This is a genomic window from Photobacterium sp. S4TG1, from assembly GCF_036040035.1.
Taxonomy (GTDB): Bacteria; Pseudomonadota; Gammaproteobacteria; order Enterobacterales; family Vibrionaceae; genus Photobacterium.
This window is the reverse complement of record NZ_JAYXUH010000024.1, coordinates 1-51,694: the sequence shown is the minus strand read 5'-3', so window position 1 is coordinate 51,694 and position 51,694 is coordinate 1. Positions and strand designations below refer to the sequence as shown.

At 41.3% G+C, this 51,694-nt stretch carries 48 protein-coding genes; 12 read left to right on the top strand and 36 right to left on the bottom strand.

Features of this window, described 5'->3' with window-relative positions; translation table 11 throughout:
* Window positions 1–528: 528 nt before the first annotated feature.
* From cysQ to cysG, 6 genes are read right to left on the bottom strand one after another with little or no spacing between them, the layout of a single operon-like run.
* The gene (cysQ, locus tag VXS03_RS19075; RefSeq protein WP_327765409.1) at window positions 529–1,266 is read right to left on the bottom strand and encodes a 3'(2'),5'-bisphosphate nucleotidase CysQ; all 738 of its coding nucleotides are present in this window, start codon (window positions 1,264–1,266) and stop codon (window positions 529–531) included.
* A gap of 24 nt (window positions 1,267–1,290) precedes the next feature.
* Complete coding sequence (cysC, locus tag VXS03_RS19070) at window positions 1,291–1,914, bottom strand: adenylyl-sulfate kinase (protein WP_327765408.1); 624 nt, start codon at window positions 1,912–1,914, stop codon at window positions 1,291–1,293.
* A 19-nt stretch (window positions 1,915–1,933) separates the two neighbouring features.
* Window positions 1,934–3,664 (bottom strand): SLC13 family permease, encoded by a 1,731-nt coding sequence (locus VXS03_RS19065; RefSeq protein ID WP_327765407.1) that lies wholly within the window; start codon window positions 3,662–3,664, stop codon window positions 1,934–1,936.
* 5 nt (window positions 3,665–3,669) lie between these two features.
* A complete protein-coding gene (gene cysN, locus VXS03_RS19060; protein ID WP_327765406.1) occupies window positions 3,670–5,091 on the bottom strand; it encodes a sulfate adenylyltransferase subunit CysN in 1,422 nt (473 codons plus the stop codon).
* 10 nt (window positions 5,092–5,101) lie between these two features.
* Window positions 5,102–6,010: a sulfate adenylyltransferase subunit CysD gene (gene cysD / locus VXS03_RS19055; protein ID WP_327765405.1), complete on the bottom strand. Its 909-nt coding sequence runs from the start codon at window positions 6,008–6,010 to the stop codon at window positions 5,102–5,104.
* A 13-nt stretch (window positions 6,011–6,023) separates the two neighbouring features.
* Window positions 6,024–7,439 (bottom strand): siroheme synthase CysG, encoded by a 1,416-nt coding sequence (gene cysG / locus VXS03_RS19050; RefSeq protein ID WP_327765404.1) that lies wholly within the window; start codon window positions 7,437–7,439, stop codon window positions 6,024–6,026.
* 414 nt (window positions 7,440–7,853) lie between these two features.
* Between cysG and VXS03_RS19045 the strand changes: the two genes are divergently transcribed.
* The 4 genes from VXS03_RS19045 to VXS03_RS19030 all read left to right on the top strand — a co-directional run bounded on the left by VXS03_RS19045 (window position 7,854) and on the right by VXS03_RS19030 (window position 11,914).
* Window positions 7,854–9,821 (top strand): bifunctional 2',3'-cyclic-nucleotide 2'-phosphodiesterase/3'-nucleotidase, encoded by a 1,968-nt coding sequence (locus VXS03_RS19045; RefSeq protein ID WP_327765403.1) that lies wholly within the window; start codon window positions 7,854–7,856, stop codon window positions 9,819–9,821.
* 93 nt (window positions 9,822–9,914) lie between these two features.
* Window positions 9,915–10,511 (top strand): Crp/Fnr family transcriptional regulator, encoded by a 597-nt coding sequence (locus tag VXS03_RS19040; RefSeq protein WP_327765402.1) that lies wholly within the window; start codon window positions 9,915–9,917, stop codon window positions 10,509–10,511.
* A 69-nt stretch (window positions 10,512–10,580) separates the two neighbouring features.
* Complete coding sequence (locus tag VXS03_RS19035; RefSeq protein ID WP_045040771.1) at window positions 10,581–11,042, top strand: GNAT family N-acetyltransferase; 462 nt, start codon at window positions 10,581–10,583, stop codon at window positions 11,040–11,042.
* Window positions 11,042–11,914 (top strand): DMT family transporter, encoded by an 873-nt coding sequence (locus tag VXS03_RS19030; protein WP_327765401.1) that lies wholly within the window; start codon window positions 11,042–11,044, stop codon window positions 11,912–11,914. The genes VXS03_RS19035 and VXS03_RS19030 overlap by 1 nt, the downstream gene beginning before the upstream one ends.
* Before the next feature lie 72 nt (window positions 11,915–11,986).
* On the opposite strand, the gene VXS03_RS19025 is transcribed toward VXS03_RS19030, so the two are convergent.
* Window positions 11,987–12,850 (bottom strand): LysM-like peptidoglycan-binding domain-containing protein, encoded by an 864-nt coding sequence (locus VXS03_RS19025; protein WP_327765400.1) that lies wholly within the window; start codon window positions 12,848–12,850, stop codon window positions 11,987–11,989.
* A gap of 124 nt (window positions 12,851–12,974) precedes the next feature.
* Here VXS03_RS19025 and VXS03_RS19020 point away from each other — a divergent pair, with 124 nt between their 5' ends.
* Window positions 12,975–13,595 (top strand): FKBP-type peptidyl-prolyl cis-trans isomerase, encoded by a 621-nt coding sequence (locus tag VXS03_RS19020; protein ID WP_327765399.1) that lies wholly within the window; start codon window positions 12,975–12,977, stop codon window positions 13,593–13,595.
* Between the two features lie 177 nt (window positions 13,596–13,772).
* Entirely contained in the window at window positions 13,773–14,264 is a 492-nt protein-coding gene (locus tag VXS03_RS19015) for a DUF2780 domain-containing protein (RefSeq protein WP_080158641.1), read from the top strand.
* Window positions 14,265–14,345: 81 nt separating this feature from the next.
* Here the strand turns inward: VXS03_RS19015 and VXS03_RS19010 are convergent, their stop codons facing one another.
* The 8 genes from VXS03_RS19010 to VXS03_RS18975 form a co-directional block, all read right to left on the bottom strand.
* Window positions 14,346–15,110, bottom strand: coding sequence for a phosphoadenylyl-sulfate reductase (locus VXS03_RS19010; protein ID WP_327765398.1), 765 nt, complete (start codon window positions 15,108–15,110; stop codon window positions 14,346–14,348).
* A complete protein-coding gene (gene cysI, locus VXS03_RS19005) occupies window positions 15,103–16,794 on the bottom strand; it encodes an assimilatory sulfite reductase (NADPH) hemoprotein subunit (protein ID WP_327765397.1) in 1,692 nt (563 codons plus the stop codon). Before cysI ends, VXS03_RS19010 begins: the two co-directional genes overlap by 8 nt.
* Window positions 16,794–18,608 carry an assimilatory sulfite reductase (NADPH) flavoprotein subunit gene (locus VXS03_RS19000; protein ID WP_327765396.1) on the bottom strand — a complete coding sequence of 605 codons (1,815 nt, stop codon included), beginning with the start codon at window positions 18,606–18,608 and terminating at the stop codon, window positions 16,794–16,796. The genes cysI and VXS03_RS19000 overlap by 1 nt, the downstream gene beginning before the upstream one ends.
* Window positions 18,609–18,774: 166 nt before the next feature.
* Window positions 18,775–19,005 (bottom strand): thymidylate kinase, encoded by a 231-nt coding sequence (locus VXS03_RS18995; RefSeq protein ID WP_080158645.1) that lies wholly within the window; start codon window positions 19,003–19,005, stop codon window positions 18,775–18,777.
* Window positions 19,006–19,159: 154 nt separating this feature from the next.
* Window positions 19,160–19,786, bottom strand: a complete 627-nt coding sequence (locus tag VXS03_RS18990) for a TIGR04219 family outer membrane beta-barrel protein (protein WP_327765395.1) — start codon at window positions 19,784–19,786, stop codon at window positions 19,160–19,162.
* 85 nt (window positions 19,787–19,871) lie between these two features.
* The gene (pspG, locus tag VXS03_RS18985) at window positions 19,872–20,114 is read right to left on the bottom strand and encodes an envelope stress response protein PspG (protein ID WP_327765394.1); all 243 of its coding nucleotides are present in this window, start codon (window positions 20,112–20,114) and stop codon (window positions 19,872–19,874) included.
* Window positions 20,115–20,346: 232 nt separating this feature from the next.
* On the bottom strand, window positions 20,347–21,327 hold the full coding sequence (gene dusA / locus VXS03_RS18980; protein ID WP_327765393.1) for a tRNA dihydrouridine(20/20a) synthase DusA: 981 nt from the start codon (window positions 21,325–21,327) through the stop codon (window positions 20,347–20,349).
* A gap of 342 nt (window positions 21,328–21,669) precedes the next feature.
* Window positions 21,670–22,932 (bottom strand): RidA family protein, encoded by a 1,263-nt coding sequence (locus tag VXS03_RS18975; RefSeq protein WP_327765392.1) that lies wholly within the window; start codon window positions 22,930–22,932, stop codon window positions 21,670–21,672.
* A gap of 817 nt (window positions 22,933–23,749) precedes the next feature.
* On the opposite strand from VXS03_RS18975, the gene zur reads away from it, so the two are divergent.
* Complete coding sequence (gene zur, locus VXS03_RS18970) at window positions 23,750–24,202, top strand: zinc uptake transcriptional repressor Zur (protein ID WP_327765391.1); 453 nt, start codon at window positions 23,750–23,752, stop codon at window positions 24,200–24,202.
* Between the two features lie 221 nt (window positions 24,203–24,423).
* Complete coding sequence (locus tag VXS03_RS18965; RefSeq protein WP_080158651.1) at window positions 24,424–24,630, top strand: cold-shock protein; 207 nt, start codon at window positions 24,424–24,426, stop codon at window positions 24,628–24,630.
* 91 nt (window positions 24,631–24,721) lie between these two features.
* On the opposite strand, the gene pgi is transcribed toward VXS03_RS18965, so the two are convergent.
* Window positions 24,722–26,374 carry a glucose-6-phosphate isomerase gene (gene pgi, locus VXS03_RS18960; RefSeq protein WP_080158652.1) on the bottom strand — a complete coding sequence of 551 codons (1,653 nt, stop codon included), beginning with the start codon at window positions 26,372–26,374 and terminating at the stop codon, window positions 24,722–24,724.
* A 253-nt stretch (window positions 26,375–26,627) separates the two neighbouring features.
* On the opposite strand from pgi, the gene VXS03_RS18955 reads away from it, so the two are divergent.
* Entirely contained in the window at window positions 26,628–27,047 is a 420-nt protein-coding gene (locus tag VXS03_RS18955) for a secondary thiamine-phosphate synthase enzyme YjbQ (RefSeq protein WP_327765390.1), read from the top strand.
* Window positions 27,048–27,113: 66 nt separating this feature from the next.
* Here the strand turns inward: VXS03_RS18955 and alr are convergent, their stop codons facing one another.
* Together alr and VXS03_RS18945 are read right to left on the bottom strand one after the other, a co-directional pair.
* Window positions 27,114–28,193, bottom strand: a complete 1,080-nt coding sequence (gene alr / locus VXS03_RS18950) for an alanine racemase (RefSeq protein WP_327765389.1) — start codon at window positions 28,191–28,193, stop codon at window positions 27,114–27,116.
* A gap of 26 nt (window positions 28,194–28,219) precedes the next feature.
* The gene (locus tag VXS03_RS18945; RefSeq protein WP_080158655.1) at window positions 28,220–29,617 is read right to left on the bottom strand and encodes a replicative DNA helicase; all 1,398 of its coding nucleotides are present in this window, start codon (window positions 29,615–29,617) and stop codon (window positions 28,220–28,222) included.
* Between the two features lie 224 nt (window positions 29,618–29,841).
* Between VXS03_RS18945 and VXS03_RS18940 the strand changes: the two genes are divergently transcribed.
* Entirely contained in the window at window positions 29,842–30,600 is a 759-nt protein-coding gene (locus VXS03_RS18940) for a DUF481 domain-containing protein (protein WP_327765388.1), read from the top strand.
* 75 nt (window positions 30,601–30,675) lie between these two features.
* Here VXS03_RS18940 and rplI read toward each other — a convergent pair whose 3' ends face one another.
* The 7 genes from rplI to nsrR all read right to left on the bottom strand — a co-directional run bounded on the left by rplI (window position 30,676) and on the right by nsrR (window position 36,300).
* Window positions 30,676–31,128, bottom strand: a complete 453-nt coding sequence (gene rplI, locus VXS03_RS18935; protein ID WP_297481859.1) for a 50S ribosomal protein L9 — start codon at window positions 31,126–31,128, stop codon at window positions 30,676–30,678.
* 38 nt (window positions 31,129–31,166) lie between these two features.
* Complete coding sequence (gene rpsR / locus VXS03_RS18930) at window positions 31,167–31,394, bottom strand: 30S ribosomal protein S18 (RefSeq protein ID WP_005421136.1); 228 nt, start codon at window positions 31,392–31,394, stop codon at window positions 31,167–31,169.
* A gap of 15 nt (window positions 31,395–31,409) precedes the next feature.
* Window positions 31,410–31,712 (bottom strand): primosomal replication protein N, encoded by a 303-nt coding sequence (gene priB, locus VXS03_RS18925; RefSeq protein ID WP_036788812.1) that lies wholly within the window; start codon window positions 31,710–31,712, stop codon window positions 31,410–31,412.
* A 9-nt stretch (window positions 31,713–31,721) separates the two neighbouring features.
* On the bottom strand, window positions 31,722–32,108 hold the full coding sequence (gene rpsF / locus VXS03_RS18920; RefSeq protein WP_045038396.1) for a 30S ribosomal protein S6: 387 nt from the start codon (window positions 32,106–32,108) through the stop codon (window positions 31,722–31,724).
* A gap of 309 nt (window positions 32,109–32,417) precedes the next feature.
* A complete protein-coding gene (rlmB, locus tag VXS03_RS18915; protein ID WP_327765387.1) occupies window positions 32,418–33,152 on the bottom strand; it encodes a 23S rRNA (guanosine(2251)-2'-O)-methyltransferase RlmB in 735 nt (244 codons plus the stop codon).
* 3 nt (window positions 33,153–33,155) lie between these two features.
* On the bottom strand, window positions 33,156–35,729 hold the full coding sequence (rnr, locus tag VXS03_RS18910) for a ribonuclease R (protein ID WP_327765386.1): 2,574 nt from the start codon (window positions 35,727–35,729) through the stop codon (window positions 33,156–33,158).
* Window positions 35,730–35,865: 136 nt separating this feature from the next.
* Window positions 35,866–36,300 (bottom strand): nitric oxide-sensing transcriptional repressor NsrR, encoded by a 435-nt coding sequence (gene nsrR, locus VXS03_RS18905; protein WP_327765385.1) that lies wholly within the window; start codon window positions 36,298–36,300, stop codon window positions 35,866–35,868.
* A gap of 105 nt (window positions 36,301–36,405) precedes the next feature.
* Between nsrR and hmpA the strand changes: the two genes are divergently transcribed.
* A complete protein-coding gene (hmpA, locus tag VXS03_RS18900; protein WP_327765384.1) occupies window positions 36,406–37,608 on the top strand; it encodes an NO-inducible flavohemoprotein in 1,203 nt (400 codons plus the stop codon).
* Between the two features lie 90 nt (window positions 37,609–37,698).
* Here hmpA and motX read toward each other — a convergent pair whose 3' ends face one another.
* From motX to tsaE, 11 genes are all read right to left on the bottom strand, one after another.
* Entirely contained in the window at window positions 37,699–38,322 is a 624-nt protein-coding gene (gene motX / locus VXS03_RS18895) for a flagellar protein MotX (protein WP_442957466.1), read from the bottom strand.
* 144 nt (window positions 38,323–38,466) lie between these two features.
* On the bottom strand, window positions 38,467–39,783 hold the full coding sequence (locus tag VXS03_RS18890; protein ID WP_327765383.1) for an adenylosuccinate synthase: 1,317 nt from the start codon (window positions 39,781–39,783) through the stop codon (window positions 38,467–38,469).
* 120 nt (window positions 39,784–39,903) lie between these two features.
* Complete coding sequence (locus tag VXS03_RS18885; protein WP_327765382.1) at window positions 39,904–40,098, bottom strand: DUF2065 domain-containing protein; 195 nt, start codon at window positions 40,096–40,098, stop codon at window positions 39,904–39,906.
* Between the two features lie 75 nt (window positions 40,099–40,173).
* Entirely contained in the window at window positions 40,174–41,175 is a 1,002-nt protein-coding gene (hflC, locus tag VXS03_RS18880; RefSeq protein ID WP_327765381.1) for a protease modulator HflC, read from the bottom strand.
* Window positions 41,176–41,177: 2 nt separating this feature from the next.
* Complete coding sequence (hflK, locus tag VXS03_RS18875) at window positions 41,178–42,341, bottom strand: FtsH protease activity modulator HflK (RefSeq protein ID WP_327765380.1); 1,164 nt, start codon at window positions 42,339–42,341, stop codon at window positions 41,178–41,180.
* A 53-nt stretch (window positions 42,342–42,394) separates the two neighbouring features.
* Window positions 42,395–43,684, bottom strand: a complete 1,290-nt coding sequence (gene hflX / locus VXS03_RS18870; protein WP_327765379.1) for a ribosome rescue GTPase HflX — start codon at window positions 43,682–43,684, stop codon at window positions 42,395–42,397.
* Window positions 43,685–43,712: 28 nt separating this feature from the next.
* Window positions 43,713–43,979: an RNA chaperone Hfq gene (hfq, locus tag VXS03_RS18865; RefSeq protein ID WP_327765378.1), complete on the bottom strand. Its 267-nt coding sequence runs from the start codon at window positions 43,977–43,979 to the stop codon at window positions 43,713–43,715.
* An 86-nt stretch (window positions 43,980–44,065) separates the two neighbouring features.
* On the bottom strand, window positions 44,066–45,001 hold the full coding sequence (gene miaA, locus VXS03_RS18860; protein WP_327765410.1) for a tRNA (adenosine(37)-N6)-dimethylallyltransferase MiaA: 936 nt from the start codon (window positions 44,999–45,001) through the stop codon (window positions 44,066–44,068).
* A 21-nt stretch (window positions 45,002–45,022) separates the two neighbouring features.
* Window positions 45,023–47,155 (bottom strand): DNA mismatch repair endonuclease MutL, encoded by a 2,133-nt coding sequence (gene mutL / locus VXS03_RS18855; protein WP_327765377.1) that lies wholly within the window; start codon window positions 47,153–47,155, stop codon window positions 45,023–45,025.
* A gap of 2 nt (window positions 47,156–47,157) precedes the next feature.
* Window positions 47,158–48,888: an N-acetylmuramoyl-L-alanine amidase gene (locus VXS03_RS18850; protein WP_327765376.1), complete on the bottom strand. Its 1,731-nt coding sequence runs from the start codon at window positions 48,886–48,888 to the stop codon at window positions 47,158–47,160.
* 5 nt (window positions 48,889–48,893) lie between these two features.
* Window positions 48,894–49,358, bottom strand: a complete 465-nt coding sequence (gene tsaE / locus VXS03_RS18845; RefSeq protein WP_327765375.1) for a tRNA (adenosine(37)-N6)-threonylcarbamoyltransferase complex ATPase subunit type 1 TsaE — start codon at window positions 49,356–49,358, stop codon at window positions 48,894–48,896.
* Window positions 49,359–49,783: 425 nt separating this feature from the next.
* Here tsaE and queG point away from each other — a divergent pair, with 425 nt between their 5' ends.
* Complete coding sequence (gene queG, locus VXS03_RS18840) at window positions 49,784–50,917, top strand: tRNA epoxyqueuosine(34) reductase QueG (protein WP_327765374.1); 1,134 nt, start codon at window positions 49,784–49,786, stop codon at window positions 50,915–50,917.
* Window positions 50,918–51,694: the final 777 nt, after the last annotated feature.

The window sequence follows — 51,694 nt, the reverse complement described above, 5'->3', positions numbered from 1 at the left end:
ACTATTCAACGAGTGCCCACACAGATTGCATGGTCAAATTGTTAAAGAACGTTAGCACAATACGTCGTATCGGCTGAGGCTGCGTATATTACTCCGCACCAATTTAAAGTCAACAAGTTTTTTAAAATTATTTTTAAAACCCTTTAATGACCTGCCTTGCGTAAGATATATTTTATATTTCTTACCATTTGAATATAAATCAAATCAAGACTGCGATTTTCACACTTTAAATTGAAGATAAAACCTCAAATAACCTTGTGATTTTTTATAAACCGCTTACCTACAAGTTATACACAGGTTGTAATCAAATTACTAACTGCACGTATTCCGTGTCGTTGGGGTGCATTATAGAGAGAATAAGCAGGATGACAATTGTTTATTTACTTTTTTGATGCGAATGCTAGTAATACCAACCAAAAGCCACAAAAGAGTCAATATTCATACAATAACGCTATTAAACAATAGTCGCTATTTAAAAATAGTGTTGAGTATTTAATCAATCGGTGACATTTAGTTAATTGTATATAGTTAAGAGACAACAAAATAAGGATTTAATAGCGACTCTCGATCATAACGAAGGGGAAAACCATCCAGATCATTCACTGTAGCGCCTGCACTTTCAGCGATACATTGACCAGCAGCAGTATCCCACATCATTGTTGGTCCTAAGCGCGGGTAATATTGAGCTCGCCCTTCGGCCACTAAGCAAAACTTTAATGATGATCCCACTGCCACTAATTTATGAGCTCCTAGTTGTTGAAGATAAGCCTCTAACTCAACCGAAGGATGTGAACGACTACCAACCACAGTTGGTATAGTTGAAGGTAAAAGACGAATGACCTCTTTACCTGCTTTAGTCACTAGCCAAGCTGTTTCTCCATCACCCAGCCATGCTTTATTTAATGCGGGAGCATAAACAACAGCTAAAATAGGTTTTCCATTTTCAATAAACGCAATATTAACGGTAAACTCACCGTTCTTATTAATAAATTCTTTAGTTCCATCCAATGGGTCCACCAGCCAAAAAGATTGCCAATGTTGACGCTGTTGCCAATCGGTCTGTGGCGACTCTTCAGATAAGATAGGAATATCGGGTGTCAGTTGTTGTAGCTGATTAATGATAATTTCATTTGCGGCAAGGTCAGCAATAGTGACCGGACTATTATCTGCCTTATTTTCAATCGCTATATTACTGTGATAATGCGTCATTATCGATTTACCCGCATCCAATGCGGTAGTGTATATAGCATCAAGTAATGTTGTCACTTACGGTACTCCTATTACCGATGATCACGCAATAATACTTCGACTACGTAAAGCATTAATACATTGCTCAACCAATTCATGAATATTATGACTATCAGCGGCTAAATGAATTTCAGGTTGTAAAGGCAATTGGTAGTCTGCATCAATACCTGTAAATTGCTTTATTTCACCCGCTCGTGCTTTTTTATATAACCCTTTAGGATCGCGCTTTTCGCATTCAGCTAAAGGAGTATCAACAAACACTTCAATAAACTCACCGTGTGGCAGTAAATCTCGTACTATTTGTCTTTCTTCACGATGAGGAGATATAAACGCACTCAGTACGATCAATCCTGAATCTGCCATCAATGTGGCAACCTCACCGATACGACGAATATTTTCTCGTCGATCTTGAGCAGAAAAGCCAAGATCTTTACACAAACCATGGCGAACATTATCACCATCTAATAAATAGGTATGATAACCCAATGCCAAGAGTCTATGTTCAAGAGCGCCAGCAATTGTCGATTTTCCAGCACCACTCAATCCAGTAAACCATAACACACAAGGCTGCTGCTGCTTTTGCTGTCCTCGCTGCTCTTTAGTCACACTATAACTATGCCAGACAATATTATTGTTATCGTCATGGGACTTCGTTGTCGAATTCATAACATATTCCATTGTTAATTTAGTTAAAAGGGAAGACGACTGGGATCAAGATCAATACTACGGCGGAATACACTATTGAAAGAGGTAACCCCAGTTTTAGATAATCTCGAATTTTATAATTACCAACGCTGTAAACGAGTAAATTCGTTTGATAACCATACGGTGAAATAAAACTCGCACTAGCACCAAACAGTACCGCCATAATAAAAGGCATCGGATCGACACCATAGCCTAGCGCCAAGCTATAACTTATTGGGAACGCTAATGCAGCGGCAGCGTTATTAGTGATCAACTCAGTCAAGATTAATGTAAGTAAGTAAACTGCAATTAATCCACCATACACACCCCAACCATTAAATGCGGTAATAAGTGCTTGGCCCATTTGCTGTGATAAGCCACTGGTAATCATTAATTGTGCCAGTGTTAATGCCGAACCTACAATCACTACAATATCAATCGGAAATCGACGTCGAAGCTCATTAAAAGAGATGATCCCCAGTACTACCAGCACCAATAAATAAACCGCTAGTCCTTTAATTAATGGTAACCAACCAACTAAAGCCAATACAATCACGCTTAAAAAACCAACTAATACAGTTGTACTACGATGGCTATCTAGACGAGCACTTGAATCAAGGCCATTCACCAGCACAAACTCACGCTCTAGCATTGCTTGTTTTTGGTTAAATAATCTTCCCGGTACGATCACCAGCGTATCACCCGCGCGTAATTCAATATTACCCAAGCCACCAGCTAACCGTTCATGGCCACGACGAATAGCAACCACAACTGCATCAAAATTCTCTCTAAATTGAGTGCTTTTTAATGTTCGTCCACAAATCGCAGCAGAGTGACTAACAATAACTTCCATCATCGATTGACCATTGAGATGATGCTGACCAAATAAATGCAGTCCTTCTATTTCTTGTAAGGTGGTAACACTTTCAATATCACCACAAAACAATAATCGATCACCGGCTTGTAATTTAGTATCAGGGCAAACAGGGGCTATAGTCTTACCCTCACGGATCAGCTCAGCTAAAAATAAACGTCGCAATGCACGAAGCCCATTTTCAGTGACGCTCTTTCCTATTAACGGTGAATAACTTTTTACTCGCGCCTCTAAGAAATAAGGCAGCTGTTCTTCACTATCATCATCGTTATTCGGTAAAAAATAACTCAGTGGAATTAAAATTATTAACCCAATAACTAATACCGCTAAGCCAATCATAGTAGGTGCAAAAAACCCCAGGCTAGGTAAACCAACGTCTTCTACAAAACTATTAATAATAAGGTTAGTTGATGTACCAATTAGCGTTAATGTGCCACCTAAAATAGCGGTATAAGATAACGGCAGTAATAATTTAGAGGGAGCATGGCGTTGATTACGCTTTATCGCCCCTATTAATGACACCACCACCGCAGTGTTATTGGTAAAGGAGGACAATAATGCGGTCGATAAGCCCAGCTTAGCCACAACAGAGCTATGACCACCTTGTGAAATTTGCCGCCCAACCCAACTAATTAAGCGGGTTTTTTCAAGGGCGATGGAGACCAAGATTAATAACACTAAGGTTAATAATGATGAATTGGTAAAATTTGCGGCAATAGCAGGTAATTCAATTAAGTTTGCTTGATAACCAATAAACGCACTGCCGGCAAATAAATACGCAGGTTTAATATTCGTAGTGAGCAAGCAGAGAATAATCACTACTAGCATTGCCAGCACAGTAGCTTGTTCCCAGCTCATTCACATCACTCCAGTAATTGACCGATATCTTTCGCATCCCAATGCGGGAAATGCTTACGAACCAGTGCATTAAATTCCACTTCAAACATTGAATAACTACGACGGTTATCGATGGCTAATGGTTCACGAATTAAACCTGCACCAACAGTGACATTGGTTAATCGATCAATAATGATAAAGCCGCCAGTATCTTTACAAGTTTGATAGCTATCAACGGCAATTGCATCATGTAAGTTGAACTCACATAAACCAATGCCATTAAGGGGTAATGTCTCGGTTGCAAAGGTATCAAGACTATTAATATCAACTTGATGACGTATCGTACTTACACTACCTAGCGTTTTTTTACCTGCCACTTTAATATCATACTGACGTCCCGGCGTTAATGCGGTTTCCCCCATCCACACAATATCAGCTAGTACATTATTACTTAATGGCACTTCGTCTTCGGCTGCAATTAACGTATCACCACGACTAATATCAATTTCATCCGCTAAAGTAACCGTAATGGCCTGGCCTTTAGTTGCAAATGCTAAATCACCATCAAAAGTTACGATTCGCTCTACGGTTGATGTTTTTCCTGATGGTAATGCTGTTACTCGTTGCCCTACCTTTAGTTCACCTGAGGCTAATGTGCCAGCAAAGCCACGAAAGTCGAGATTAGGACGGTTTACATATTGAACAGGAAAACGTAACACTGGCGAGTCATCATCAGTGAATAAATCAACTTGCTCTAATAATGTTAATAGTGGTTCGCCTTGATACCACGCCATCTTGGCACTTTGACTAACAACGTTATCGCCTTCTAAGGCAGATAATGGCAATAATTGAATATTAATCTTAGGATTGAGTTTTTTTGAAAACTGAAGGTATTGCTGCTGAATGTCTTCAAACCGTGTTTGGTCAAAATCAACCAAATCCATTTTATTGACTGCCACAATAAATTGGCGAATACCGAGTAAACTGGCGATATAAGAATGACGGCGAGTTTGATCTAATACCCCTTTACGAGCATCAATTAAAATAACCGCTACATCACAGGTTGAAGCACCGGTTGCCATATTACGGGTGTACTGCTCATGCCCTGGTGTATCAGCAATAATAAACTTACGCGCTTTAGTTGAGAAATAACGGTAAGCAACGTCAATAGTGATCCCTTGTTCACGCTCTGCTTGTAAACCATCGACTAATAACGCTAAGTCTGGCTTATCGCCCGTAGTACCGACTTTTTGGCTGTCGGTATGAATTGCCGCTAATTGATCTTCATAAATTTGGTGAGAATCATGCAGCAAACGACCAATGAGGGTACTTTTACCGTCATCAACGGAGCCACAGGTTAAAAATCGTAGCAGTGACTTATTATGATGTTGATCGAGATAAGCTTCGATTCCAAGCTCTGCGACCTGTTGTTCTATCACACTGTTCATTTATCTCTCCTTAGAAGTAACCTTGGCGTTTTTTCAATTCCATTGAGCCAGATTGATCATGATCGATAGCCCGCCCTTGACGTTCACTGGAAGTCGCCACCAGCATTTCTTCAATAATCCCCGGTAAAGTATCAGCCGTTGATTCCACCGCTCCTGTTAATGGATAACACCCTAAGGTTCTAAAACGGACGCTTTTTTGTTGAATAGTCTCGCCGGGGTGTAATTCTAGGCGATCATCATCAACCATGATCAACATTCCATCCCGTTCAACAACTGGCCGTACTTGAGATAAATACAACGGTACAATTTCAATTTGCTCTAAGAAGATATATTGCCAAATATCAAGTTCAGTCCAATTGGAGAGTGGAAACACGCGAATGCTTTCACCTTTATTAATTTGACCGTTATAGGTTTTCCATAATTCAGGGCGTTGGTTTTTTGGATCCCAGCTATGGTTTTTATCGCGGAAGGAATAGACTCGCTCTTTCGCACGTGATTTCTCTTCATCACGCCGAGCGCCACCAAACGCAGCATCAAATCCATATTTATCGAGAGCTTGTTTTAAGCCTTGGGTTTTCATAATGTCGGTATGCTTTGATGAACCATGGGTAAATGGCCCTACTCCCATCGCCACCCCTTCTGGGTTCTGATGGACTAATAAATCAAAACCGTATTTTTCAGCGGCACGGTCTCGAAATTCAATCATTTCGCGAAACTTCCATGTGGTATCGACATGCAATAGTGGAAATGGAATTTTACCCGGATAAAAAGCCTTACGGGCTAAATGCAACATCACGGATGAATCTTTACCTATGGAATACATCATGACTGGGTTATCAAACTCAGCCGCAACTTCACGCAAAATATGAATACTTTCGGCTTCAAGCTGCTTGAGGTGGGTTAAACGTTTAGGGTCCATCACTCTCTCCATGTTATGCCAGTTTCACTGCCGCTTCAGGTTGCGGCAGTAACTGTTCCTTTGTTGTGAACCAAGCTAATTTATGTGATAACTTTACGACTTCACCGACAACAATTAATGATGGTGATGCAGCATGTTGTGCTAAATCAGCAAGTTCATGTAATTGTCCGGTTAATACTTTTTGAGTGGCTTGTGTGCCACGTTCAATAATCGCAATAGGGGTATTAGGGGCGCGACCGTGTTGTAATAACTGCTGTTGAATATGACTGGATTTCATTAGCCCCATGTAGATAACTAATGTTTGATTACCACGCGCTAATGTTAACCAATCAAGTTGTTTACCATCAGGCTTTAAGTGCCCAGTAATAAACATTGCGGTTTGAGCATAATCACGGTGAGTTAATGGAATACCAGCATACGCTGTCGCACCAGCTGCAGCTGTAATTCCAGGAACAACTTGAAAATCAATCCCGGCCTCTACCAGCACTTCTAATTCTTCAGCGCCACGCCCAAATACAAACGGATCACCCCCTTTAAGTCGCACCACACGTTTGCCTTGTTGAGCATATTCAACAATCAATTGGTTGGTTTGTTCTTGTGGCACACTGTGAAAACCGGCTTTTTTACCAACACAAACAAGTTCTGCATCACGACGTACCAACGCCATCACTTCATCGGAGACAAGATAGTCATACAACACCACATCTGCTTGCTGCATTAATTGCAACCCACGTAAGGTTAGTAACCCCGCATCACCAGGGCCGGCACCAATTAACGCAACTTGCCCAACAGGTGACGTGTGCTGTTGTAACTGTTGATGTAATGCTTGTTGGGCTTCACTATGACGACCGACAGCAACCAAATCTGCAAAGCGACCATTAAATGCTTGCTCCCAAAAGGCGCGACGGCTAGAAAAGGTAGAAATCTTGGTGGCGAGATAATCACGAAAACCACCCGCAAGAGTTGCCATTTTGCCTAAATGCTGTGGCAATGTTGCTTCTAGTTTTTGACGCAATAAACGCGCTAAAACGGGCGCTTTACCCGATGATGAAATAGCAACAATGATCGGTGAGCGATCAACAATAGAAGGCACAATAAAACTACAACGTTGAGTATCATCCACTACATTGACTAACACTTGACGTTGATTAGCTGATTGGTAAACCAAAGCATTCAGCGCTTTATGTGGCGTTGCGGCAATGGCTAGAAAAATTCCATCAAGATTTGCGGGAGAAAATGTGTCACCAACAAAGCGGATCTTGTTAGCAGCAATCGCCGTGGTAAAATCAGCATTAAGCTTAGACGCGATAACCCCCACATCGGCACCCGCTTTTAATAACATTTGTGTTTTTCGCCAAGCGCTATTACCACCACCGACAACCAAACAGGGTCGACGCTTTAAATCCGCAAATATTGGTAAATAATCCATTGTTAACTCTCCTTGGTGTTCTGTAACCACTATAGAGAGCTCGGAATATTACTTGAAATTCTAAAGTTTCATTTTTTATATCAAAAAGTTTGGTTATTAATTCAACAATCCTCGATTAATACCCAAATAGAATGATCAACCGCAAATAAATATAAAGCAGATATAAATAGCTAATAGTAAGCAAAATGAAGGATATTCAAATATCACTTCGAACCTAAGTTATGCCTTTTCTTTCTTAATTGAATCAGCACCATTTCTTTTTAAATCAAATATTGCGATTTTTTCACCGCTTAATAATGGTTATGCATATAAAAAATGAGAGTTAAAGCACAATTACGTGACGGATTCAGATAGTAACTGCACAAGATTTGTTATTTTAAGCGCACTTTCCTTACCTACCCTTTGGAGAAACACATGACACTATCTGTTAAGCCTTTATCAATCGCTGTTTTAGGCGGTTTGCTATTACTAGCAGGCCCTGCAAATGCAGAAACGATTAAATTACGTATTCTTGAAACAACAGATATTCATACAAATGTAATGGATTACGATTACTACAAAGATAAGCCGACTGATAAAACGGGGTTAGTCCGTACAGCGACCTTGGTTGAAAAAGCACGCGCTGAAGTCATTAATAGCGTGTTAGTCGATAACGGTGATTTGTTGCAAGGTAGCCCTATGGGTGACTACATGGCAGCAAAAGGTATTAAAAAAGGCGAAGTGCACCCTGTCTATAAAGTGATGAACCAACTCGGTTATGCGGTAGGTAACATTGGTAACCATGAATTTAACTATGGGCTTGAGTTCCTTGATACCAGTATTGAGGGCGCAAATTTCCCTTATATCAATGCCAATGTTTATGATTTAAAAACCGGTAAAAATTTATTTACCCCTTACCTTATTCAGGATTACACCTTTAAAGATAACGATGGCAACAACCAAAAATTAAAAATTGGTTACATTGGCTTTGTTCCGCCACAAATTATGGTGTGGGATAAAAACAATCTTGAAGGCAAAGTAGAAGCAAAAGACATTAAGCAAACTGCAGAGAAATTCATTCCTCAAATGAAAGCCGAAGGCGCTGATATTATTATCGCCATTCCACACTCTGGCGTTTCAGCAGACCCTTATAAAGTCGGCGCAGAAAACTCGGTCTACTTCCTAACCCAAGTAAAAGGGATTGATGCAATCGCATTTGGTCACTCGCATGCGGTATTCCCAAGTAAAGATTTTGCAAGCTTACCTGGTGCTGATATCAACAAAGGCACCATCAATGGTATTCCTGCAGTAATGCCTGGTCGCTGGGGTGATCATGTGGGTATTATGGATTTGGTGTTAGACAAAGACGGTAATAGCTGGAAAGTGACCTCAGCTCAAACTGAAGCACGCCCTATTTTTGATAAAGTGACTCAAAAATCATTAATCAAAGCTGATCCTAAATTAGTCGCGGCAGTAAAAATTGATCATAACGCCACCCGTAATTTTGTTAACCAGCCAATTGGTAAAGCAAGTGATGTGATGTACAGCTACCTCGCTTTAGTGCAGGACGATCCAACGGTACAAATTGTTAATTTGGCACAAAAAGATTACGTTGAACGCTTTATTCAAGGTGATCCCGACCTTGATGGTTTACCAGTATTATCAGCCGCGGCACCATTTAAAGCTGGCGGTCGTGGTAATGACGCAGGTAACTACACCGAAGTAGAAGCGGGACAACTGACGTTCCGTAACGCGGCTGATTTATACTTATATCCTAATACGCTAGTTGCAATGAAGGTAAAAGGTAAGGACGTTCAAGAATGGCTAGAATGTTCAGCGGCACAATTTAATCAAATTGATGTTAACAGTGATAAACCACAAGGGCTTATTAATTGGGATGGTTTCCGTACTTACAACTTCGATATCATTGATGGCGTGAAATACAACATTGATATTTCACAACCGGCAAAATACGACGGTGAGTGTAAGCTGATTAATCCTGCTGCAAATCGTATTAAAGACTTAAGCTTTAATGGCAAACCGATTGATTTAGAGCAGACGTTCTTAGTCGCGACCAATAACTACCGAGCTTACAGTGGTAAATTTGCAGGTACAGGCGAAGCGTTCGTTGCCTTTGCATCACCAGATGAAAACCGTACTGTTTTGTCGGATTACATTAGTCGTGTGAGCAAACAAAAAGGCCAGGTTGTACCAAGTGCAGATAATAACTGGCACTTTACGCCACTGAAAAGTGATAAGAAGTTAAAGATTCAATTTGAAACGGCGAACAGCGATAAAGCCGCACAATTTATTAAAGATAAAGGTCAATATCCAATGCAGCAGGTAACGACAACGCCGGGTGGGTTTGCTATTTATCAATTAGATTTACAAACGAGTAAATAACCTCCTTAGGAAAATATCCACATACCGCAGCCTTGGTTGCGGTATTTTTTTGATACACTTCAATTAACATTCTTTTTATACATTAACGCGTTTATGTCTTTCGATAATCATGCTAAATTAGCCGCTTTCTTAGCCCAATTAGGTGCAGATGCTGCCACCATTAATGATGTCATAGCGGTAGCTGAACCTTTAGATCTTCCAACTCGCCATATTTTATTACATCAAGGACAAACCCAAACCCATTGTTATTTTTTACTAAACGGATTGTGCCATGCGTGTTATTTAACTGAGCAAGGTAAACAATTCAGTAAAGAGTTCTATTGGGATCAAGATGTCATCATTGGCTTTGAAAGCTTAATTAATGATGCGCCCTCAGCCTATTTATTAGAAACATTATCCGCCAGCCAATTAATCATGTTACCCATTACCCTATTTCAGCAATGGCGTCAGCAGCAGCACCCGCTGTATCAGACCTTATTAGAACGTCAATTACTGCATAAAGAGCACAAAGAACGCTTTATGCTCATGCATACTCCGAAGCAACGGTTACAACTGTTTAGTGATCATTTCCCCGAGTTAGTTGGGCGCATAACCGATTACCAATTGGCTTCTTATTTAGGTATTACTTCCATTAGTTTAAGTCGAATCAAAAAACGGCTCGCGAGTAGTGAAATTAATCCTAAAAATTAACCATTGTTAACTTCATTGTTGGCGTAAATCGGTACACTACTCACATCATACCGAATCAGGACGTTAATCATGACGACATGGCAGTGTTTACCCTTTGACGAGCTCACAACCCACCAGCTCTATGATCTATTAAAACTACGCTCAGAGATTTTTTGCGTTGAACAAAATTGTGTCTATCCCGATCTTGATGATCACGACCGCGCTCCAAATGTGTTCCATCTGCTAGGTTACGTAAACAATGAACTTGTCGCATACCTACGTTTATTAGCCCCTGGCGTTACTTATGATAATGTCAGTATTGGACGAGTTGTAGTAACACCAAGTCAGCGTAAACATGGTTTAGGACATCAATTATTACGTCAGGGATTAACCCATGCCGAGAAAATTTGGCCACAACAGCTAATTGAAATAGGTGCTCAACAATATTTAGTCGCGTTCTATCAGTCTCATGGCTTCACTCAAACCTCAGACATGTACCTTGAAGATGGCATTCCCCATGTTGATATGCAGTTATTACAAGATCCCACCTAATGCGCTGGTCTGCGGTTTCAATCGGTATTGCTATTTTAATTTGCGGTAATTTATCGTCATCACTGTCAGATGTGGCAGTAAAATTATTAGACGGTAGCGTATCGGCATTTCAGTATATGTTTATTCGCCAACTATTGAGTGTGATCCTGATTGCGCCATTATGGCTACGATTACCCTCAGCTCAGCGTGATATTGGTCATTGGAAAGTCAATGCAATTCGCGCTCACCTCGTGTTAGCTGGCAGTGGTCTCTTACTGATCGCACTGACTTACCTACCATTAGCAACTGCCAACGCTTTGTTTTATGCGGCACCGTTGCTAATGTTACCGTTATCAATGTTGGTATTAGGTGAGCGCCCCAATAAAGAAAAAGTGATCGCCACTGCAATCGGTTTTGTTGGTATCGTCATTGTGTTACGCCCCGATCAATTTCATTGGGCTGCATTTGCTGGATTAGGCACAGCTTCAACATTAGCGTTATACAATGTATTAGTACGTAAATTGCCACCGCAGCAACCGATAATTAGCACCCTTTTTTGGACAGGTATTTTATCGTTACCCATATCAAGCCTATTAGCCTACCAATATTGGCAACCACTACAGCCCAAACAATGGTTATTGATTGCGGCAAGTGCGTTATTTACATTAGGTTATCAAGGCTGTTGTGTTGCGGCTTACCGTCAAAGTGAGACTTATAAGATTGGACTTGCGGAGTATTCAGGGCTTATTTTTGTCGCGATATTTGGTTATTTATGGTTTGACGAGATTCCCGATCTACTCACGGGATTAGGAATTTTATTGATCATTCTACCAATGGCACCATGGCCAAAGATTCGTCGCTCACCACAAAGCCTGAGCCATAACGCAGATTAAACATTTATCACTTAAAAATAATAAGCCGCCTTAACTGGCGGCTTATTGATTTAACATACAACCATTGTGAATTTATTGACGATAAAAACGGCCACTAGCATTAACTGCATACGAAGCAGAAACACCATTACCTAGAATTTGTAAGCCACTAATTTCACCACGGCTGTTTTGACGATAACGTAACGTCTGTCCAGCTTGAATACGGCTAATAGGTTTACCCGCCCCTTCAACTTTTGCGATAGCATAAAGATCCCCGAGAGGTAGTCCTTTATTACGGAAAATATTCGCTAATGTATCTCCCGCTGGCACTTTATAACTATACCATTGGTTCGCGGCACCCACGGGCTGCTGAGTGGCCTTTGGCGTCGATACTGATGTCGTCTGTGCCGTAGTTTTTGCTGCTACCACAGGTTTATGCGTTTTAGAATCAATGGTATAAACCTTACCTCCATTAATCGGGTAGATTTTTGAGGTCATCGGTTTACGCTCAGGTGCAGGACCACGATCTTCCATTCCCCCCGTCGCTTTCATACCTGAATCTTCTTTAATATCAGCACTGTCTAATACAACATCGGTACGTTTAACCGCACTTTGCTTACCATTGCCATTGGGATTATTTTCAGTTTGAGCATTAGGCTCCGACGTCACCTGGCTTGCCACATCGCTATTGCCTAAATTTAAAACTATATCACGACGCATCGGGACACTGTTAGATTGCCCTTCTAATTCTTTAGTTGATGGTAGCATTAACGCGCCAATAAATACGGGCACAATAATGACTAACGCCCAACGATGAAAACGAGGGAAACGCTGCCATACCTGACTTACACCAGATACACGCTCACTGCATTTTGCCTTTATTGCGCCAATATTGAGTTTTATTGGCGGTTGCTGGTTAGCGTTTTTTTTATTTGAACGGCGATTTACCTTTCCCATATACAGCACTCCAAAGCTTCATATGTCACGCAATTAGCGAATATTGGTTACAAACATTTACCCGATGGGGGCTAAACTGTTATCCTGCCAGCTATAATTCATTCTACATTAAGAGATGACAATAATGTCTGACGTTAAACTAGATACAATTGAGACTAAAGCAAGCTACGGTATTGGTCTACAAATGGGCCAACAACTAGCACAAAGCGGTCTTGAAGGCCTAAACGTAGCAGCTATTGCTAAAGGTATCGCAACTTCTCTAGCTGGCGAAATGCCAGAAATCGAAGTTGATGACATCAACAATGCACTACGTGAACTTCACACCGCAGCAGATGCAGCTCGTCAAGAACAAGCTAAACTAGCTGCCGCTGATGGCGAAGCATTCCTAGCTGAAAATGCACAACGTGCAGAAGTTACAGTAACTGATTCTGGTCTTCAGTACGAAGTTCTTGTTGAAGGTACTGGCGAAATTCCAACTTCAGACAAGCAAGTTCGTGTGCACTACCACGGTATGCTAACAGATGGCACTGTTTTTGACAGCTCTGTCTCTCGTGGTCAACCAGCAGAATTCCCTGTAACTGGCGTTATCGCTGGTTGGGTTGAAGCTCTTCAAATGATGCCAGTAGGTTCTAAGTGGAAACTATCTATTCCACAAAACCTAGCTTACGGTGAGCGCGGCGCAGGTGCTGCTATCCCTCCGTATGCGGCACTAGTATTTGAAGTAGAGCTTTTAGATATTCTATAAGATATCAAGCTTGAACAAATAAATAAACGGCGCTATAAGCGCCGTTTTTTATACCTATATGTCATTCAAATAACAAAAAATCATTGCAACAAGGCAAATCTTCACTAGGATTGACATACCCAAGTCAATTTCTGATTTAAAAGACTTCGGTATTAATCTTTACTAAGGAGTCTCCCCATGAAAAAACGTCGTATCGTAACGACTGTTGCAGCAGTTGCATTGCTATCATCAAGCGCCATGAGTTACGCTTTTAGCTTATCTGATATTTTCGGTGGCGAAAGTGCCGATCAAGTGGTTAGCCAAGTTGCAGAAAACCCGCTAACAAAAACACTGATTTCTGAACTCGGTGTTAAACCAGAACAAGCTGCAGGTGGTGCAGGCGCATTACTTGGTATGGCGGCAAGTCAACTTTCAGGCCCACAAGGAAGCGAACTGGCTAAATTGATCCCTGGCGCTGAAAAATTAACGGACTCATTACCAATGGGATTAGGTCAGCTGCTTAGCAACCAAGCTAACATTGATAAAGTGTTCTCTGTTCTGGGTATGGATCCTGCGATGATTAATAAATTTATTCCGGTTATTACTCAATTCTTAGGTCAACAAGGTGCAAGTAATGCGCTTTTAGGCGCACTAGATAAAGTATGGGCTCCTGCAGCTGCAGCAAAATAATCTTATTCTTGTCTAAATAACCTACAAGGCAGCGTCGATACGCTGCCTTGTTTTTATTTATTATCCCAACACAAAACGAAACTAAATCCCCGAACCTTGTGATTCAGTGTCATTGTCTTCATGCAAACCACATTCACGCTTCAAACCAAAAAAGCGCGTCTCTTGTTCTGTCATTCCTGGTTGCCATTTCACCGTAGTATGAATATCCCCCACAGATAAATAATCGTGGTGTTTTAACGGATGATAAGGTAATTGATGTTGCAGCAAGTAAGCATCAATATCATCATTGGTCCAATCAATCACAGGCAAAAATTTAAAACGACCATTTTGAATCGCTAACACAGGTAGTGTTGCTCGCGAATCTGCTTGCTCACGACGTAATCCTGAAAACCATGTTCCAACATTCAGCTCACTCAATGCCCGCCGCATCGGCTCTACTTTGTTTAACTGGTTATATTGCTTAATACCTTCAACACCTTGCAGCCATAATTGACCATAACGAGCTTCTTGCCATGCTGCGCTGTGCTGAGCTCGATAAATATGCAGATTTAAATGAAGCCGCTCAGTTAAACTATCAATGAACTGGTACGTTTCGGTAAATAAATACCCGGTATCCGTTAATATCACCGCAATCTTTGGCTTAATCTCTGTGACTAAGTGCAACATCACAGCCGATTGAATCCCAAAGCTAGATGCTAATGCAAACTCTCCTTCAAGATTATCAAGCGCCCATTGCACGCGCTGTTGAGCGGTCATGGTTTCCAGCGTGGCATTAATTTCAGCCAGCTGAATAATTTGACTCACTTTTGGCAGTTCAAGTAACTCAGCCAGTTGAAATTTAGGCATAAAAATCCCTCATCGATATTTTTACTTCATCAATAATGCCAGCACGAATAGTGAAATCACCAAAGCCTTCATTCTGTTGACGCTCTGTAGCCCAACGTCCGACTAAACTATCCATCTCATCCATTATTTGCGCTACGGTAATATTCTCGCGGTACATTTTAGGTACTCGAGTGCCATTACGGTTACCACCTAAATGCAAGTTATAACGCCCAGGCGCTTTACCCACTAAGCCTATTTCAGCCAACATCGCGCGCCCACAGCCATTAGGACACCCGGTTACCCGTAAAATAATATTTTCATCATCATCTAAGCCGTGCTTTTCTAAAACAGCTTCAACATCAGTCACAAATTCAGGAAGGAAACGTTCGGCTTCCGCCATGGCTAATGGACAGGTTGGAAGAGAGACACATGCCATTGAGTTTTTTCGCTGCTCACTGACACTGTCATCCATCAAACCATGATCTCGCGCGATCTTCTCGATCTTGACTTTGTCTTTTGCTAACACTCCAGCAACAATCAAGTTTTGATTGGCCGTCATTCTAAAATCACCGCGATGTACCTTGGCTATTGCAGCCATACCGCTTTTAAGAGGTTTATTAGGGGTATCCAATAAACGGCCATTTTCAATAAATAACGCTAAATGATGTTTACCATCAATGCCCTCAACCCAACCAATTCGATCACCACGATCGGTAAACTCATATGGTCGACTGACTTCAAAGGTAATCCCGGCCCGTGACTCAACTTCTGCTTTAAATACATCCACGCCAACCCGATCAAGAGTGTATTTAGTTTTGGCATTTTTACGGTTAGAACGGTTACCCCAATCACGTTGGGTGGTAACGACTGCAGCCGCAACATCTAAGGTTTTAGCCAATGGAATAAAGCCAAAATCATCAGCACGACGAGGATAAGTTGAATGATCACCGTGAGTCATAGCCAGACCACCACCAACTAACACATTAAAACCCACTAACTGCCCATTTTCTGCAATCGCAATAAAGTTCAAATCATTAGCATGGACATCAACATCATTTTGCGGCGGAATAACCACTGTAGTTTTAAACTTACGCGGTAGATAGTTACTGCCTAAAATGGGTTCTTCATCGGTTGTTTCAAGCTTTTCACCGTCTAACCAAATTTCGGCATAAGCACGTGTTTTCGGCAGTAAATGTTCACTAATTTTTTTTGCCCACTCATACGCTTGTTGGTGAAGCTCAGATTCAACAGGGTTGGTGGTACACAACACGTTACGATTTACATCCCCCGCCGTTGCGATGGAATCAATACCAATACTATTTAGTGTTTGGTGCATCAGTTTAATATTGGGTTTCAGCACTCCATGGAACTGAAATGTTTGACGGGTCGTTAAACGAATACTGCCATACGAGGTATGCTCATCAGCAAATTTATCAATTGCTAACCATTGTTCAGGAGTGATCACGCCCCCCGGCATTCGCGCCCGTAACATCACATTCTGAAGCGGTTCTAATTTTTGTTTAGCACGTTCAGCGCGAATATCGCGATCATCTTGCTGATACATGCCATGAAAGCGAATTAATTGAAAGTTATCAGCGCTAAATCCCCCAGTAATACGATCATCAAGATCTTGCTCTATAGTACCGCGAAGAAAATTGCTTTGACGTTTTAGACGCTCATTGTCTGATAGTTTTTGATCTGTCATTAGTACACATCCCTTTGATAGCGCTTAGTTTTACGCAGCTCATTGAGATACTGCTCGGCTTGCTCGCGTGTTTGATTTCCTTGCTGCTCAATAACGGTTAACAAGGCTTGATGGACATCTTTTGCCATATGGGCTGCATCACCACACACGTAAATATGAGATCCCTCTTGTAGCCACTGCCATACTTGTGGTGCTTGTTCTAAGATGCGGTGTTGAACGTAAACTTTCTCAGCTTGATCACGACTAAAAGCCACATCCATTTGAGTCACAACGCCAGATTTTAAATATTTTTGCCACTCAACTTGATACAAAAAATCTTCAGTAAAGGTTCTGTCTCCAAAAAATAACCAATTCTTACCACTTGCTTCACGGTTTTCACGCTCTTGAACAAAAGCACGGAACGGGGCAATACCCGTTCCCGGGCCAATCATGATCACGGGTGTATTATCATCAACAGGCAAGTTAAAGTTATTATTGGTTTCAACAAACACTTTCACCGCAGCGCCTTCTGCTAGACGTTGCGCTAAAAAACTTGATGCACCACCTTGGCGTTGCTCGTCGCCTTGGGAAAATTCAACCACACCAACCGTTAAATGCACTTCTTCGCCCACTTCTTGTTGACTGGAAGCAATAGAATATAAACGGGGAGTTAAACGGCGTAATAAACCGATTAATTGCTCTGCGGTTAAAGCAGCTTTCTTCTCAGCGAGTACATCAATGATTTGAGTATTAGCAGAATACTTGCGCAGCTTTTCACGATCATCCACCAGCTTTTGTAATTTTTTGCTGTCAGATATTTCTGCATATTTAGTTACAAGCTGTGGATTTGATGCAGTAATTTCATAATGGCTAATCAACGCATCACGAATAGATAAGTTACAGCCATCAACCTCAACGACTGTTGTAGCATCTAAGGCAAGTTTCGCTAATATGGCATCAACTAATTGTGGATCATTTTCAAACCACACCCCTAGCGCGTCACCCGCTTGATAGCTTAAACCGGAACCTTCTAAATCAATTTCAATATGGCGTACATCTTTATCTGAATTACGGCCAGTGATTTTCTGGCTTACTAATAAACTGGCCGTGTAAGGATTTTGCTTATTATAAGTCGCAACAGCTGTGGCCTTTTGTCCCACGGGTAACTGAACGACTTCTGCTTCACCGGTTGATAAGGTTTGTTTGGTTTTAACTAATACTTGTGTACGCCACTCAGTGGCAGCCGCTTCATAGTCAACATCACAATCAAGCCGCTCCAGCATCGATTTCGCTCCAAGTTTCGCTAAGTAGCTATCAAAATCTTTAGCGGTTTGGCAGAAAAATTCATAACTAGAATCGCCTAACCCAATCACGGCATAGTGCAAATTCGATAATTGAGGCGCTTTTTTAGACTGTAGAAACTGATGGAGTTCTATTGCATCATCAGGAGCTTCACCTTCTCCATGTGTTGAAGCAACAATAATGACATGGGTTTCTTTACTGAGATTTTTACCCTTATAATCCCCCGCCGACACCAGATTCACTGCAATATCTTGCGATTGAGCTTGCTGTTGTAACGTTTGGGCAACACCTTTAGCATTGCCTGTTTGTGAGGCATAAATAATGGTTAGAGTACCTGCTGGTTTTGCAGCAGCCAGTACGTTTGATGCAGGAACAGATGCCGTTGTTGATGATTGAGATTGGCTCAACCCCCAAAAATAGCCACTGATCCAAGCCAGTTGTTGTGGTGATGATTCTGCAGCGGCTAGCTTAAGCTGATCTATTTGTTGATCATTAAGTGGGCTAGCTAAAGCTGATAGTTGGTTAATTGACATAGCACGACGATCCCTATTCATTGCGTTATGTTAGAGTAGCCATTTAAACTAATAACAAGAAAGAATAGATAAGAATGTTTTATAACCATTTGTAAGGTTAATCGTACAAAAAAACCAAATAGCGATAACACTATTTGGTTTTAGAATGGAGAAATAAAGGCAGGATTTAGTATTCGTCAGCAATTCTAACTTGTTGAAAACCAACTTCAAATGCTTGTTGAGTAGCACTATCAACATCACCATAGCATTGTTCACTACCACTAATATCAGTTAATGGCACCAAACCGCCGCGACGATGACGAAATTCAACAATATAACCACTATTAATTGATGGTTCGATGAGTGCCTCGACAAGATCTTGGTCAGCGTATAGGTGTTTCAATTCAGTTAATGTCATCACTTACTCCTCCCTAATACTGATATTGTGCATCACACATAAAATCAGTTTGCTTACCTTTAAAAGTGGTACATAAACGGGATTAGCGCCAATAAAAAAACCACGAAATAATCGTGGTTTTATAATTAGATCACACAATGAAAGCTGAAGTTAATTAGAAATCAACTTCTACGCCAGCAAACCAACCATCTAGGTCAACATCACCAGATGTTGATTTTTTAAAGTCATAATCCATCATACGGTAACCCGCACGAAGGTTAAGATCTGCTGCGATTAAATCTAATGTGAATTTCACACCCGCTTGGCCATCAAACAAACTTGTACCATCGTATTTACCCGCATTCGCTTGAGCAAATACTGATAATGGTGTTGCTGGAATACCTAGCTCAGCAGCAGCATAAACTGTTGGCTGCCAATCACTAAAACTGTTCTGGTGTTGAATTTGAACACCAGCAAACTTAGTCATTGTTAGACCTAAATCTAACGCAACTAAGTCATTATCAAGAATTTCATAATAAGCGGTGAAATCACTTTGCTCAAAATTCACATTCCCAGTATCAATATTATTGTAGCGTACCATTACGTTTGGCACTAAAGGAATAAAGTGCTCAAAAGATGCATAGTAAGATGTTGATGTATCGTCACTTTTTTGGCCAGCTACTTTTGCGTTTGTAAACCATGCATCCGCACCCACTTTAACACCAAGTAAAGTATCTGCTTGTGCAGGAAGGGCTGCTGCTAGCGTCATTGCCGCTGCAATTGAAAGCACCACTTTTTTCATTCGAGTCTCCGCTCTTATAATTTTATGTAATTAATCGCACAAAATTATATCAGAAGCAGTATGAAAACTCTGCAATCAATCGTCATTAATAGCGGCGGCGACGAGACATACGTTCTTGATGCTGTTTGTCAGCATTACGCTCGCGAAAAAACCAAATACCTAATGCTATCAATACGATCCACGGTAATAACTTAAAGACTAACCCCAACATACCAACAACGGCCATAACCGCAAAACCGGCTGCAACCGCAATCAGAACGCCAATCAAACTAACACCGGTAAATATCAGTACCAATGTAAAAGCAACCAAAAAGAGGAACTCAAACATAGATTATCCTTTTTTATAACTGCGGTATCCACATGAAACCCCAGTGCTATCTTTATTATTACTCACAATATTGCACAATTCACGCCAACTCTAATATAAATATTTTATTTTATTTTTCATACAGATAAAAAAATACCAATTCAATAACGAATTGGCATTTACTATTTATTGGTCAATCTCACCTAATACTAAGTAAAACTCACCACTATAATCACGTTAATAGTGCGTATGACTACACATCTAACTCGGCAGGGATTTTCGCTAATGCCTGTTGTACTACTTCAATTCCCGCCCCTGGCTTATGTGCATTTTCACTAATATAACGACGCCATTGGCGCGCACCCGCCATATTTTGGAATAGACCTAGCATATGACGAGTAATATGACCTAAGTATGAACCGTTCGCTAATTGTTGCTCGATATATGGATACATAGCTTCAACCACTTCACGACGCTTCATTACTGGGCGGTGACTGCCAAATAAACGCTGATCCACTTCTGCCATCAGATAAGGGCTTTGGTAAGCTTCACGCCCCACCATTACACCATCCATATATTTAAGGTGCTGTTCCATTTCTTCAAAAGTTTTAATGCCACCGTTGATTGCCATGGTTAACTGTGGAAAGTCTTGCTTTAATTGGTAAACACGTGGGTAATCAAGTTCTGGAATTTCACGATTTTCTTTTGGGCTTAAGCCTTTTAGCCATGCTTTACGGGCGTGAATAGTAAAATTATCACAACCACCTTTTTCTGATACGGTTTGAATAAAGTGAGTTAAGAACTCATAAGAATCTTGATCATCAATACCAATACGGGTTTTAACAGTAACAGGAATATCAGCGACTTCACGCATTGCAGCAACACATTGCGCCACCAACTCAGCTTCACCCATTAAACAAGCACCAAACATACCGTTTTGAACGCGATCAGATGGACAACCAACGTTTAAGTTGATCTCATCATAACCACGATCTGCTGCTAATTTAGCACAACGCGCAAGATCAACCGGATTTGAGCCACCCAGTTGTAATGCTAATGGATGCTCTTCTTCGTTATACGCCAGAAAATCACCTTTGCCGTGAATAATTGCGCCTGTCGTTACCATTTCGGTATACAACAGAGCTTCTTTACTCATTAAACGATGAAAATAACGGCAATGACGATCAGTCCAATCCAGCATCGGTGCGACAGAAAAACGAGCAGATGGGTACATATTACAATATTCCTTTCATATTAAGTGGTTATGGCAAATACCACTTACGGGTACTGCAATATACTTCATCCCAATATCGACTATTGTTAGCGATAAGGGACGGATGAGGGACAGTTTAGGAGGCATAAACGGTCCCTAAAATATCTTTTGAGGCGCGGATTCTACCCTAAAATAGTTATTGTCACCATGATTAGACAGGGATCGCCGTCAACCCATGATTAGTTTAATAATACTTAAAATACCTAAAGGATTATTAAATAAAGTATATAAACAAGAAAAGCCATATTCATTCATCAATATGGCTTTTCATAATAACAACATCATTTATCGTGGCTCTTTTTATTACACGGCAGGAGGAGTGCCTTCGCCGTTAGATACAATTGCATCCATTTGTACTAAAGCACCCATCGCGATGGTAGAAACGCCAATAACGGTTCTAGCCGGAAGTTGCTCATTAAAGAACGTCGTATAAACGTCATTAACCGCATCAAGATCTGCCATATTTGTAAGTTGAATATTGATCTTAACGATATCATCCATTACATGATCCACACTTTCAACTATCGCTTTAATATTTGCTAAGCATTGTCTTGCTTGTTCATTAACACCGCCATCAACAAGCTTACCTGTCATCGCGTTTAACGGTAACTGCCCAGAAATATTATTATAATGTGAAAATGCTACGGTTTGAGAAGATAATGAGGTTTGAGGCGCGGCATGTGTATTGTTAGCTTCGATCACCAAGCCATGACGATCTTCAACCGCTTGTGGTGGTGTTCCATCGCCATGAGAAACCGTTGCATCGATCTGCACTAATGCACCCATTGGTAATCCTTCAACTGCAATCACTGATCGAGCGGGCATATAGCCACATGTTCGTGCAATTCCCGCATCAGGGAAATAGCAACGATAGACTTCATTGATCGCATCAATATCGGCCAAATTTTTAAGATAAATATTAATTTTCACGATATCGTCAGCAGGCACATCAATCGCTTCTAGAATACTCTTAATATTTTTTAAACACTGCCCTGTCTGATCTTTTACGCCACCAGTAATCATATTCCCTGTTTTAGGATCAAGCGGTGATTGGGCTGAAATATGGTTGTAATGCGAGAAGGCAACAGTCTGAGTCGATACATCACAGTTAGGAGCATTGGCTGTATTGCGGGCAATTTTAACAAGATCACAGGGAGATTGTGTACCAGAGCCTTCACCATTAGATATCACGGCATCCATTTGGACTAATGCGTCAGACATGGGTAATGCTGCTACGCTCATCACAGCACGCGTCGGTAAATAACGCGGGAAAAACGTTGCATAAACATCATCAACACACTCAAGATCGGTAATGTTTTTAAGGTACACATTAATTTTAATAACATCATGCATTGAATGATCAATACTTTCGACAATAGCCTTAATATTATTTAAGCATTGTGTAGCCTGTTCAGTAACACCACCATCAACAATTTTTCCACTTTTAACATCCACCGGTAATTGTGCAGAAATATTATTGTAATGCGAAAATGCAACAGTTTGTGTTGCCACCAAGTCGCAAGGCGCTGTTGCTGTATTGCGTGATAATTTAATAATACCGCTCATCTTGTTTATCTCCATTTAACATTAATGACGAGATAATATTACAGATCATAAGCAAGTAAAAAATCGCTCACATCACAACTTCCTAAATCTTCCAAATAATTGTATTTTATAAAAATTATATAGATAGTTAATATTTAGTCAGTAGAACTAAAATTTATATTTGTTTACTGATTCAATATATTACATCGTGACCAACAGGCTCAATATCCAGCCATTTAGGTATAAAACCTCTTTTTTAAATAACAAAAAAGGCCTTGAACAGTATTCAAGGCCTTTTTCTAAATTCTTTTCGCTGTCGGTCTATAATTGACCTTACTGCAAAATGTTACTTCATCATATTACCACTTTTGTACATTGTAGAAAATACAGGCGTGTAAAGAGCAACAATTTTAGTAATGATAACAGACATTTTTTTTACCTTAAAGATTAAGCATTTTATATATAACCATTGCCTAATCACGAATATTCAAGGCGTCGGTCACGTTTCGATGGGCGTCATTATAGGTATTTTAAATCACTTGAGAAATGAAAAAAAACACAACCTTGGCATTAGTTTTTATAATGCAAAAATCATATCATTCTCAATATTTATATCACCTATTTATTCTTCGCTACTATTCTCAATAATGAATAATTAAAAGAGATGATAAGTTGTTTGCCATCCATCCTTTTACTGACATCCATTTTTACTTTCCTTGATATAACGTGATCATTTACACGGAATCTTTGCTCTTAATTACGGTTACTTACTAAGTGTGGGTATGTTTTTAGACAGCTGTGATAAAATAAAAACTCAATGACGTTTTTTTGAGGCTCTATGACGGTTCAAACTCAACTGCTAGCTAAAGCACAACAGCTCTGTGAGCAACGAGGGGTAAGAATGACCCCGCAGCGATTAAAAGTACTGGCACTGATCATTAATCATCATAGTTCTATTAGTGCTTATGAGTTACTTGATTTACTCAAAGCATCAGAACCACAAGCAAAACCACCGACAGTATATCGCGCCTTAGATTTTCTGTTAGCGCAAGGGTTCGTGCATAAAGTTGAATCAACTAACAGCTATATTGCATGTTGTGTACTTGGCCATGCTGATCATTGTTCACAATTATTAATTTGTGATGAGTGTGGGTTTGTTGAAGAAATTCATGATGATGAGCTCGCCAAGCTTTTACGCCAAAAATCAGAACAGTATGGCTTTATGATTAAGCATCACGTCGTTGAAAGTCATGGTGTTTGTCACAAATGTCAGCAAACTAAAAACGATTAATACATCTTTTGTGCTGTCACAATTCGTGATGGCACCTTCTGATATTTCTCCCCCTCCTGACCGCGCCTTTCTCTTTAAAGTTAATTAACGTTAGCTAAGACATAAAAGCACAATAAAACACTACTCATTGTCATAAATTCGATCTAGACTGAACCCGTCATAAGCACCTAGTTACCTATAAACTGTAACTACTACGATTAGTCTATAAGGGAAAGACGTACATGAGTAAACTGACTGGAACCGTAAAGTGGTTCAACGATGATAAAGGCTTTGGTTTTATTTCTGCTGCCGATGGTAAAGATGTGTTTGTTCACTTCAGTGCTATTCAAGCGCAAGGACGTAAAACATTACGTGAAGGCCAAAGTGTTGAATTTATCGTAACTGATGGTCAGAAAGGCCCACAGGCTAGCGACGTTATCACGCTGTAATTTAAGCTAACGCCAAAAATAAAAAACGCCGCAATCATAACGACTGCGGCGTTTTATTTTATCGGTCAATCACATTAACCAATAAGAGGCATTATGCACGCCATTGTTTGAATGCGTTAATCAAACCATTCGTTGAGCTATCGTGACTTACAACACCTTCATTGCTGTTTAGCTCTGGTAAAATTTGGTTCGCTAGTTGCTTACCAAGTTCTACGCCCCACTGGTCAAAACTGAAGATGTTCCAAATAACACCTTGAGTAAAGATCTTATGCTCATACAATGCAATTAATGCACCTAATGTGTATGGCGTAATTTCTTTAAGCAGAATTGAGTTTGTTGGACGATTACCTTCAAACACTTTAAATTCAGCTAACTCATCGATTTCTGCTTGTGACTTACCTGCAGCAACAAATTCAGCTTCTACTGTCTCGCGGCTCTTACCAAATGCTAATGCTTCTGTTTGGGCAAAGAAGTTAGCCATTAGTTTAGGATGATGATCACCTAATGGATTATGGCTAATAGCAGGAGCAATAAAGTCACATGGAATTAACTTCGTACCTTGGTGAATAAGTTGATAGAACGCATGTTGACCATTCGTTCCTGGCTCACCCCAAATGATAGGGCCAGTTTGGTAATCCACAGGCTTGCCACCACGGTCAACATATTTACCGTTTGATTCCATGTTACCTTGTTGGAAGTAAGCAGGGAAACGGTGCATGTATTGATCATAAGGTAGAATTGCTTCAGTTTCTGCGCCATGGAAGTTGTTATACCAAATACCAATTAACGCTAGAATTACTGGTAATTTTTGCTCTAATGGCGCAGTTGCAAAATGGTTATCCATTGCATGACCACCTTCTAATAACTTAACAAAGTTATCAAAACCTACCGCCAAGCTAATAGAAAGACCAATCGCTGACCATAGTGAATAACGACCACCAACCCAATCCCAGAACTCAAACATGTTATCAGTATCGATACCAAATTCAGCCACAGATTCTGCATTAGTAGAAAGCGCTGCAAAGTGTTTTGCAACATGTGCTTTATCTTCTGCCATTGCTAAGAACCAATCACGCGCAGACAGTGCGTTAGTCATGGTCTCTTGAGTCGTAAAGGTTTTAGATGCAATTAAGAACAAGGTTGTTTCAGGATTTAAATCTTTTAGCGTTTCAACAATATGTGTCGCATCAACGTTAGAAACAAAGTGCATGTTTAGGCGTGTTTTGTACGCAGCTAATGCTTCTGACACCATGTAAGGGCCAAGATCTGAACCACCGATACCGATATTAACAACATCGGTAATTTCTTTGCCGGTGTAACCTTTCCACTCACCACTTACAATACGGTTAGTGAAGCTTTCCATCTTTGCTAATACGGCATTAACCGCAGGCATAACATCTTCGCCATCAACAATAATTGGCGTATTGCTGCGATTACGTAACGCAACATGAAGTACAGCACGATCTTCAGTACGGTTGATTTTCACACCGTTGAACATATCCGCAATGGCAGCATCAAGCTCAGTTTCTTTTGCTAATGCAAACAACTTAGTCAAAGTTTCTTCAGTGATTAGGTTCTTAGAGTAATCTAATAAAATATCAGAACCAAACTGAGCAGAAAATTTGGCAAAACGCTCGCTATCATTAGCAAATAAATCACTTAATTCAAAATCTTGAGCTTGTTCAAAATGGGCAGTCAGTGCTTGCCACGCTTTAGTTTGCGTTGGATTGATGTTCTTTAACATAGTAATGTTCCTGATTTTGTTATGTTCATCCCTCGAATCATACCGCCTTCGAAAGATCCTCGATCTATGCTATTGACCCTAAATGACTAGGTCTCTAATAATGCTTCAGCTACAACCAATTATGACGTTAACATCGTACGATCGTCATTGCGTCAGGTCACGAAAATATGATGCATCATACCTGTATTTATAAGCAAGATGATAATGGTAATCGTTAATTAAATTAAAAGGTTTCACCAATAGGTAAATAGCTATGTGGTATCAAAAAACGATTCATCTTACCCCGAGAGCGCGTGGTTTTCATCTAATAACCACCGAGATAGAACAAAATCTACCAATAATTCAATCATTGAAGGTTGGGATCGTGCATTGCTTTATTCAGCATACATCAGCCAGCTTAACCATTAATGAAAATGCAGATCCAACGGTTCGCGATGATATGGAGGCACATTTTAATCATAGCGTCCCCGAGCGCGCCCCTTTCTATCGACATACCTATGAAGGTGATGATGATATGCCTGCGCACATTAAAACCGCATTACTTGGCAACAGCATCACCATTCCCATCACTGATGGTCAACTGGCTTTAGGTATCTGGCAGGGGATCTACTTAGGTGAACACCGAGATCATGGAGGCTCACGGCGAATCGTTATTACAGTACAAGGTGAATAATAACAAATAGCAAAAAAAAGCCGCGAACTAAAATCGCGGCCATGTCTGCTTAAGTTTCACTTTTTATTATGAATAAGTCATTGCAACTCGAGGCGTTAATTTAGTCATTAACTCATACGCGATCACACCCGTATATTGAGCAACGACTTCAACCGGTAAACCTTTACCCCATAAAATAGCTTCATCGCCAACTTTATCGGTCGCATTCGGTCCTAAATCTACTGTTAGCATATCCATTGAAACGCGACCTGCAGTTGGAACGATACGCCCATTGACAACAACGGGGGTTCCATTGGGAGCACAGCGAGGATAGCCATCACCATAACCGATGGCAATAACACCCATTTTAGTATCACGTTCGCAAGTCCAAATACCACCATAACCGACTTGTTCGCCTTTTTTAACATCACGCACGGCAATTAAGCTTGAGGTTAACGTCATAACAGGTTGTAAGTTATAGTTTGACGCTGCACGCTCTAATTCATCAAATGGTGATACACCATACATAATAATGCCGGGACGAATCCATTCAAAATGACTATCAGGCCACGCGAGAATACCAGCAGATGCAGCTAATGAACGTTCACCTTGATAAGGCTTAGTCAGCGTCGAAAAACACGCAATTTGATTTACAGTAATATCACTCTCTAGATTATCAGCATTACCAAAATGACTAATAAAACGTAATGGCTTAGCAACATTATCACAGTCATTTAAGCGCTGCATAAACTCAGGTACTTGCTCTGGACGTAGTCCAAGGCGGTGCATACCAGTGTCTATTTTTACCCATACACGTACGGGTCCATCTAATTCAGCTTTTTCCAGTGCTTCCAACTGTTCAATCGAATGCACTACGGTATGAATATTATTGGTTACCAATACTGGAAGATCGGTTGGCGCATAAAAACCTTCTAATAATAGAATTGGTTTTACCACGCCACCAGCTCGCAGTATTAAGGCTTCTTCTATGCGTGCCACACCATAAGCATCAACATCGATAAGGCTTGTCGCCACATCTAGCAATCCATGTCCGTATGCATTGGCTTTAACAACCGCTAAAATTTTACTCTTTGGTGCCTGCAGGCGGATTTGACTCAGATTATGTGCCAAAGCTTGGGTATCAATATGTGCAGTTGCAGCTTTCATCCAATATCCTAAATAATTTTTAAGGCTTACTCTTCATCAAAGGCAGGACCAGCATAGTTATCAAAGCGAGAGAACTGGCCTTGGAACGTTAAACGTACGGTACCAATTGGACCATTACGTTGTTTACCTAAGATGATTTCAGCGATCCCTTTGAGGGCACTGTCTTCGTGATAAACTTCATCACGGTATATGAACATGATTAAGTCAGCATCCTGCTCGATGGCGCCAGATTCACGCAAATCAGAGTTAACAGGACGCTTATCTGCCCGTTGCTCTAACGAACGATTAAGCTGAGAGAGGGCAACAACAGGCACATTTAATTCTTTCGCTAATGCTTTAAGCGAGCGTGAGATTTCAGCAATCTCTAGAGTACGGTTTTCTTGTAGTCCCGGCACACGCATCAACTGAAGGTAGTCGATCATGATCATACTAAGACCACCATTATCACGCGCAATACGGCGCGCACGTGAACGTACTTCAGTGGGTGTTAAGCCGGAACTATCATCAATGAACATATTCTTCTTTTGCATCAGAATACCCATTGTTGATGATATACGCGCCCAATCTTCATCGTCCAATTGTCCGGTACGAATTTTGGTTTGGTCAACGCGAGATAATGATGCCAACATACGCATCATGATCTGTTCTGCTGGCATCTCTAATGAGAAAATCAGCACTGGTTTTTCTTGATCCATTGCGGCGTTTTCACATAAGTTCATCGCAAAGGTGGTTTTACCCATCGATGGACGCGCAGCAACAATAATCAAATCAGACCCCTGCAAACCTGCAGTCTTCTTATTTAAATCAGTAAAGCCTGTTGATACACCCGTTACACCATCTTGTGGTGATTGATAAAGCAGCTCGATACGTTCAAGCGTGCGCTCTAAAATAGTATCGACGTTTTGCGGGCCTTCTTTATCGTTTGTGCGTTGTTCAGCAATCGCAAAAACTTTACTTTCAGCCATATCCAGCAAATCTTCACTGGTACGTCCTTGAGGATCATAACCCGCATCGGCTATTTCGTTAGCCACACCAATCATGTCACGGATCAAGGCTCGCTCACGAACAATATCAGCATACGCTAAAATATTTGCCGCTGACGGAGTATTTTTTGCCAGTTCAGCAAGGTAAGCAAAACCGCCTACATCATCAAGTTTATCCGAACGCTCAAGATGTTCAGATAGCGTGATCAAATCAAGTGGCTGTCCACCTTCCAATAAGGCTGCGGTTGCCTCAAAAATAATCCGATGAGGACGGCTGTAAAAGTCTTTAGCAACCACTTTTTCAGCAACAGTATCCCAACGCTCATTATCCAACATCAAACCGCCTAGAACTGATTGTTCAGCTTCAAGCGAATGAGGTGGCATTTTAAGGGCGTCCATTTGATTATCTTTTAATTGTTTCGATTTACGATTATCTGTCATAACAACTGTGCATTTACCAAAACCAAGAACGGAGCTCGACAGTATAACCTATCCCCTCCGTCTGCGTAGCTATAAACGATTATGATTGATCACTTCTCAGTCTCACAATTATCCTCCTTTTTAGTTTTACGAAAAGTATGACAACGATTCCTAACCAAAAGCTGACAAATTTACGCTAGAATGCGGCATTCATATATTCAAACGACCCTGCCAGCGGAGGACTTTTGGCAAGATATATACTCACATTACTTTTGCTTGCCACTACCGCAGCTAATGCCAGTGAAGAATCAACGCCGGAAGCACCGAGTGAACCATCGCCGCTAACCAGTACCATCGGCTTAGGTTATCAATCACTCTCTGGCAACTCTGATTCCCAAACATTAAATGGTAATATTGCACTAACCTACACCAAAGGCCGCTACCAAACTAACGGTGATGCCAAGTTCATTATGGCAAAAAAAGACGGTGAAGAAGATAAACGTAAGATGTCGGTGAGCTTAAAGTCAAAACGAATGATTCGTGATGGCTACTATTTTTATGGTAATGGTAGTTATATAGATGACCGCTATGGGCCTTATTACGCAGACTCGATATTTTCAACCGGTATCGGTTATCGATTATTTAGCTATGAGACCTTTCAAACATTAGTTGATATTGGCCCGGGCTTTCGTCATCAAGACCCTAATCTTGATGAAATAAAAGATGACAGTATTGTGAAGCAAGAAGTCGTCAATGAAATGGTATTGCAAAGCACTATCGATATTCAGTGGAAACCATTAAAGACCCTCACACTTAGTGCAAAATTTAATGTTATTTCAGGGCAAAGTAATACCACCCTAGAAAGCACGCTAAATGCCACTAATGCGATCACTGATAATATCGCTTTAAACTTAGGTTACACACAGACGTCTTATTCTTGGGTACCTGAAGGTATGCAAAATTCAGATAGCACCACCACAGTGTCATTGATTTACACACTGTAAAACATAAAAAGCTAAACGACAGACATAAAAAAACCAGCCCGAAGGCTGGTTTTTTACTATTAAAGCTAAAAGCAATTACTCTGCAGCAACAACGTTTAGTTTAACAGTTGCGAATACGTCTGAGCTTAGCTGAACGCTAACTTCAAATTCGCCAGTCGTACGTAGTGCACCTTCAGGTAGACGTACTTCACTCTTAACAAGTGCAACGCCAGCTGCAGAAACTGCATCAGCGATGTCACGAGTACCGATTGAGCCGAATAGTTTACCTTCGTCACCAGCTTTAGATGCAATAACTACACCTTCAAGTACGTTAAGTGCTTCAGCACGTGCTACAGCAGCAGCATGTTGCTCAGCAACTTTAGCTTCTAGCTCTGCACGACGTGCGTCGAACATTTCAACGTTCGCTTTAGTCGCCATAACTGCCTTAGCTTGTGGGATAAGGAAGTTACGAGCATAGCCCGCTTTAACGTTAACCTGGTCGCCAAGGCCACCTAGGTTAGCGATTTTATCAAGTAGAATAACTTGCATTATCTTGTCCTCTATAAAGTTCTAAAAACGACTGCCGCTTACAGATGCTTATCTGTGTACGGTAGAAGTGCTAGGTAACGAGAACGCTTGATAGCGCGAGCTAGCTGACGCTGGTATTTAGCGCGAGTACCAGTGATACGGCTAGGTACAATCTTACCAGCTTCAGTGATGTAGTTTTTTAGAGTTGCTACGTCTTTGTAGTCAATCTCTTGTACGCCTTCTGCTGTAAAACGGCAGAATTTACGACGACGGAAGAAACGAGCCATGGGCTATCTCCTGATCTAAATTAAGTCAATGTGATCGGCATGCAAAACTAATTTCCCGATACCATTACGGCCGGTTTGGTAAGAGATAAATCCCTCCACCTTAATATTGCTTCCGACAACTAAATCTTGAGTGAGTACTTGTTGACCTTTACCACTGATTACCACGTTAATATAACAATATATTTGGCGTGGTAAATCAGCTTCCCGCTGCACAGAGCGATGCTCAAGCACAAAGTGACAATGAGGTATGCCTGCCGGGGATTGGCTTCGTTTGGGATGCTTGGCAATAGTGCCAGTCAACACCAGACGATTAGTCATTAAGACAAATTACTCAGCAGCTGCTTCGCCTTCAGATTGTGCTTCAGCACGATCTTCACGCTTAGTAAAACGCTCTTCTTTAGCCTTCATCATAGGAGATGGCTCAGTAACAGCGTGTTTAGTACGCATGATCATGTTACGGATCACTGCGTCGTTGAAGCGGAAGTTTGACTCAAGCTCGTCAACAACATCTTGCTTAGCTTCTACGTTCATAAGAACGTAATGTGCTTTGTGCAATTTGTTAATTGGATAAGCCATTTGACGGCGGCCCCAATCTTCTAGACGGTGAATTTGACCACCAGAATCTTTGATAGCAGCAGTGTAACGCTCGATCATGCCAGCAACTTGCTCGCTTTGATCAGGGTGCACCATGAATACGATTTCGTAATGACGCATAGGTTGCTCCTTACGGATTATTCAGCTTCCCTTGTCGGCTCGGTTATCCTGGGGAAGCAAGGAACTAAAAAAAAGAACCGAGAATTTGGATGACGGATAGTACAGAGAATGATCAATCTAGGCAAGCTTATTTTATCACCACTCGCCGTTTTTCAATGAAATGAACCCTAACCTCAGCAGATCACGTCTAACGCTCGGTAATCGCCCATTCCTATGCTCATTTTTCATACCACTCTATAATAAAAAACCCATCCAGTAAGTGCTGAATGGGTTTAAATAATTATGCAGTTATTCGCGCTTAATCACGCATTATCCGCGTTGGCGTACTGCTTCAAATAAACAGATACCAGTCGCTACAGATACGTTCAAACTCGATACTGAACCCGCCATTGGAATCTTAATCAAATCATCACAGGTTTCACGCGTTAAACGACGCATACCCTCACCTTCAGCGCCCATCACAATCGCCAATGGCCCTGTGAGTTTACTGTGGTAAATGTCATGAATCGCTTCACCTGCTGTACCCACAATCCATACGCCTTTATCTTGTAGCGCACGCATGGTACGAGCAAGGTTAGTAACACGCACTAACGGCATAATTTCAGCAGCACCACAAGCCACTTTACTTGCGGTCGCATTTAACTGTGCCGAGCGATCTTTAGGTACAATCACGGCTACAGCACCAGCAGCATCTGCGTTACGCAAACACGCACCAAGGTTATGAGGATCTGTCACACCATCTAAAATCAGCAGTAACGGATTTTCTTTGGTTGCTAATAAGTCTTCAAGGTTGTTTTCGTTATATTGCTTACCCGGACGTACACGCGCAATAATACCTTGATGAGAAGCACCATCAACTTTGTCGTCTAATGCTTTACGGCCCGCTTCTTGAATCGTAATACCTAAGTCTTGCAACTCAGTAATTAGCGGCAGTAAACGATCATCTTCACGTCCCTTAAGTACGAATACTTCAATAAAACGTACCGGATCAGATGCAAGCACGGCTTTAACGGCATGGATGCCAAAAATCATATCATTACTCATGGATTAACTCTTCTTTGCTGCACGTTCAGATTTACCCGCACGTTGCTTTTTCTTCTTGCGAACTTTGGGTTTCTTTTTTGGATCAGTCAGCGGCTTTTCATCCGTTAACTTACGTGGTTTTTTATTTCTTGGCTTTTTCTTTTTAGCATCTTTAGCATCAGCAGCTGGAATCGCGCCTTCTTTTAACTTTTTGCGTACAGAAGAACGCTCACGTTTATTTTTAGAACGTGATTCATCGGCTACCGCTTCGCCATTTTCAACTTTAAACGCAGGCATTCCCTGACGTTTAAGGCCTTCAGCTTTACGCATGCGTTGTTTTTTCTCTCGCCCTTTGGCGGTTTTACCCGCACCACGTTGTTTGCGCTCAGCACCAACAATATCAAAATCTAATTGACGATCATTTAAGTTAATAGCCGCCACTTTGACCTGAACCGTATCACCTAAACGATAAATAACGCCTGAGCTATCGCCTACTAAACGTTGACCCACAGGATCAAACTGGTAGTAGTCGTTAGCTAGGTTTGAGATATGCACTAAGCCATCAATGTTAAGTTCATTAAGACGGACAAAGAAACCAAAACCAGTAACGTTAGCAATCACACCTTCAAACTCATCGCCAAGGTGATCTTGCATGTACTCACACTTGAGCCAATCAGACACATCACGAGTAGCGTCATCAGCACGACGTTCAGTGGTAGAGCACTGCTCACCAATCACATCAATTTCATCAAATGAATAATGATGACCACCGGTTGGCGTATTGTTCTTAGTATTACCTGCTTGCTTAGCAATTAAGAATTTAATTGCACGGTGCAAGGTTAAGTCAGGATAACGACGAATTGGCGACGTAAAGTGAGCATATTGGCTTAGGGCTAAACCAAAGTGACCAATATTATCCGCTTGATAGATCGCTTGTTTCATAGAGCGTAACAGCATGGTTTGAATTAATTCTCGATCATTACGATCTTGAATTAAATTCGCTAATGCTGCGTAATCTTTCGGGCTTGGTTCTAAACCACCACCAAGTTCTAGACTTAGCTCGCCCAAGAAATCACGGAAACCTTGTAAACGTTCTTCACCTGGAGTGTCGTGAACACGGTATAACGCTGGCTCTTTAGCACTTTCAACAAATTGTGCTGAAGCGATATTGGCTAAAATCATACATTCTTCGATGATTTTATGTGCTTCATTACGCACTAGCGGTACGATGTTCTCGATCTTACGATCAGCATTGAAGACAAACTTCGTTTCAACGGTTTCAAATTCAATCGCACCACGTGCTTCACGAGCAACTTTCAGCGCTTTAAACATGCTGTAAAGTTCTTCAAGATGCGGCACTAAAGGTGCGTAACGTTGACGTAATTCTTCATCACCTTCCAGCATGTTACTGACTTTGGTATAAGTTAAACGCGCATGTGAATTCATCACAGCTTCGTAGTGCTTATAGCCAGTAAGCTTACCACCTTCAGAAACGGTCATCTCACACACCATACACAAGCGATCAACTTGTGGGTTGAGTGAACAAAGGCCATTTGACAGCACTTCAGGTAGCATTGGAATCACTTGGGCAGGGAAGTAAACTGAGTTACCTCGCTTTAGCGCTTCATTATCTAATGCTGATTTAGGACGCACATAATAACTTACATCAGCAATCGCAACCCATAAACGCCAACCACCATCAGGATTACGCTGACAGTGCACCGCATCATCAAAGTCACGCGCATCTTCACCATCGATAGTCACCAAGGGTAATTGACGTAAATCAACTCGGCCCAGCTTAGCTTCTTCTGGCACTTCTTCGGTAAGATGCTTGACTTGATTGTCGACTTCAGATGGCCACACATGGGGAATATCATGGGTACGTAGGGCAATCTCAATTTCCATACCCGGCGCCATGTTCTCACCTAGTACTTCAACGATACGACCGACCGCATTATGTTGGCGAGTGGCACGTTGATTGATTTCAACCACCACGACATTACCCATACGAGCACCTTGGCGAACGTCTTGCGGAATAATGATATCTTGCGCAATGCGAGAATCATCAGGCACGACATAGCCCATGCCATCTTCAAGGAAGAAACGCCCCACAATTTGAGTGGTTGATTCAGCTAGTACGCGCACCACACGGCCTTCACGACGGCCACGTTTATCTTCGCCTTCAGCTTGCGCTAAAATATAATCACCGTGGATCACGCTGCGCATTTGGTGAGCGGGTAATAATAAATCAGTATCTTTACTGAAAGTACCTTCTGGACGTAAGAAGCCAAAACCATCACGGTGGCCAATAACGTACCCTTTAATTAAATCTAAACGTTCAGGCAGTGCATAACACTGACGGCGCGTAAAAATTAATTGACCATCACGTTCCATCGCTCGTAAGCGACGACGTAGGCCTTCATACTGATCATCACCTTCAAGTTTTAACGCAGTAAATAACTGGTCGCGACTAACGGGTGTACTAAAACCACGAATCACATCAAGTAGCAATTCACGGCTTGGAATAGGATTTTCGTAATTAGATGCTTCGCGTTCGCGAAAAGGATCAACCGGTAAATCGGTAGTACCTTTAGACATAAACAGTTCCTGTTGGCCAGCCATACTTTAAGTATACCCAGCTCTTAGGTGAACAGATGGGAACAGGCAATAAATTACCTATTCCACTTAAATAATAGAGAGTAGTGTGATGCTAGACCATTATCGTTAGATGATCTTAGTGTTCTGCAGGCAATCCCAATAAGACACGTAATGGTGGATTATTATCTACCAAAGTCAATAACGTGTATTTATCTAGCTCATTTAAAAAAGCATTACGCGCATCAGCAAGGATCCCCTTTAACTGACATGCAGGAGTAATATTACAAAAATCAGGCGCACAATTGACGATTTGTAACGGTTCTATCGCCCTTACTACGTGCCCTAATACAATATTTCCCGCAGGCATTCCTAATCGAATACCACCATTTTTTCCGCGTACGGTTTCTACATAACCTAATTGGCCCAATTTATTAATAATTTTGACCATGTGGTTGCGTGACACGCCATAGGTGTCGGTTACTTTTGTGATACTTGTTAACTCACCTTCAGGCAAGCTGGCAAGGTATATCAAGGCTCGTAGGCCATAATCGGTAAAACTGGTTAACTGCACATTCACTCCTCCTGTTGCTATTTTAATCTTGTTCTTGACTAAAAGATACAGATCAGATACAACTTATAACATATATTATAAATACAACTTACAAAAGAGAAAGTCATGCTCACTCAAAAAACCATTGATATCGTAAAGTCGACCGCCCCCGTAATAGCCACTGCAGGCCCTGCCGTTACTCAACATTTCTATCAGCGGATGTTTCAACACAACCCTGAACTTAAAGATGTTTTTAATATGAGCCATCAACAAGGCCCTGATAAAAACACTCCCTCAAGCCAACAGCAAGCATTATTTAATGCTATCTGTGCTTACGCTAATAATATTGATAACTTAGCAGTACTCTTACCTGCCGTCGAAAAAATTGCTCAAAAACATACCAGTTTTTTAATTACTGCCGATCAATATCAGATCGTTGGCCATCATCTATTAACTACTATTGATGAATTATTAGCCCCCGGCCAAGAAGTATTAGACGCATGGGAAGAGGCTTACGGCGTATTAGCTAATGTTTTCATTAACCGTGAACAAGAAATTTATCAAGCAAGTGATGATAAAATTGGTGGCTGGCGTGGTACGCGTGAGTTTGTAGTAACAAGTAAACAACCTAACAGTGAGTTGATCACCAGTTTTACTTTTACACCAACAGATGGCGACCAAGTCGCAACTTACAAACCAGGACAATACCTTGGTATTTATATCAATGCACAAGAATTAGCAAACCAAGAAATTCGTCAATATAGCTTATCATCAGCGCCAAATAGCGATCATTACCGTATTTCAGTAAAACGCGAAGCGCAAGGTACGGTATCAAACTACCTTCACGATAAAATTAATGTTGGTGATAAGATCAAACTGGTAGCACCTGCGGGTGATTTTTTCTTGAATGTTAATCCACAAACCCCCGTAACGTTAATTTCAGCGGGTGTGGGTTTAACGCCAATGCTCGCCATGCTTGAAACACTGACCCAGCATCAAGCGGTGGTGAATTGGTTACATGCAACTGAAAATGGTCAACAACATGCTTATAAAGATCATGTAAAAGCGTTGGCTAATCAACATTCTCACATCGCGGCATTAACATGGTACAACGCGCCAACAAGCAACGATCGTCAAACAGAAGACTATGATCACCAAGGCTTGATCGAGCTTGATAAAATTGCTACTCAAATTTCAGATCCTGAAATGCATTTTTATTGCTGTGGTCCCGTTGGCTTTATGCAATTTATCGCTAAACAGTTAATTGAACTGGGTGTAACTAGCGATCGCATTCACTATGAATGTTTTGGACCACATAAAGTGCTGTAATATTTTTCAATAACTCTTCACACGATTACTGCGCCAAATCAAAAACAGCACCTAATACGGTGCTGTTTTTATTGTGACCAATAGCCATAATTACCAGAAAGATAAGCGTCGTTTCGCACGGGCAATAATATTGGCAGGCATCTTTTGTTCTAGTTGATGTCGTAGCCAGCGTAATTGTTGATGCTGATGTTTATCTGTGGTGACCGTTTGATATAACCATCGGTACGCGTCTTCAAAATCTAGCGGACTGCCATTATCAGCGATCAGTAATTGGGCTAATTGAATACGAGCACGAATGTTGCCAAGCGCAGCGGCTTCTCGTAAATAAGGAATAGCACGTTGTTTATCTTGCTGCAAAATAACACCTTGCGCGTAATAACGCCCTAATTGCTCTAACGCAACAGGCACCCCTTGTTGAGCGGCGGCACGCATGTAATACACTCCTTGTTCAACATCTTTTGGCACACACACACCCCATGCCAACATATCGCCATAGAGAAATTGATAGGTCGGTGATTCCGTTTGTTCAGCGCGAGCTTGAATATCTTGTACTAACTGACAATCATCAGCTTTTACTTGGCGCAAATGCTGGTTTGTCGTAAACCACACGCTAAGTTGATCTTCAGTGTAAATAGGCACCGCTTCTCCCACAACAGCAAGGGCATAAGCGGGTGTTGCTAGCCCAAGAGCAACGGTCATCAGTAAGTGTTTCATTTACATTCCTCGCACGTCGAATAGTTCTCTATCGGCAAGGTAAAACGAAACTTTAATCATGGCTGATGTCACCTAACACCAAATTTTAGCTATAAAAAAACCAGCTCGAAAGCTGGTTTTTTTGCTTAAAGCCATCGCCAGTGATTATTCACCGTATGGATGTACTTTAACGATCGTTTCGTTACGATCAGGGCCAGTCGAAATAATATCAATTGGCACACCTGTTAGCTCTTCAATACGTGCGATGTAATCAAGTGCTGTTTGTGGTAGTGCATCCAGTGTCTTAGCACCAAATGTTGTTTCGCTCCAACCAGGCATTGTTTCGTAGATTAGCTCTAGATCTTCGTACGCATCAGCAGCCATTGGAGAAACTTCTAGAATTTCACCAGACTTAGTTTTGTAACCAGTACAGATTTTTAGCTCTTCTAGACCATCTAATACGTCTAATTTAGTTAGACAGAAACCAGAGATAGAGTTGATTTGTACCGCACGGCGCATAGCGACAGCATCGAACCAACCAGTACGACGTAGGCGACCTGTTGTTGCACCAAACTCATGGCCAACAGTACCTAGGTGTTTACCGATAGGATCTTGCTTTTCTAGACCATCATATAGTTCAGTCGGGAAAGGACCAGCACCAACACGTGTACAGTACGCTTTCGCGATACCTAGGATGTAACCTAAGTGACGAGGACCAAAACCAGAACCTGCAGCAACACCACCAGCAGTTGTGTTAGAAGAGGTTACGTATGGGTAAGTACCGTGATCGATATCAAGCAGTGTACCTTGTGCACCTTCAAACATGATCTTGTCGCCACGTAGACGCGCATCATCAAGTTCTTTCGTTACATCGATAACCATTGATGTTAATAGATCAGCTTGAGAAAGTACTTTTTCTAGTACTTCTTCATAGCTTACAGGTTCAGCGTGGTAGTAGTTCTCAAGCTGGAAGTTATGGTATGCCATTACTTCTTTTAGCTTTTCAGCAAAAGCCGCTTTATCGAATAAATCACCAACGCGAAGGCCGCGACGAGCAACTTTATCTTCATAAGCAGGACCGATACCACGACCTGTAGTACCAATTGCTTTTTTACCACGAGCGGTTTCGCGCGCTTGGTCAAGAGCAATATGGTAAGGAAGAATTAGTGGACAAGCTTCTGATAGGAACAGACGCTCACGAACAGGAATACCACGTGCTTCTAGTGGACCCATCTCATTCATTAGTGCATCAGGAGAAAGTACAACACCATTACCGATGATGCATTTAACATTGTCACGTAGGATACCTGATGGGATCAGGTGAAGAACAGTTTTCTCACCGTCAATAACTAGGGTGTGACCGGCGTTGTGTCCGCCTTGGTAGCGAACTACATATTTTGCATCTTCGGTCAGCAGGTCAACAATCTTACCTTTACCTTCGTCACCCCATTGGGTGCCAAGAACGACTACATTATTTGCCATCTTTCTTCATCTATCGTAGTTAAAAAAGGATTCTAGCACCTTAACCGTTCTCTTGCAGTCATTTTTGGCTTAATACATTTCAACAATGGTGAGTTTTATCTCTTCTTTATGGCTGTTTTTCTACATTTTTAAATACATCATATACGCAATAACACTGCCCGCCACCACCAGACATCCACCAATTCGACGCAATGTGTTATCGTCTTGTTGGCTTAATTGACTCACCATATTACGCCAACCTTGAGGCGCTAATAATGGCCCTAACCCTTCAATAACTAACACTAAACCAATGGCTAACAGAACGGTATTCATCATATATTTCATCCAAAAAAAAAGACAAGGCGAAGGCCTTGTCTTTATTATAACGATTGCGCTGTTATGAAAGCGAGCTTACTTTGCTGATAGCTCTGAATGGTTCATGTATTTAAAGAACTCATTATTCGGATCAACAACAAGAATGTCATTTTTCGAATTAAAGCTATTTTCATACGCTTTCAAAGAACGCCAGAAGCTGTAAAACTCAGGGGCTTGATTATATGCTTTCGCATAAATCTCAGCCGCTTTTGCATCTGCGTCACCGCGTACAACTTGTGCTTTACGCTTTGCGTCAGCCAAAACTGTTGCCACTTCAAGTTCTGAACGAGCACGAAGCTCTTCAGCACGTTGACGGCCTTGAGAACGGTAGCTACGTGCTACTGACTCACGCTCAGCACGCATACGACGATAGATAGACTCACTGATTTCATCAGGTAAGTTGATTTTCTTAATACGGAAATCAACTACTTCAATACCTAAATCTTTCGCACTTTCGCGCGTTTCTTCAAGTACATCTGCCATGATTTGATCACGTTGGCCTTCAACTTTCTTCACCGGTACCACTCCTTCAATTACCGCTAGAGCAGCTTTCGCAGCTTTAGTTTGTGCAATATCAGACGGTGTCGCTGGTGTTGAAATGCTGTCTTCTCCAGATACAATTTGCTTGATCTCTTTCGCACCAATTTCGGCACGTAAGCTATCAACAACTTTACGCTTCAACAGTGATTCTGCAGTTGATGTGTTACCACCACCTGTTGCTAAGTAATATTTACCGAAATCTTTAATACGCCACTTTACGTAAGTATCAATGATAACGTCTTTTTTCTCAGCAGTTAAGAAACGGTCAGCTTGGTCGTCCATGGTTTGAATTCGTGCATCAAGATCGTGCACACGATCAAACACAGGGACTTTAAAGTGTAAACCTGGCTCGTAAATACGTGCAATTTCGGTATTGTTATCTTTAAGAATACGACCGAAACGCACCACGATACCGCGCTCACCCTCTTTCACGACAAACATAGACATCAATAATAGTGCAATAAAAATCACAACTACTGGGATGATTAACTTACGCATAATTAATATCTCCCTTGACGGCCAGTATCAGCGCGTGGTGTTGGAGCGACTGGTGTCGGTGTTTCCACTTTTTCCAATTCAATACCACTTAATCGGCTAGAATCTGCCGGTTTTTTCGCTTGGTTATTTGATTGATTCATTAATTTCTCTAGCGGTAAATACATCACGTTATTACCACCAGACTTAGTATCAATTAACACCTTGCTGGTATTGCTGTAAACACGTTCCATCGTATCAAGATACATACGTTCACGGGTTACTTTCTTAGCAACTTCATATTGAGGCAACAGCTTATCAAACTGTGCAACATCACCTAAAGCACCATTAATAACACGCTCAGAATAACCTTCTGCTTCATTCTTCAGACGCTCAGCACGACCAGTTGCTTTTGGCAAAATGTCATTACTGTAGGCTTCTGCTTCACGAACATAACGTTCTTCATCTTCACGTGCTGCAATAGCATCATCAAAGGCATCTTTTACTGCTTCTGGTGGGCGCGCACTTTGGAAGTTAACGTCCACAACACGGATACCCATGTCATATTTTGCAATAATTTTATTGATTGCAGCTTGAGTATTCGCACGAATAGTCTGACGGCCTGTTGTTAACGCTTGATCCATAGTTGAATCACCGATAACCGCACGCAGTGCAGAATCTGTTGCTTGACGCAAACTATCATCAGCATTGGTCACACTGAATAAATACTTCTCAGCGTTATCAACACGGTATTGAACATCCATCTCAACTTTCAGTACGTTTTCGTCTTTGGTTAGCATTAAGCCAGAAGCTCGTAGCGAACGAATTGCTTGTACGTTAACAGGGATGACTTCATCAATAAAAGTCGGCTTCCAGTTCAAACCAGGCTTGACGATTTGATCAAACTTACCAAAGCGCAGCACAACACCTTGCTCTGCTTCACTTACGGTGTAAAAGCCCGAAAATCCCCACACAGCCACAGCTAAAACTGCAACAGCACCCAAACCTACAGCGCTACCGCTGCCTGTTGGTCCTTTTTTATTACCAAACACACCACCAACCTTACGACTCAGTTTTGAGAAAACCTCATCCAGATCAGGTGGTCCTTGTTCACGTCCACCATGATTTTTATTACCCCAAGGGTCTTTATCATCACGGCCGCCGTTGTTACCAGGCTCATTCCACGCCATTATAGAACTCCATCAATGTGATATGACGACAGTTTTTATTACTCAGCAATCCATTAAGCAACGATGTAGTCATCTAACGAAGTACTTTCTCTTTTTTGTAACCGCGACCATTCTGCCATCGGTAAGCGAATATCAATCATTAAACAGCCATCTGATTCATACTCTTCTTGCACAATACATCCCATCTGATAAAACTTACTACGCAACCGTCCAATCATCTCAGGCGGTAAACGTAAGCTGTGCTTTATCATCGTTCCTGCAAGGCGTTCTGTTAAGGCTTGGAATAACAAGTCAATGCCTTGCCCTTCCATGGCTGATACCCAAACTCGTCGAGGTAAACCCTCTTCGTCACGTTCAATTCGTGGTTGTGCATTATCCAAGTTATCAATTTTATTCATAACCTGTAAAACAGGAACATCGCCGGCATCGATTTCATCAAGAACGGTATCTACCGCCTCAATGTTTTCACGAAAGCGATCATCACTGGCATCAACCACATGAAGCAATAGATCTGCTTCTTGTGTTTCTTTTAATGTTGCTTTAAACGCAGCCACTAAATCGTGGGGTAAATGTCGAATAAAACCAACAGTATCTGCAAGTATCGCTGCACCGACATCTGCAACTTCAATCTTACGTAATGTTGGATCTAAGGTAGCAAACAGCTGATCAGCTGCATATACCCCAGCATCAGTAATACGATTAAATAATGTTGATTTACCCGCATTGGTATATCCAACCAATGACACAGTTGGAATTTCTGCTCGGTTTCGCGCTCGACGTCCCTGATCACGTTGTTTAGCGACTTTATCTAAACGACGCAAAATAGTTTTAATACGTTCACGTAATAAACGTCGATCGGTTTCTAACTGAGTTTCACCTGGTCCGCGAAGACCAATACCACCTTTTTGTCGCTCAAGGTGAGTCCAACCACGAATTAATCGGGTTGATATATGACGTAATTGCGCTAATTCAACTTGCAACTTACCCTCGTGGGTACGTGCCCGTTGAGCGAAGATATCGAGAATTAACCCGGTACGATCAATCACGCGACATTGACAAAGCTGCTCTAAGTTTCGTTCTTGTGCAGGTGACAAAGCATGATTGAAAATAATAATATCTGCATCAACAGCGCTTACGGCATCAGCTATCTCTTGTGCTTTACCTTCACCGACATAATATTTAGGAAGCGGTGTTTTACGACTGCCCGTAACTACGTGCAGCGCATTAACACCGGCGGAAGATACTAGCATTTCAAATTCGCTAAGATCTTCCCATTCCTCATCTTGAGTGAAGTTAATATGAACAAGAATAGCCTGCTCACCAGCTTCATAACGGTCAAACAAGTAATCAGCTCCTTATTTGAAAATAATTTTACTCTTCTGTTTTCTCTGGACGATCACTTCCTGCTGGACGATCACCCGCGTGATGATGATTCACCGGACGGGCTGGAACAACAGTCGAAATAGCATGCTTATAAACCATCTGGTTTACGGTGTTTTTAAGTAGAATGACAAATTGATCAAATGATTCAATTTGGCCTTGTAGTTTGATACCGTTTACCAGGTAAATAGAGACCGGGATTCTTTCACGACGCAGCGCATTCAAAAACGGGTCTTGCAGAGATTGCCCCTTAGCCATTATTTCTTTTCCTTATTTGTTTGTAGTTGTATTAGCAACGAACAAAAACTAAAAATACGCAAAGCAGTTCAGAGTATACACGTTAATTAAACATCACATCTAACTGAGTTTGTGACGGTTTGTAACGCGCTATCAACATCACTACTATCCAACCAAGTCAAATCTTTCCAGCCACGAAGCCAAGTGATTTGACGCTTTGCCAATTGACGAGTAGCACAGATACCACGGAAGACCGCTTCATCTATGTCATGTTTCCCGTCCAAATATTCCCACATCTGTCGATAACCGACGCAACGTATAGATGGAAGTTCAAGGTGAAGATCACCACGTTCATATAATGCCCGTACTTCCTGCTCAAACCCTGCTTCGATCATTTTTTTGAACCGAAGCTCAATTCGATGATGCAGTACAGCCCTATCCGTGGGCGTAATTGCAAACTGGTGAACCTTATAAGGTAACGATTCACCTTGAGTTTTCGTTAACTCAGTAAGTGTTTTACCTGAGATTCTAAATACTTCCAATGCACGAGATAATCGCTGAGGATCATTTGGATGGATCCTTGCGCCTGCAACAGGATCAATTTGTACTAATTCATCATGCAGTGCTTGCCAACCTCGAGTCTCAGCATCGCTTTCTATACCAGCACGTACAGCATTATCTGCTGCAGGTAATGGTGACAAACCTTCCAATAATGCCTTGTAGTACAACATAGTACCACCGACCAACAAAGGAATCCGCCCCGCAGCCACTATATCAGCCATTTCTTTTAGTGCATCCGAACGAAAGTCTGCAGCAGAATAACTTTGCGCTGGATCACGAATATCGATTAAACGATGCGGTGCTAGTGCCAATTCATGCGCATCTGGTTTCGCAGTACCAATATCCATTCCCTTATAAATAAGGGCAGAGTCGACACTTATCAACTCAACCGGCAACTGTTCTCGTAACCGAATAGCTAAATCTGTTTTGCCTGACGCTGTCGGGCCCATCAAAAAAATCGCTTGAGGTTGTGGCTTAGTCATAGCTTGTGGCTTAGTCATAAATTACTTAAATGCTTCTATCGCTGCTTGCATATCAACAGGGCGAACAAGTTGCGCATTAAATGTCATTAATTGTTCTCCCCATAACTGCTCTAATTCTGTGATTAACTGAATCGCTTGTGCCAAAGTGTAATTCGTTACAGACATATAACATTGCTTAGCGAGCCAGAATAAAAGGTTATCCCACCCTTGAGCATCAGGATCATCACTCACGGCATGAAGATAGGTTAACAAATTTGGGATTAACTGTTGTAAGTTTTGTTGCCTCAATGGCATACAAACCGACAAAATAATGATGCTATTACGCCCTTTGGCTTTCAGTTGAATCCCTAATTGCTTAAGTAGCTGTCCATGTTGCTCTGCGCACTGAATTAATTCAGCCTCAACCGGTACCGCCAATGGAATTAATAATGGTTGAGGTTTTAAACCTTCAGTTTTAGCTAATTGCAACTGTCCGACATAACGCAAGTGTTCAGCGATCGGTAATTGCAATAACACTATCTGATATTGCTGACTTAACAATAAAAATTGCTCATCAACTATCGCCAGCGCTTTTCCTAATCCAACATCACGACCATGAGGACGTTTATTAGGCTTTATTGCTACAGGTTGACTCGATGCGGCCCATTCGCGTCGAGGTTCAGCTATTTGAGTTGATGATTTACGCTCTTCGCTACGCGCCGACATTAACGAGGAGTCCTCTGAATTATCAGGTGTAATCAGTTGCTGATAAGCGTTAACCTCTGCCGCTGTTGGCCCAGACTCGCCATAATGACGAGATGAAGCATGAACAGGTGAACTTTGGTGACGCTTCGCGGTAGCTGATGACGGTGATAATGTAGAGCTACTCTTTTGACTATAGCTTTGTTGTGTATCTTTACTAACTGAATTTGCTAATAAAGTTTTTTCAGACGTAGAAATAAATGCAGTATTACCATCAAAATCAGCAATCGGTACGGATGTTTCTACCGTTGAAGGTTGAGCCGTCAACCAACTATCGGAATCAGCTTTATTGGGATAATCAGGCATTGAAGCAATGGTTTGAGATGCACGATCAATCGGGGCTGTTGTGAGTTCAGTATGTGCATGAGCACTGGCTCTTACTGGTGTTTGGTACTGATGAGCATCATCAATATTTGCGGCTTGTTGTAATGCACTTTGCAATGTTTGATAAATAAAATCATGTACTAAGCGCGCTTGATGGAAACGTACTTCATGTTTAGCTGGATGGACATTAACATCAACCTGATGCGGATCAACTTCAATATACAACACATAAGCGGCATATTGCTCAGAGCGTAAACTCGACTCATACGCTTGTCGAATGGCATGATTGATTAATTTATCTTTCATCATGCGACCATTAACGTAGCAATATTGAATATCGTTCTGGCTGCGTGCCCCTTGTGGACTACAAACCCAACCTGATAATTTCAAATCGCCATGGGCTAATTCAACCACTAATGCATGTTGCAAAAATGCTGGCCCACAAGCCACAGCTAAACGGCGTTCTTGCTGTAATGTATTGTCAGCAATACGATATTGACGTACCAATTTACCGTTATGACGTAATGTAATTGCAACATCAAACCGACTTAAAGCAATGCGCTTAATCAGTTCATCAATATGAGTAAATTCTGTTTTCTCTGTTCGTAAAAACTTACGGCGCGCTGGTGTATTAAAAAATAGGTCTAACACTTCCAGTGTCGTACCAACAGGATGAGCAGCAGGCTTTAATTGAACCTCCATATCACGACCTTCAGCATAGGCTGACCATGCTTCAGTTTGATCTTCGGTACGAGAAGTTAAAGTTAAACGAGAAACTGAACTGATACTCGCAAGTGCTTCACCACGAAAACCCAAGCTGACAATGGCTTCAAGATCATCGAGTGAGGCTATTTTTGATGTGGCATGACGACTTAAGGCTAAACCAAGTTCATCCTTAACAATACCTTTGCCATTATCACGAATACGAATTAGCCGGCTGCCACCTTTTTCGATATCAATATCAATTCGAGTGGCACCGGCGTCTATACTGTTTTCAACAAGCTCTTTGACTACCGATGCGGGGCGTTCAACAACTTCACCCGCTGCAATCTGGTTAGCCAGCCGAGCGGGTAAAATCTGAATCGGCATAATTAACTTCTTGGAATGATTAGCGTCTGTCCTACTGCTAGTTTATCAGAACGTAGCTTATTCGCATCACGAATAGTTGCTACTGATACCCCATATTTAGCCGCAATCTTACTTAGAAACTCACCACGACGTACTTTATGACGTACCGTTTTCGTCGCAGCTACCGCAATTTTCAGCTTCTGCCCGACCATAACGTTATCTGATTTTAAATGACTCGTTTGACGAATGCTGCTCATGGTTACCCCATATTTAGCTGCAATTTTGCCAAGATACTCACCACGAGCCACGGTATGCCATATAATACGCGTTGATGCTGTATGTTTACTTACCGCTTTTGGTGCCGTCGTGTTTCCTGCAGGGGCCGTCTTGATACCACTACCTGGAATCAGCAACATTTGACCAATATTCACTGAATTTGATTTCAGATGATTCGCTGCTCTAATAGCAGCCATCGATGAACCATATTTAGCCGCAATACCACTCAATGTTTGTCCCGATGTCACTTTATGCTTCATGCCACCGGCATTTAAACGCGAAGCAAATAAGGTGCCTTCAGGTGGATGAGCCGTGAAATATTGTAAAATACCTTTATAAACCGCATTTGCTAGTTGGTTTTGATGAGCGTTTGACGTTAATTGGCGCTCTTCAATCGGGTTAGTAATAAAACCCGTCTCAACCAATAATGATGGAATATCAGGTGATTTTAATACTGCCAAACTTGCATATTGCGGTACGGTTTTATGTAAACGTGCAATATGACGTAAATTCGACAATACACGCTTAGCAACATCGTAGCCTTCTTTCTGCGAATAACTAAATTGCAGATCAAGCACCGCACGACCTAAATATTTATCTTTTGGGTTACTGGATAGCACATCGCCACCACCCAGCAGCTCTGATTGTTTCTCGCTTTGCTCTAACCAACGACCAATCTCAGTATTAGCGCGACGGGTGTTTAATACCCATACCGACGCACCACGAGGTTTCGGTGAGCTAAAGCCATCTGCGTGAATAGAAACCAATAATAGCGCTTTATTTTTACGTGCGATCTCTGAACGTTTACTTAATCCCACATAATAGTCACCACGACGAGTCATGACTGCACGCATACCCGTTGTCGCATTAATTTTTGCCGCTAATTTTCGCGCAACAGCTAAAGTCACGTTTTTTTCGTATTTATGTGTTGGGCCAATAGAACCAGGATCATCACCACCATGGCCTGCATCAACCGCTACCACAATATCAGCCGTACCTGATGGCAACTTAGCTAAATTATTTTCGGTAGCTTTTGCCTCGGCTCGCTCTTCTTTATCTGCCTTACCAGCACCAGAACCATTAGGTAAATCCATAACTAGGCGATAGCCGTAACTACCATCAGGTGTTGGTGACAAGGAGAAAATTTTAGGCTTAGTGGTGCCTTTAAGCTCAAAAACCAATCGTGTTGTGCCTTTTTCTGGCGCATTACTGCTACGAACAGTGGTTAAGATGTCACTCTTAGCCACCTTGATTGGCAATTTTGTTTTTAGCGATGTCTTATTTAAGTCAATCACTAATCGTGATGGGTTAGATAGCATAAACTGCGAATAATCCGCTTTGCTTTGCATATCTAATACAACACGTGTTTCATCAGGAGCAGGCCATACGCGTACTCCCTTTAGTTCATTTGCAAACGCGGTAGAACTAACGAATCCCACTCCCAAAATTAGAAGATTTGCATACGTCCGTAACGCCATTCTAATTAGCCTAATTTTAAGTGGTTGATTAACGTTGAACCATAATCCGTGTTCGACGTCACTAATACTTTTCTTTGTTCACCGTGGTAACGTAATTCCAACTCAAGGTCAGCGTCAGGCAACATACCTATTCCTTTTTCTGGCCATTCCACTAAACAAATAGCGTCATTGGTAAAATAGTCACGGATCCCCATAAATTCTAATTCTTCTGGATCAGCAAGACGATATAAGTCAAAGTGATAAACCTGCCAAGGCGCAAGATCATACGGTTCAACTAATGTATAAGTCGGGCTTTTCACATTACCTTGATGGCCCAGCGCACGAATAAAACCACGACTAAATGTCGTTTTTCCTGCACCTAAATCACCATGAAGATATATTGTTGTTTGTTGCGTGCAGGCTTTAGCCAATGTAAGGCCAAAATCTACCGTTGCCTGCTCATCAGCAAGAGAAGTTTCAAATGTTTGCATTATATTTTATCTTGGATTGACTAATTGACGAATAAACGGAAAAAGATCAGCTGCCAGCATACCACGCTCGCCGCTTTGCGCACATAAATCTGCTGCTTTACGATAAATCAAAACCTCTCGATATCTAGAGATATAGTGCACGAGATGATGATCTGCCTCGAAAAATGGCTATTTTAATTTTACCGCAATAAAGTAATACCATTCAATTTGTGTCATTCATATATTCAGCAGTGGTGCAGCTTTATATTCTCATATTATTATCTCAGCAATTATTCTAGTTATTGACAACAGCATGTCAGCTTGTGACGAAGCAAACCATAGCACTGGCTAAGTTGTCACTGTCATTATTGCCACCAATGGCTATTCTAAAATAATAATGTGCTAGAATCCGTTCCCTGATTTTTACTGGCTATAAGACTGACGCTATGAGTATCGATTATCAACAACTCGCATTGCAAATAAAAACTTGGGGGCAAGAACTTGGCTTTCAAGCTGTAGGGATCTGTGATATCGATTTAACTCAGCATGAAGCACAACTACAGCGATGGCTTGATGCTGGGTACCATGGCGATATGGACTGGATGGCGCGTCACGGAATGATGCGAGCTCGCCCACATGAATTACTGCCAGGAACCATACGTGTAATCAGTGTTCGTATGAATTACCTACCGCCACAAGCGGGGTTTGCTCAGACTTTAAAGCAACCAACAAAAGCCTATATTAGTCGTTACTCACTTGGACGTGACTATCATAAATTGATTCGCAATCGCCTCAAGCAATTAGGCCAACGAATTGAAAGTGTTATTGGTGAGTTTGGTTGTCGACCATTTGTTGATTCAGCGCCAATATTAGAACGTCCATTAGCTGAAAAATCGGGGTTAGGTTGGACGGGGAAACATTCTTTAATTCTTAACGATCAATCAGGTTCATGGTTCTTTCTAGGGGAATTATTAATTGATCTGCCGTTACCCATTGATACACCAGCAACCAATCAATGTGGAAAGTGTGTTGCTTGTATAACCAGTTGCCCAACAGGAGCCATTATTGAGGCTGGCGTCGTTGATGCACGACGTTGTATATCTTATCTCACCATCGAATTTGACGGTATTATTCCAGAGCAATATCGAGCAGCAATGGGCAATAGAATTTATGGTTGTGATGACTGCCAATTAGTCTGCCCGTTTAGCCGCCATGGTGAAATAACAACAGAAACAGACTATCACTGTCGTGATGTATTATTTCAACAAGATCTAGTGACACTCTATCAATGGAACGAAGCTACATTCTTAAAGAATACTGAAGGTTCAGCCATTCGACGTATAGGCCATACTCAATGGCTACGAAATATCACCATTGCATTAGGTAACGCACCATACCAAGCCGATATCATCGATGCATTACTCACTCGTCAAGGAGAATATCCACTTGTTGATGTTCATATTGAATGGGCCTTAGAGCAACAGCAACAAAAACGCCAACAAATGACTATTAATGTTTTACCTAATGCCACCAAACGTTTAGTGCGAATTATAGAAAAAGGCTTACCTCGAGACGCATAACACTCTGGGTATATGTGGAAAACTTTTTTAATGGCGTTAAAAATAGCGGTAAAAAGAAAGATTAAACACAGGGAGTGGATAACATAATCAAGATGGTTATCCCGATAAAGGAAGGATTAAATGAACTGTGTACAAATTGTAGATAACAGAGTAAATATACATAAAAAACATGCAGTTACCCTGTTAATTATTCTTATATAAGAAAGCGAACAATCTCATAAGCATGACTCTTCTTAAAGTTATTCACACCTACCTATCACATCTAATCAACCAACTTACCCACAGATATTCTTATGTGGATAACTCTGTTAATTTAACTGTGATCTAACGGTGCAATAAATTTAAAACACTGGCTAAAATAATAACTTATCGTATTGCTGTTTATAGAAAACACACAATAAACCACAATATGACTATGGTGGTAAGTACAATTTTCAATGCTAAGAAAAGAGCGTTTGCCATATATGACAATATTGATATTACAAACATCTATGTAAATAGCTAAGATGAAAAAAACAACCGTTAGGTTGCATGATCAATAATAGATGATGTAATCGAAGCTGATTGCTTCTAAGTGGGCTTCGTAGTCAAACTAGAAACACTTGAAGCAGTACACTGATGATATCGGTAATCGAATACCCCAGGAATACCACATTAAGACTAATACTTCACAGTAGTAGTTCATCGATAAGTCCGATGATAACTAAATTAGAGCGATACACGAGGTTCCTGATCTTCAAGGAACTAGGCGTGACCTCAACCTTGGCAACATTGCGT

What these genes read in the sequence shown, in the direction of transcription:
- pgi (WP_080158652.1), bottom strand. Translation starts at nt 26,374, where the DNA reads ATGTTAAAGAACATCAATCCAACGCAAACTAAAGCGTGGCAAGCACTG.
- tsaE (WP_327765375.1), bottom strand. Translation starts at nt 49,358, where the DNA reads ATGCAAACATTTGAAACTTCTCTTGCTGATGAGCAGGCAACGGTAGAT.
- VXS03_RS18965 (WP_080158651.1), top strand. Translation starts at nt 24,424, where the DNA reads ATGAGTAAACTGACTGGAACCGTAAAGTGGTTCAACGATGATAAAGGC.
- motX (WP_442957466.1), bottom strand. Translation starts at nt 38,322, where the DNA reads ATGAAACACTTACTGATGACCGTTGCTCTTGGGCTAGCAACACCCGCT.
- VXS03_RS18975 (WP_327765392.1), bottom strand. Translation starts at nt 22,932, where the DNA reads ATGAGCGGTATTATTAAATTATCACGCAATACAGCAACAGCGCCTTGC.
- VXS03_RS18995 (WP_080158645.1), bottom strand. Translation starts at nt 19,005, where the DNA reads ATGACATTAACTGAATTGAAACACCTATACGCTGACCAAGATCTTGTC.
- VXS03_RS19015 (WP_080158641.1), top strand. Translation starts at nt 13,773, where the DNA reads ATGAAAAAACGTCGTATCGTAACGACTGTTGCAGCAGTTGCATTGCTA.
- hflC (WP_327765381.1), bottom strand. Translation starts at nt 41,175, where the DNA reads ATGCGTAAGTTAATCATCCCAGTAGTTGTGATTTTTATTGCACTATTA.
- VXS03_RS19025 (WP_327765400.1), bottom strand. Translation starts at nt 12,850, where the DNA reads ATGGGAAAGGTAAATCGCCGTTCAAATAAAAAAAACGCTAACCAGCAA.
- cysN (WP_327765406.1), bottom strand. Translation starts at nt 5,091, where the DNA reads ATGAACAGTGTGATAGAACAACAGGTCGCAGAGCTTGGAATCGAAGCT.
- alr (WP_327765389.1), bottom strand. Translation starts at nt 28,193, where the DNA reads ATGAAAGCTGCAACTGCACATATTGATACCCAAGCTTTGGCACATAAT.
- rpsR (WP_005421136.1), bottom strand. Translation starts at nt 31,394, where the DNA reads ATGGCTCGTTTCTTCCGTCGTCGTAAATTCTGCCGTTTTACAGCAGAA.
- VXS03_RS19045 (WP_327765403.1), top strand. Translation starts at nt 7,854, where the DNA reads ATGACACTATCTGTTAAGCCTTTATCAATCGCTGTTTTAGGCGGTTTG.
- hmpA (WP_327765384.1), top strand. Translation starts at nt 36,406, where the DNA reads ATGCTCACTCAAAAAACCATTGATATCGTAAAGTCGACCGCCCCCGTA.
- VXS03_RS19030 (WP_327765401.1), top strand. Translation starts at nt 11,042, where the DNA reads ATGCGCTGGTCTGCGGTTTCAATCGGTATTGCTATTTTAATTTGCGGT.
- rpsF (WP_045038396.1), bottom strand. Translation starts at nt 32,108, where the DNA reads ATGCGTCATTACGAAATCGTATTCATGGTGCACCCTGATCAAAGCGAG.
- cysD (WP_327765405.1), bottom strand. Translation starts at nt 6,010, where the DNA reads ATGGACCCTAAACGTTTAACCCACCTCAAGCAGCTTGAAGCCGAAAGT.
- hflK (WP_327765380.1), bottom strand. Translation starts at nt 42,341, where the DNA reads ATGGCGTGGAATGAGCCTGGTAACAACGGCGGCCGTGATGATAAAGAC.
- VXS03_RS18885 (WP_327765382.1), bottom strand. Translation starts at nt 40,098, where the DNA reads ATGATGAATACCGTTCTGTTAGCCATTGGTTTAGTGTTAGTTATTGAA.
- VXS03_RS19035 (WP_045040771.1), top strand. Translation starts at nt 10,581, where the DNA reads ATGACGACATGGCAGTGTTTACCCTTTGACGAGCTCACAACCCACCAG.
- queG (WP_327765374.1), top strand. Translation starts at nt 49,784, where the DNA reads ATGAGTATCGATTATCAACAACTCGCATTGCAAATAAAAACTTGGGGG.
- priB (WP_036788812.1), bottom strand. Translation starts at nt 31,712, where the DNA reads ATGACTAATCGTCTGGTGTTGACTGGCACTATTGCCAAGCATCCCAAA.
- VXS03_RS19010 (WP_327765398.1), bottom strand. Translation starts at nt 15,110, where the DNA reads ATGCCTAAATTTCAACTGGCTGAGTTACTTGAACTGCCAAAAGTGAGT.
- rlmB (WP_327765387.1), bottom strand. Translation starts at nt 33,152, where the DNA reads ATGAGTAATGATATGATTTTTGGCATCCATGCCGTTAAAGCCGTGCTT.
- mutL (WP_327765377.1), bottom strand. Translation starts at nt 47,155, where the DNA reads ATGCCGATTCAGATTTTACCCGCTCGGCTGGCTAACCAGATTGCAGCG.
- VXS03_RS18890 (WP_327765383.1), bottom strand. Translation starts at nt 39,783, where the DNA reads ATGGCAAATAATGTAGTCGTTCTTGGCACCCAATGGGGTGACGAAGGT.
- rnr (WP_327765386.1), bottom strand. Translation starts at nt 35,729, where the DNA reads ATGTCTAAAGGTACTACCGATTTACCGGTTGATCCTTTTCGCGAACGC.
- cysC (WP_327765408.1), bottom strand. Translation starts at nt 1,914, where the DNA reads ATGAATTCGACAACGAAGTCCCATGACGATAACAATAATATTGTCTGG.
- pspG (WP_327765394.1), bottom strand. Translation starts at nt 20,114, where the DNA reads ATGTTTGAGTTCCTCTTTTTGGTTGCTTTTACATTGGTACTGATATTT.
- VXS03_RS18990 (WP_327765395.1), bottom strand. Translation starts at nt 19,786, where the DNA reads ATGAAAAAAGTGGTGCTTTCAATTGCAGCGGCAATGACGCTAGCAGCA.
- VXS03_RS19040 (WP_327765402.1), top strand. Translation starts at nt 9,915, where the DNA reads ATGTCTTTCGATAATCATGCTAAATTAGCCGCTTTCTTAGCCCAATTA.
- hfq (WP_327765378.1), bottom strand. Translation starts at nt 43,979, where the DNA reads ATGGCTAAGGGGCAATCTCTGCAAGACCCGTTTTTGAATGCGCTGCGT.
- zur (WP_327765391.1), top strand. Translation starts at nt 23,750, where the DNA reads ATGACGGTTCAAACTCAACTGCTAGCTAAAGCACAACAGCTCTGTGAG.
- dusA (WP_327765393.1), bottom strand. Translation starts at nt 21,327, where the DNA reads ATGTACCCATCTGCTCGTTTTTCTGTCGCACCGATGCTGGATTGGACT.
- cysG (WP_327765404.1), bottom strand. Translation starts at nt 7,439, where the DNA reads ATGGATTATTTACCAATATTTGCGGATTTAAAGCGTCGACCCTGTTTG.
- rplI (WP_297481859.1), bottom strand. Translation starts at nt 31,128, where the DNA reads ATGCAAGTTATTCTACTTGATAAAATCGCTAACCTAGGTGGCCTTGGC.
- VXS03_RS19020 (WP_327765399.1), top strand. Translation starts at nt 12,975, where the DNA reads ATGTCTGACGTTAAACTAGATACAATTGAGACTAAAGCAAGCTACGGT.
- VXS03_RS18945 (WP_080158655.1), bottom strand. Translation starts at nt 29,617, where the DNA reads ATGACAGATAATCGTAAATCGAAACAATTAAAAGATAATCAAATGGAC.
- VXS03_RS18955 (WP_327765390.1), top strand. Translation starts at nt 26,628, where the DNA reads ATGTGGTATCAAAAAACGATTCATCTTACCCCGAGAGCGCGTGGTTTT.
- miaA (WP_327765410.1), bottom strand. Translation starts at nt 45,001, where the DNA reads ATGACTAAGCCACAACCTCAAGCGATTTTTTTGATGGGCCCGACAGCG.
- VXS03_RS19000 (WP_327765396.1), bottom strand. Translation starts at nt 18,608, where the DNA reads ATGTCAATTAACCAACTATCAGCTTTAGCTAGCCCACTTAATGATCAA.
- VXS03_RS18850 (WP_327765376.1), bottom strand. Translation starts at nt 48,888, where the DNA reads ATGGCGTTACGGACGTATGCAAATCTTCTAATTTTGGGAGTGGGATTC.
- cysI (WP_327765397.1), bottom strand. Translation starts at nt 16,794, where the DNA reads ATGACAGATCAAAAACTATCAGACAATGAGCGTCTAAAACGTCAAAGC.
- VXS03_RS19065 (WP_327765407.1), bottom strand. Translation starts at nt 3,664, where the DNA reads ATGAGCTGGGAACAAGCTACTGTGCTGGCAATGCTAGTAGTGATTATT.